The sequence below is a fragment of the Bradyrhizobium sp. Kon69 genome (genome assembly GCF_055807515.1).
The window spans coordinates 1-57,671 of the sequence record NZ_JBVVOS010000030.1 but is presented as its reverse complement, the minus strand read 5'-3'; the positions used below and the strand labels follow the sequence as shown (position 1 = coordinate 57,671).

Sequence of the window (57,671 nt, the reverse complement as noted above, 5' to 3'; positions counted from 1 at the left end):
GGATACGTGATTGAACTGCCGATTTTGGGATCAGCCGGAACAGCGTGCTTGAGTTTTGCCGCCCACGCCTCGAACTGGCGGATGCCGTCCGGCGTGCCGATGACGCCGTAATGGATGCCGTGAAGCTTCTTCGGGGGCCCGAACATCATCAGACCGTCCTTGGGGTCTTCGAGCAACTGTTCGAAGCCGAAGCGGAGCCGCGGCTCCGCGAACGTAAGGAGGCGCCGCACAGGCTGGGACTTATGGGGTTTCGTCATCGTCGTCCTCCGGCGAGGTATCCTCGACCAGTTCGATCTCACGCGTTTCGTCGAGGCCGTCATCGGCATCTTCGAAATACGTCCACGGGCTGGTGAAATTCATCGGCGTCATGGTGATGGTCAATTCCTGGCCGCCGCCGACCGTGCTGGCGAAGCTCTTGCCGCCCTTGGCGAGTTCGGAAGTGAATGCAAAGAGCCGGTCGCGCCATTCCTTGTTCCACCACTGCTTGCAGACGCTGCGGCGGGCCCTGTGCATCCGCTCGGGCTTCGACCACGGCTTGATCCCATCGTCGGTGAAGATGACGTGGTGCCTGAGCACGAGGCGCGGAAACGGCAGGAGCTGTGGTGAAGCCGAGAGCGCGTAGTGCCAAAAGCCGTCGGGAACCTTCTGGCCCTCCCTGGTGCGCTTGCTCTTGTTGCCCACTAACTGCCGGAAGGCGCGACGGCCGCGGAGCGCACGGTAATAGGCGCGGTTCTTTTCAAGTTGGCCGTTCTTGAAGAAACGCGCGGCAAGGCCACTTGCGAGCTCGAACATTCCGAGGCCAAGTGCGGTGAGGGCGCCTTCCCACGCCTGCCGGACGAGGTCGGTGACGATGTTGGTGGCATCGAAAGGGGCAATTTCAAGCGTCTTATCCCCGTCTTCGATGAAGGCTTCAGTCTTGGCCGCCGTGGCCGCCTTGAACGGCGCGTCGGAACCAAAATGCTCCCTGATCTCCCGGTCGGCGGCGAAGGTGATGAGGTGCGTGCCATGAACGCGGTGGGGATATGGGAAACCCGTGGCGCGCTTCTCGAGGGATTCCGCCGATCCCATGAAGGCGTGGAACTTGATCTCCTCGGGCAGATGCAACTTGAACCAGTTAGTGTAGCAGACCTCGTCGCTGATGACGATCCGTCGGCGGCGATCGAGCTGACGGGCATACCATTCCGCTACGCTGACAGGTCCCGCGAGGGGTGATTTCGGGATGTTTTCTCGCTCGAACAGCCTGAGCAGGGTCGCAAGCCCCTTTGACCAGTTCTCGTCGAACCGCACGATGTTCAGATCCGCCAAGGGCTTTTGCATTGCCTCAAACGGGAAGGCGTCGATTTTCAACGGGACGACGAAGTCGCGAAGCCCATATTTCTCCTGTGCCTCGAAGGCGAGACGTAGCTCCCGCAATGTGCCAGCCTTGCGATTGGATTCGAGCTCGGAGACGAAAAGGAAGCGGATCGCGTGCGCGTCGATGGCGTCCTCGATGTCCGACCAGAAGCGCTCACCCCCGAGGAGCTTGGTGGTATCGCACCATACCTCGTAACCCGCGATGGCGAGCTGGGTGGTGAGCCAGGTGGCGAAAGTGTTTTGCTGCGGGCTCGCGTGGCTAAGGAAGATGACGCCGCGCGTGGACGGAGGCGGCGCCGAAACCCCGGCACCGCTTTCAAAGAGCTGATCGTCAACATCACCCCGCATGACTGGCTCCCCTAGTGCTTGCGATCGCGCGGCGGGAACGGATCGTGGCCCGGCGCCACGGTGTCCGAATCCCGCCAGCGGCCGTCGCGGCCCTGAATACGGACCTCGCCGCCGCCCAGGTTGTGGACCGTGCGCTTGGCCGAGCGTTCGGCTTCACTTTGCTTGTGATGAACGCTCTCCGGCGTGGTCACGCCGCCTTTCTTCACGGCCCAATCGGGGCCATGCTTCACGACGAATCGGTCGTTCTTCGACATTGTAGTCTCCTTAAAAGGGTTGAATTCAAACTGCCGATGGGTTAAGAAACTATACGCACCCTCAGCGGGTGTCAATATAGTTTCTATACGCATTTTCGGGAGTGGGGATGAAAGCGGACGACAGCGGAATCAGGTGGGGCGTCGAGCAAAGGCTCGAATTCATCGAGTTCCGGCTTTTCTGGGAAGGGGCCCTAAATCGGTCCGACATCACCCGTTACTTCGGGGTGTCGGTACCGCAGGCTTCGAATGATCTATCGCGCTATCAGGAGCTTGCACCGAACAACATCGAATATGACCGCAGCCACAAGCGCTATTTTGCGAGCAAACGCTTCAAGCCAGTATTCCTGAAGCCCGATGCCGACAGCTACCTCAACCAGCTTCGATCGATCAGCGACGGCGTTCTGCCGGCGCAGCAAACATGGCTGAACAATTCGCCGGAATTTGAGTCGATGCCGCTCCCGCGGCGTCGCGTCGATCCTGCAATCCTTCGGACGCTTTTGGCTACGATACGCGAGAAGCGCTCGATTGAAATCCACTACCAATCCTTGACTCGTGCGGAAGCGATGTGGCGTTGGATTACACCGCACGCGCTGGGGTCCGACGGCCTGCGTTGGCATGTTCGCGCCTTCTGTCACCTCGATCGCATCTTCAAGGACTTTCTCCTGCCGCGTTTCCTGGAGTTGAAGGGCGATGCAGAGCCTGGTGCTCCGGCCGATGCCGATGAGATTTGGAACGACCATGTAGATGTGGTTCTTGTCCCCCACCCTGGTCTCACCAAGAGTCAGCGCCGAGTCGTTGCCCTGGATTTCGGTATGACCGGCGAATCCATCAAGGTGCCTGTGAGGCTCGCGCTTCTTTATTACTTCCTAAAGCGCTTAAATCTCGATGGCGATCCCGAACGGCGCGCGACGAAGGAGCAGCACGTCGTGCTCGGCAATAAGGCGGATGTGCGCGCCGCCATGAAGCGCGCGCAAGAACAAACGCCGCTCGCGGCATAACCAACAAGTACAAGCGGTATCACGATGACAGGTTTCGGTCCCCACAATCCCCACCCGCTCTCGCGTATGAAGACGGAGCTGGTCTGGGAAGGCAAATACGACGAGTTCGGCAACCGGCGCGAAGTGAACGTAAGCAATCTCGCGCTGCCTTTGCAGAAGATCGAAACGATCGACGAGCCGCGCTCGCGCGCGGACGAACAGGGTTCACTTTTCGACGTTTCCAAAGCCCATCGGGACGATTTTCGAAACAGGCTTGTCTGGGGCGACAACAAACTTATCGCGGGCTCCCTACTCGAAGAATTTCGCGGCAAGGTATCGCTTGTTTACATCGATCCTCCGTTCGATATCGGGGCCGATTTTTCGATGCGAATTCCGATCGGAGATGAACGCGAACAAGTCCAAAAGGACCAAAGCATCATCGAAATGATTGCCTACAGGGATATGTGGGGCAAAGGCGCTGCGTCCTATCTCAGTGTCATTTACGAGCGTCTCACGGTCATCAGCCAGCTCTTGTCGGAGCAAGGCAGCATTTACGTTCATATCGGTCCCAACGTAAATCACCTTGTTCGTGCGATGATGGCTGATGTGTTTGGACAAGAACGCGAACAGCGGGAAATTATTTGGAAACGCGTCGCGTCACGGAGCCATGGTCGCCACTACCCCGCGACACATGACTCGATATTGTTCTTCTCAAAAGGCGAATCTCCAATCTGGAACCAGCAGTACGAGCCACTCAATGAGAAGTATGTCGCTGATAAGTACAGATTTCAGGACGCGGACGGACGGCGCTTTCGCAAGGATAATTGCTTAAACCAAAATCCCGATCGTCCAAATTTGACGTACGAGTGGAAGGGTCACCTTCGCACGTGGCGCTGGACCAAGGAAAAGATGCAAGACCTGCATGATGCCGGTCGCTTGATTTACACGAAGAATGGAGTTCCGGAATATAAGCGGTATCTAGATGAGTCAGAAGGAGTTGCGTTGCAGTCGGTGTGGGCGGATATTCCGCCAGTGAATTCGCAGGCTTATGAGGACACCGGTTATGACACGCAGAAGCCAGAGGCGCTCCTAGAACGGATAATAAAGTCCTCCTCAAACGAAGGTGATATCGTTGCCGACTTCTTCTGCGGCTCCGGCACGACAGCGGCCGTCGCAGAGAAGCTGGGGCGGCGTTGGATTGCCTGCGATCTTGGGCGGTTTTCGATCCATACGACAAGGAAACGGCTGATCGGAATTCAGCGTGATCTCCATGAAGCCGGCAAACCCTACCGTTCGTTCGATCTCTACAATCTGGGCCGCTATGAACGCCAGTGGTGGCAGAAGGAGGCGCTAAACGGCGCCGACGACCAGCATCGCGCAATCGTCCTGAAGTTCTTCAAGGCCGAGACACTCGGCTCCGCGCCGTCCCCTCTTCTTCATGGCCGCAAGGGTACGGCGTTCGTGCATGTCGATGGCATCGATAGCATTTTCACGCGCCCCGAAGTCAAGGCGGTTGCTCAGGCGGTCGCGGCTGCCGGTGGTCGCGAGGTCTATGTCCTCGCATGGGACTTCGAAATGGACATCCGGCAGGTGACAGCGGCTGTAGAAGCCGAAACGGGCGTAAAGCTTCGGTTGAGCCGCATTCCTCGCGAGATCATGGAAAAAAACCGCGCTGAGGTGCCGCCCTTCTTCGAAGTTGCGGTGCTGGAGGCCGCGGCTGTTGTCCGCAAGGAAGGCAGGGAGCGCAAGGTCGATATTAAGCTCTTGAACTTCCTTCCGTCGCTTTCCGAGGTGCCGAGCAAGGAGTTGGAGGCCCTACAAGAGCGCGCTCTTGAGAGCGGCTTCGATTTCATCGACTTCTGGGCCATTGATTTCGACTGGAGGCCTAACCGGCCGTTCAATCACCATTGGCAAGAGTTCCGCACGCGCAGGGACCGCGCGCTCAAGACGGTGAGCGACGCGGGGCACGTTTATTCAAAGCCGGGAAAATATGTTGCCTGCGTCAAGGTAGTTGACGTCTTCGGGTGCGACACAAGCATTACGGTCGAGGTGGAGGTATGATTGATCAGAGTACGCCGGTTATCAACGCGGCTGCGCTGCAACCCCTTTTTGCGCCATGGGATGAGCCGAACCGGCACCGCGTGCGCGGGTCCAGCCCAGGCGCGCCGCCCGAGATCAAGACTTATCGGCGGCCTTCGCCCATCCGGCTGGTGAATCCGCTACGCGCGGCTGTCAAGGAGTGGCGTGATCTCCATTACCCAGGCGCGAGCGATACCACGCGGGAGTTGTTGGCGTACTGGTTTGAGCGCCCCCATCGTATTGCGACGGGCGCCGGGGACGATTTCGAGTTCCGGTACTATTTCTGCCAGCGGGAGGCGATCGAAACTTTCATCTATCTCCTCGAGATCAGGCGGCTCCACAATCTCTCTTCGTTGTTATTTGAGTATGGCGGCCCGAGCGGTGAGACGGAAGCCCTAGGCGTCCGGCCGGAGGACGATGAGTGGGCGCGCTACGCCTTCAAGCTTGCTACGGGTGCCGGCAAGACAAAATGCATGAGCCTTGCGATCGTGTGGAGCTACTTCCACGCTTTGCGCGAGACGGATTCCGAGATGGCGCGACACTTCGTGGTGATCGCGCCCAACCTCACAGTATTCGAACGGCTGAAGCAGGATTTCCGTCCCGAAGCGGGCGGTCGCGATATCTTCCTTGCTGATCCGCTCATTCCTTCCGAATGGCGCGGCGACTGGAATTTCTCGGTCGTCTTGCAAGACGAGGCCAGTGGCGCAGCGACTGGCGGCGGTCTTTACCTGACGAACATTCACCGCCTGTTTGATGGCCGCTCTGGCGGCGGCGAAAGCGACGAATACGATTGGGCCGGACCCGCCGTTTTAAAGTCAAAGGCATTGGAGACGGCCGCAGAACTCCGCGACCGCATCGCAGTGCATCGCCGCGTGATGGTGCTAAATGATGAAGCGCATCACGTGTGGGACCCAGGCTCGGCATGGAACCAAGCAATCCGCTCCCTTCACGACGTGATGAAGGAGCTGGGCGGCGATGGCGTGATATCGCAGCTCGATTTTTCCGCGACACCCAAGAACAATAACGGCCAGATTTTCCCGCATGTGGTTTGCGATACGCCATTGGGCGAAGCCGTTGACGCGGGCATCGTCAAGACGCCGGTTCTTGGCCGCACCAAGGAGATGATCGAACAACCACATGATGACGCCGCCTACCGCTTCGAGGCGCATCTACGACTTGGATATGAGCGCTGGCGCAAGAGCCAGGACGAATGGAAGAAGAGCGAGAAGAAGCCGCTTCTGTTCGTTATGTGCGAGAACACCGATGCTGCCGATCAAATCACGGCACGGCTAAACAACGATCCGATATTCGCTGGGCTGAACCAGAAGACAATCAACCTTCATACGAACCTGAAGGGCAAGATCAAGACCATCAAGCAGGAAGGCAAGCGGATCGAGGTCTTTGTCGAGGATGAGAAGGCTATCTCCGATGAGGATTTGAAAGCGATTCGCCGCATTAGCCGCGAGCTGGACAGCAATCAGAGCCCCTACAACTGTATCGTATCGGTGCTGATGTTGCGTGAGGGCTGGGACGTTCGAAACGTCACAACGATTGTTCCGCTTCGCGCATTCAGTTCTTCCGCCAATATCCTGCCCGAGCAGACGCTCGGCCGCGGCCTTCGCCGCATGACACCGCCCGGCCAGGCAAACGAGCTGGTAATCGTTATCGAGCATCCGGCTTTTGCAAGCCTTTACGAGCAGGAGCTCGAACAGGAAGGCTTGCCGATCGAGATTATCGACGCGGAAAAAGTCCCCGCCACGACGGTCACCATCTTTCCGGACGATGCCAAGAATTTCGACAAGCTCGACATCGTCCTACCGGTCCTCTCCGCTGCACACGAGATCCAGCCCAAGCTGGAAGGCCTTACCATTGAAAACGTGCGAGAAAAGTCCCGCGAGTACAAGTCGCTGCCGCTTGGCAGCAAGGGGGCAACCGAAGTCAAATACGAAGGTCGTCACCTCATCACGGATGAGGTGGTCGAGGAGATGCGCGTCAGCCTCCCGCTTCTTCGGAACGGCCTTACGGCGATCTCCTTTTATGTGCGTGAGCTGGAGGCGGCCTGCAAAGTGCAAAGCACCCATTCGATCCTCGCGCCGCTTTTGCAGACGTTCCTCGGCGAGATTTTGTTTGGGGAGAAGGTGTCGCTTGTCGACCCGCGTTTGGTCGCGCGGCTTTCAGATCCCGATGTGCGAGAACACATTCGGGCGGTCTTCGTACCCCTTATCCGTGCACGCACTGTCAAGACCGAGAAGCGCCGACTTGCGAGAGAGGCAGAGACGGTGCGCCACTGGAAACCCTACCAGGCGACCTTCTCGGAGCAGCGTCCGGCAATGAAGGCCGGCCGCACCCTGTTCAATCTTGTTCCCTGCAACCGCTCGCTCGAAGTCGCGCTCGCGAAGTTCGTCGATGTCGCGCGGGACGTCGCAGCTTTTGCAAAGAACGCGGGGCCGCAAGCGGTTCGCATCGACTATCTAACGATCGACCAGCGGCTTGCTTTCTACACGCCGGATTTCTTCGTACGCGGCGATGATGGCACACTTTATCTGGTCGAGACGAAGGGTCGCCAGGATCGCGATGTGCCGAAGAAGGCCATGGCTGCGATCGAGTGGTGCAAGACGGCATCGCGCAGCAAGACCAAATGGGAGTATGTTTTTATCCCACAAAACGTGATGGAGGGGCTTGCTACCGACAAGTTTGCTGATCTTGTTCGTGCGTGCGCGCCCGCGTTGCAGAATCTGCTTAGCGAAACCAGCCGCGAGCCAGAATTGCCGTTGTTTGGGCCTAGGGAAGGTCATGACGCCGAGAACTTCTTTGGTGCGGCGACCTTGGCCAAACTTGGACCCCGGGCCAAAAAGGCCGCGGAAGACGCCCTGGAACTGTATCGGTATTTGGAGAAGAAGACTGATACAACGAGCCTTGCGCCAGTGTTCAACACGCTGCTTGGTTCAGTCGATGAAGCTGCAAAGACCTTCATCATCAAGTTGCTTCAACCCAAGGTGCCGATCAATCGTCTTGACCAGCAGCGCTGGTTTGAGCCGGACCTCTCAGCAGTTCCTCATCGTGAAGTTCGGCATTTCCAGAATATGGCGGCTTCTCTCAAACGCGCGCTGGTCTATGGCTCGGTCCACTCTGCGATCGGCCTGGCACGCTCGTGCCTTGATCACGCGGTTCAGGGTAAGCCCCCTTTGAAAGGCGTCTTTGAGGGCGTGCGAGAAGCCTTTGTTATTTCTAACGCAAAGGGGCATTTGATGAGGATCACAGAGCTGAACGATTTCCGGAATATGTATGTTGCTCATCACGAGAAGCCGCTCACGGATAGACCGCTCGCTGAAAAGAACCTCAAAGCCTGGGTCACGACGCTTTCCCTGCTGCGCGCGTAGGTCGCAAGCGCGACTCTTTGGAGACTACCCCGTGGCACGCAACGCTAAAGTTTCACAAGCGATCTATCGGCATCACCTCAGGCTCAATCGGTTCCTCAACGACGCGTGGATTTTCACGACGTTGACACGCCCAATGCTGAAAGAAAAAGGCGACGCGCTGGTCGCGAGCAAGTCGAAACGGAAACGAGAATATCCTGTTCCGAAGAAGGGGGACACAGTAATCAGCGAGCGCCGGGACGAAGACGTGGGAGCGCTCTTTCTCGCGCAGCATGGCCGAGGCATCTTCGACACCCACCTCATATCCATCATCTCGCGGATCGAAGCTTTCATTCAGGATTGCATGTTTGAGGTCGTAAAGAAGTATCCTGAAAAGCTCTCCATCATCGGCGGAAAGTCTGGTATCCCGCTGGACCTCTATCTCCAGCACGAGGATCGTGACGATTTGCTGGAAGCCTATATCGCCCTGCGGTGCCAGGATTTGATGTTCGGGAAACCATCGGACTATCTGGCGAAAGCGGCGGAGGTGCTTTCGATCCAACTCAAGCCGGATCTTGTCGCAATCTACGTTGAAATGAAGGCTTCTCGCGATTTGTTGATCCACAACGGCGGCCTGATCAATCAGCTCTACCTCGACAAGGCGGGCCGCAAGGCGCGGGGGAAGATCAATGAGGAACTCGATATTGACGAGGACTACTTTGCGGAGGTGATCATGAATGCCAAAATGTTATCAGGCGCCGTCCAAAGAGCGACTGAAGAAAAATATCGATGAAGACCCAAGCCACGGCCTGTGACCTAGCTTACTCGCGAGGATAAGTGTGAGTGTCCAAACCCCTCGGACAATAGGACGTAAGCCGTCCTTCAGTCCCGACCGCTACGGCAACCCCGATAACGATCCGCGCGGAGCTTACTTCGCTGCGCCTCTCACTTACCTTGGTGTGCGGCACAATCGTCAGTACGAGTGGAGAGGACACGCTCCGCCGCCGGGCCGACGCTGGAAGTTCACTCTAGAACAAGCAGAGGCGGCGGATGTGGATGGCCGCATCCATTGGCCAGCCAAGGGCGGCGCCCCTCGGCTCAAAAGATATTTGGCGGATGAGGAGACGCCTCCGGATGAGGAGAGTCTTCCGCGCACATCGGTTGAACGTGCACTGCGTTCCATGTTGCACGCCTTGGCGCAAGAGATCGTCCGAACGCCAGATTACCTAGCGCAGGTCGAGTGGCGTGATCTTGAGCGATTGCTCGGCGAGGTGTTGTCAGGATTGGGGTTTGGCGTATTGGTTACGCGGCCTGGACGTGATGGAGGCTTCGATCTGGAGCTAAGCTGCGACGAAGCCGGTCAGCAAGAAGCTTATCTTGTGGAGATCAAGCATTGGGGTGCCCCTTCAAGACCGGGGCCCGGCGTGCTGGAACGTTTCTTCGAGGTGGTGCTGTCAAGGCGGGCCAACGGTGGTCTAATTCTGTCGAGTTCCGGCTACAGCGCACCTGCGCTCGCAGGGCGCTCTGAAATTGCTCGTGAGTTGGTTCGATTGGGAAGCGCCAACAAAATTGTCGGACTCTGCCAGTCCTATGTCAGTCGCGGACACGGTCTCTGGACCCCAATTAGCAGTCTTTCCACGATTTTATTCGCTGACACGTATTAAAGTTGCCCAGCACCAGGACAACAGATCGGCTCACGCATCGAGAGAGCCACCCATCGTTGCTGATTTCTGCCGGCGCGGCGTGACTTTGTGCGGGGCGACGAACCGTTTCCTTCCGCGCATTCGCAATCCAGGTACGCAGCTTATCGACGTCCTCGCTGCCGGCAATGAGAGCAAGGATCTTTGCGTGATCAGGTATCTGAAATGCCTTGAATCACGAAAACGGGCGCAGCTTAGTAATTCCTTGAGCGTGCCAAGAAACCGTTCGAAGGATATCTCGTTGTGTTTCCGACTGGGCGCATGCGGATTCGCCGCACCGGTGCTCTCGTAAACCGAGCCGCATAGGCGTCTCGGCCATTCGGCTTCGATCACGCTCGCGCGAATAAGGGGAGCGGCCACGCCGCTCATGTCGCTTCTTCCTGTTACTAAGGGGCTGCGCCCTTGGCGCGCGCAAGGCATCCAAACGCTCCGCGCCGCCTCCACACGTCTCCCGCAAGGGCGGGGCCCTCGTGTGGACCCTCGGCGCTCCGCGTTCGGAGCCTCCTTGCACTTGCCTACTGCCTGCTCGCCACGAGGGCAGGGTTGCAGCAGCAGCTGCAACCAGAAAGCAAGGAGGCAAGAATGAAATTGATCACCGACGAAATCCACAACATCCTGCTCACCAACGGCCAGGCCAACGCGAGACGCGAAGAAACCATCGACTTCAACCCCGCTGTCAAGCTGTTCTGCCCATGGGGTGCGGCGACATGGCTCCTCACCGAACTTGACCCCGAAGACCCGGACATCGCTTTCGGCCTCTGCGATCTCGGCATGGAATGTCCCGAACTCGGAAACGTCCGCATCAGCGAGCTTGAAGAATTGCGCGGCCCCGGTGGCTTGACCATCGAGCGCGATCTCTTCTTCACCGCGCATAAAACCCTTTCCGGATACGCCGACGAGGCCCGGCGCCTCGGGCGCATCGACGCGTAAGGGGGCCATCATGACTCCACGGCAAGAGCTGGTTGCCTGTGATCTTGCGTACGCCCGCTAGATCCGCCCAGCTTGAAGCGGAAAAGGAAGTGGTCTGAAACCGGCGCGGCGACGGGCAACGCCACGTCGCTGTTCCTATTGTTGATAGCGAAGGCGCCGCAGAAAGGTGCGACCCGTCACCAGCACCACATGAAGGCGGAAGGTGCTGTGATCCTCGTCTGATAACCCCGGATGCGAGCCATCGGTGTGCAGCATCTTGAATAGGCCGTTGATGTAGTTCTTGCCGTCATCCGTCCACTCGTTGCGATCCTTGGCAAGAAAGCCAATCTTCGCCAGCAGCGCGCGGCGGTTCTCGGAGGTTAATACGTCTGTCTTGTCCGCCCCATCGCAATACCGCGCGATTTCATCGAACAAGCCTTCAAGGAAAGTGCGGAACTGCGCATTGGCCGCCGCCCAATCCCCACGCGCATGCGCCTCAATCCCCTGGTCGAGATGGCCAAGCGGCTCAACGAAACTAAAATGCTTCAAGAGTTGATGCACCTCGTCATCGACTTCCGGAAGCCCAAGCTCTTCCGGCAGCGCCTTGCGCAGATGCGGCACTCTTTGGTCGTCGAACTCCACCACATAACCGTCGCGGGCCAACCCACGCGCGAAGGCGATCTCGTTCGGGTGAAGGGACGCCACGCGCATCGGCTTGACCGCTTCACGAACCACCGCCTCCGCCAAGGACATTCGACCCTCCAGCGTATCGAGGAGATCATCACGCCGCTGCACGAGGATGCGGCCCAGTCTGTCGGCTTTTTTCGACACGCTGATCGACGTGTCAGACGGAATCTCTTCGTCGAGTCCGAGGCGCAGCACCATGTGATTGAATGCAGCTTGCGACAGGCTCGTATCCAAAAACGCGACGGCGGCGATGAGGGTTGGACGCGTAAACGGCACGGAGCCCATCAGATCATGACGCCTTCAGATGCCCGGCAAGTGCGTCAAGAGATGTCATGGCGGTGGCGAAATCCGGTTTGTCGCCATAGACCATGTCGCGCTGGAAGGTGGCGTAACCGTCGATAAACACCTTGTCTTTCGGGATGCCTTCAATGGCGCGGAGTGTCTCGGCGAGAGGGTCCTTCTGATAGGCCGGGAAACTTTTGCCACGCGTCGCGGCATCGTCCTTCATCACCTCGCGCGCGAGCGCGGCGACTTCCTTGCCGTCATACGCCTGGCGCGTCATGTGCAAATCATAGATGTGCCGCACCAAGGTCGGGTCGCGATCCTTGCGCAAACCGGCAAGTTCCGACCCTGCACGCCATGTGAGGCCCGTGAGCTTTTCCGCAGCCGTTTCCAGCACGGATGAGCACGGGATCGAGGCAACCTCAGGGGCAAGCCCGTTAGCCTCGGCGTAGAAAGACGCGATCGGCTTATCGATCGCAGGCTGCCGCAGCGGCCAGAGCGAAAGCTCGATCTGCACGCCGCCGGGGCGGAGCCCGCCGCCTTGCGCGAGCGCTTCATAGGGAAGCATGTATTTCGTGTATTCGCCGCCATACATCACGCGGCGGTGCTCTTCGTTAGCGGGATCGAACACGAAACCCGCGCCGAGCAACGCCTCGGTGACGCTCTTACGGAGCTTGCGAAGCGTGTTCGACGAGGGCTTGCTGTCGCTGACGATCTTGAGGTCAATGTCTTCCGACATCCGCTTTGTCAGCTTGTAGGCCCGGCTCAACGCTGTGCCGCCACCGAACACAAGGCGGAGATTACCCGTGTCGAGCGCAGCAATCGCCGCCAATGCCTGGGCCACGTGCCAGTCTTTCTCGACAAGCCCTGCGCTCGGCAAGCCAAAGTGATCCTGCACATCGACCAGTTCGTCGAGCGTTGGTTTACCGCTCAAGGACCAACTCCGCGTTGCGATAGCGCAAATGCCGGGAGAAACGGCCTTTGACGCGCACGACCGGATTGATAGGGACTTGCGTCGAGCGGCCTTCATTGTAGGCGCGCTGCGCCTCCGTTGGCTCCCATTCGACGCCGAGCTTATCAAGCGCTTGCTGCGCGACACCCAAGAAACCTTCACGGCTGCTCAGGACGGCTTTGCCGCTCAAGCTGGATGGTCGCGCACGGCCATAGATGCCGTAGCCGAGCCGCACCAACTGACCTTCATCGACCAGCGTACGCAGGGTGCGCAGCACCTGATCCTCGCCACCGAGCTTCTTGAACTCGCGCGTGAGAAACACGTCTTCGCCTTCCTTCCGGGCGATTCGATGCTCGATCTTTTGACGTAAGGTCAGCTTGCGCGGCATATCGGGCCTCCTTGCAAAAACCCGACATCAATATAGGCAAAAACCCGACATATAGCAATAAAGACCATAGCAAAATCAATTATATAATAAATATCAACGGGATAGTTCGGGCGCCGACGGAAGTAGAGGAGCCGGGCCCTTGGGTCTCGCCTCCTTCCAACGCCTGTCGCCGCGCGATCCCATCCGCTGGCCAAGCGATCCACGCAATCGTCCCATTCGATCGACTTGCATCGCGCCTCCGCTTTCTTCGCCTCGGTTCATCCTAACGGCTTGTGCGGCGAAAGATGTGGGAATGTCTGGTGCCGGCTGAAAGCCATGCCTGTCGCGCGCCATGGAAAACTGCCCCCTCGGTGCCATGAGGAATTGCCCCCTCCTTGAATAGCCGAGGAGAGAGCGAATGAAGCAGGAACCAATCACTGAAGGCTCGTCGTGGATTGATCCACGGGAGCAGGTACTGAATCCACCGCGTGCCGGACGGCACCGTCTCGATCGAGGTTGCCAAGGCCGGTTCGATGAAGCCGGGCAACGGCGCCTTCACGCCGATTGCCGCGGGTCTTTTACGCTGAAACGCCACTGAAGCACTCCACGCAACAGCTGATTCAAACTGACACAGGTGAATCGTTCCGGAACCCGTGAATCCTCTGCTGCGTTGGTTTGTCATCAAATCCGACAGGAGGAGCCGATGGCGGCAGCGAGTACCACGGCTGGATGCAGGACCGCGCTGATCCGCACGCCCGCGTCTGCATGCATCCGCGCAAGTGGAAAGCCGTCCACCTGTTCGGACGATGCAAATGCCCATCCTTGATGCGATTCCTGCGAGGCACCAGTCCACAACGTGCATTGGCCGATCACCGAACTTGGGCCGGTGGCTCTGGCGCGGTTTGGGCGACTCACGCTACCCATCATTCCCGATCACCTCACTGCACAATGGGAATGAAATGGTTGCTGCCACCCGTGAATTGCTGGCATCTGGTTACGCGCTTGAAGTGGACGGCCGGCTCAAAGCTGAATTTACAACCAAAGACGGCGCCAGGGCAGGTGGCGAAGAGCTAAAGAAGCGTTTTCCCATGCTGCAGATCAGGATCTATGACGCGCAGACCAATGCGCGCGAGGAAATCTAGATCCGCTGATTCAAGTTGTGGCGGAGTTGCTCGGCCGGAGCGCGCGCGGCTGCCGCCGCACCGGGCTCTCGTGGACCGAGCCGCTTTGCGTCTCGGCCGTACGGCGTCGATCCCCCGCGAAGGGATGCGGAGCTCCTCGCCGGGGCACTCGGAAAAGGGGCCACCGTCATGAGTATGCCGGCCGATGCAGCCTGGGCCGAGGAGCGATAAGGCGACATCCGCGACTATGGTCGTCCCGACCACCACTCTGTGCGGTTAAGAGGGTGCCCGGGAACGGGGCAATGAGAGCGACGATGGCGCGGGTTATTTGGCTATTGCCAATCCATCTTCCCAGTGGTCCCAATGACGGCCAACGTCGTCATGAGACGAAGGCCTTGAGCGAAGACATCGGGGTGCGCATCAAACTCCTTTGTATGGACTCCGGCCAGTCCATGTCCGCCCTTGGTGACGCCGATGGAAAAGTACAGCGCGGGCATGACGTCCGTATAATATGAGAAATCCTCCGAGAACATGCCGCGCCCAGGATGGGTCTCCAGCGCCCCGGGCCATGCCCGTGCGAGAGGCGGGATGATCTGCTCGAACAGCGCAGGGTCGTTTCGTGTCGCCGGCGCACCCGCTCGGATCGTCCAGTCGTAATTTACAGTCGCCTCCGCTGCCATTCGCGAGACAAGCTGATCGAGCTTGTCCTTGAGTGAGGACTCGCCGTTCTCGCCCTGTGCGATATTCTCGAAGCTGCGGATGGTGCCGCTGACATCGGCCTCCGCGGGGATAACATTGCCTGCATTGCCATCGGCGAGGAGTCGTGTGACCGAAATGATGACAGGCTTGTTAGCGATATCAAGGTGACGGGCCGGATACTCAGACAGCTCGACCGCCATGCGCGCGGCGACGAGCGGTGTATCGCTGCCTTCATTGGGCGCCGCCGCGTGCGAGCCCGTCCCCTTGATTTTGAGATGAAAGTAGTTGCTTCCGGCCAGGGCAAAACCTGGTGCGATGGCGATGGTCCCTATCGGCATGCCCGGAGCGACATGTTCGGCGAAGATTGCCTTGACCCCGAGGCGTTCGAGAATCTTCTCGTGGACAATGTCATCGGCGCCGCCCGGGGTTTCCTCGGCCGGTTGAAACAAGAAGACGATCTTTCCTGAAATACGGTTCTTGTTGGCGATCAGAATGGCAGCGGTGCCGAGCAAGATCGATGCGTGGATGTCGTGACCACAATTATGCATCAAGCCGTCGATCCGTGAGCGCGGGGTGTGAGACATTGGCTCGACCGCGTTGAGCTCGAGGGGGCGGGCATCCATCTCAGCTCGCAGTGCAATAACTGGTCCCGGCCTGCCGCTATCAAGAATTGCGATCACGGCCGTCGGCGCTTCGGTCGAGACGATAAACTCCGTGAAGCCAAATCCCTTCAGCGCATCCAGAAGATACACCTGGGCCTTGAACTCCTTCTTCCCCAGCTCGGGATTCTCATGCAGGAACGTGTAGGCGCTTCGTACAGGCTCTGTCATCGACGCAATTGCGGTCGACAAATCTGCGGCGACCGCCGGTGCGCGGCCAAAGAGCGCCAGCAGGCTGAGACCAATGACGGCCATTTTTTGCATCGATGCCTCAACCCTCGTAAGAGGACGAAATTACAGGCCTTGTCGAGCCTTGTTCCAATCGAGAGGCGCGATCAATCGAGCTAACGTCGATCACAGACCACGGTCCCCAGATAGGTTACGTTTGGCGCGGCCAGCTTGGTAAAATCAATGTCCATTGATCCGCCACCGAGTGTCGCAATCGTCCCGGAGGCGTTGAAATTCACGCCCGAAATCGCAAGCGCGGCCGCATTGATCTGGTCGATGGTAGCGAGGATGCCTTTGACTGCATTGCACATTCTGGGGAATTGATCGCCGGGCCTGCATTCCGCTGCTCGGAAGCAATTGGCGAGCTTCTCATAGATCGCCTCTATCCTGCCTGTGACCTCGCCCAGCTTCTGATTGGCCCGTTTCAGCCGCGCCGTTCCCGCCACTTCTGCGAACCGGTCGTTGATTTGATCCGGCGACAGATGCTGGAGCTGCCACTCGGCAACAATTCGATCGAGATCTGCCTTCGAGAGCGGGGGTCTTATCTCGGCCTGCCCCTCCACTATCATGCTTCGGCCATTGCCAAGTGTGTTGATCGCACTCTTGTAAGGTGAGGGGGCCTCGAGTGTGGACGAGGACGGCTGACCGAGTATTTCGTTGATGTACCCGTCCGCACGAGCCTTCTGCTCGTACACACGAATGAGAGCCATGGAGGCAACGAAAACCGCTGTGGCGCAGAGGGCAAGGAAGCCCGCGAATATGAAGAAATGAATACGCGAGCGGAGATACTGCTCCGCGGTCATTCCCTTCGGCACGACGCGGCCAGTTTCGATACGTATCGCCTCCAGGCGATCTCCTTCTTTCAGCTTCTCGATCTTGTCCATCAGGATCTGGAAGCGTTTCACCCGCCACGCAATCAGCGTCCAGGCGAGGACCGTTGCCAGGTACGCGATAAGGGCGAGAGGGCTCGCCGCCGCCGCGGGTATGGCATTTAGAAAGGCGCCAATTTCTTCGATCATAGAGTTTGCAAGTAATGGTTGCGGTATGCTTTTGCAAAGTGCAAATTGGATGCGATTTCCATATATCAAATCATAGGTTGTGGTCCGAGTTAAGATGTTTAGGAGGCTTGCTTGAAAATTCTTTGCGTCTCTCTGCTAAAGAGCGCTCTCTGCTGTCTAGGCTTGGCAGGCGCGATCTTCCTTTCGATTGAGCTCCCCGTCTTTGCACAGTCAGCTGATCCTGCGGTCCGGTCCCAACCGTCCAAGGTCGAGCTTGCGCAGCGGCTATCAGCGGCGATGTCCGCGGCCCGAGAAAAATTTATCTCGGATTTCGGGCCAAACGCATTTGACCGCGCGGACTATCCCGGTGGCAAGACTCTCGGAGACGTCTGGACGGATTATCTGGGACGTGCCGGATATCCGAGCTCCCTTGCGGAGCGGCAAAGATTCGCCGGGATCCTGCGGGCTGAGCTCGACCAGCAGGCCGCGCTTGTACTTGTGATGGCGCCTGCCCGCGACGAGGCTATCGAGCATCTGGTCGTCTCGCTGAGGCGGATCGTCTCGGGGGGATCGGCAAGACTGGCCGTGCGTCAAGACCCCAACGGGGGGCGCTTCTCGGTCATGTTCGGAGAGGACACGTCCATCCAAACCACGCTACAGGCGGACGACGGCTCGAGCTATCAGCCGCGGTCTGGCGATGAGATCGCCTGGCAATTCACCTGTGCTGGAAAATTGCCTGACCTGAATGCCAGCGTCCGCGGTTGCTACGACAAGAATTACGGGTACTTGATGGCGAATTCAGCAAAGCGCCCCCTGGAATCGGCACAGGGACGATATGTTTTCCAGGGGACCAGATCCACCGGCGAACAGATGATGCTCGAAGCGCCGAGTGGATTCTGCAGGCCTATCTTCCTGGAGCTCAAGTCCGGCGCGCGCAAGCTCGAAGTCGAGATTGTCAGGGCTGGAAAGTAACTCGGCTCTCCCGGAGAGGTGCTTGCTATCCGGTCTTGCGGGCTCGGCGCAGGAAGCGGCGGGCCATTAGCCCGACGAGCATGACGTCATCGGCCCGCGGGCTCATCGGCCGGAAGGGAGAACACAATGGGGCGTCGTCCCGTGAGCAAGGGCTCGCCGCTTCCGGTTCAAAGGTTGCAGCGCCGTGCTCTCGGCCGACTGTCGCATTTGACAGAATTGCGACGCGGCGGCGCTAAGAAACCTACTCGCACGGCGGAGGAGGTCGCTCAGAATCAGTTCTGTACGGAACGTACCAAGGGCGCGCTGTCTGCGAGGTGGATAACGCGTTAGCCGTGTTGAATGTGAGGCCGAATCCGTACCACGTGCGTGCACGAAAGCAGTAGCAAGACGATCATTTGCGTTGCCGCATTGAGTGACGACGACGGACGATTATGTGTTTGGGGGAGCATAGTGACGAATACTGAAATTCCGTTCGAAATCGATGACAGCAGAACCGTTGATGAAAACATCTCGGCGCTCTCGACCGCGCTCAAGCGGATCGACGATCCCATGGCAGACGTCCTGTCGGGGGCACTGTCAAGCCTCAGCCTGGACATCGCGCTCGATCACGATGCACTCCTGGACGCGTTGTATGCAGCGACGATGCCTGTCGAATCCCAGCAGACCGCCTCCGAGCAAGGCCCTGCACAATGAGCGGCTGGTATCTCCAGAAGGTCTCTATCGAAGGCTTTCGCGGCATCAACAACGAGGGTGCCCCTCTCGTCCTCAAACTCAAGACGGATTGCGTCAACTCCATCTCCGCGCCCAACGGGGTAGGAAAGACATCGATCTTTGATGCGGTGGTCTACGCGATCACCGGCCGAATTCCCAAGCTCGATGATCTGCCCGCGGCCGAAAAGGGCTCGTCTTACTATCTGAACCGCTTCCATGCGGGTGGTGTGGGAACGATCACCCTGACCCTTATGCCTGCCGGCGGCGGCGCCGAGGTCGATGTGACCGTCCGGCGCGATGCCGCCGGCGGGCGAACCGTTGCGGCTAGTGCAGGAGCAGACGGAAATGCGATCCTGGCCGACCTCAATCGCGAGTTCGTCCTTCTCGATGGAAAGACATTTCAGGACTTTATCGATCTTGCGCCGCAGAAGCGCGGGCGGTCGTTCGCGGGGCTGCTGGGCCTGAAGCGTTACTCGTCGCTGCGGCAAGGGTTGGCCTCGCTGACAAACACGAGGGCATTCAACAATCACTTCGGTGTCGCCGGCAAGGAAGCCAAGCAAAATAGTGCGGCCGTATCCGTCCAGCGGGCCCGAGGCAATATCAAGGAGGCCTTCACGGCGCTCGTCGGCGACGAATACGATCCGGCCGAAGCCGAGGCGACGATGCTCGCGAAGGCGCATTCCGCCCTCAGTGGCATCGAACTGCTCAAACCCCTCTGCGAGGGGCGGAGGTTCGAGGAGATCGATCCTTCAAGTTGCGTCGATGCAGCGAAAGCTGCCGAGGGAGGTGAGGCAAGGACAGAACTCGCGAAAATCCTGCGCGACGAGGCGAGGTGGTCAGAGGCCGTGAAAGCCGCGCCAAGCGAACAGCATGCCAAGCGCCTCGTGGACCTGGCCGATGCTCGCGACGCCGCCTTAAGACTTACGCAAGGAGATCTGTTTCGTCAGCTCTACGGTCTCAGCGAAACCATCCTTGAGGATGACAGTTGGGCTGACAAGTGTCTCTGCCCGACATGTGATCAATCCGCTCCCGGTTCGATTCTCGATCACGTTCGCGACAAAATCGCGGCGTTTGAGGCCGTGGAGACTGCTTCTGCCAATCTGGCTCGAGAGTGGACCGAACAAGGCTGGAATCAGCTTGACGAGCTGGAACGGTTGGGCCGCCAGGAAGATGAGCCGGCCCAGCTCTCCGATGCAAAGGACGTCGGACTGAAGGGGACGCTGGACGGGGCGCGCGCACGCGCGCTCGCCGAATGGCTGAAGATGCTCACGAAGCGCGCGCTCGCCAATGTCAAAGAGTTGTCCGACAGGAAACTTACCCTGGAGAAGGGCCTTCCCGACAAGCTCACGGCTGTGGTGGAAAAGGCTGAAGCCGCACGCCGTCTTCAGAGCAATTTGTCGGACCTGCGCGCCGCGCGGAGAGAGCAGTCCGCCATCACTGCAGACCTTGCGCGAATTGCCCGGGTCAAGAGCTTCCTTGACACAGCCAGCTCCTGCTTCGCAAGCGCCGAATCCGCGGCAAGTGCGCGTCGGCTCGCTGCGATCGAACCCGTCAGCCGAAATATCTTCGCAGCGATCATGTACACCGATGTCGTGCCGGCCCTGAGGAAGCGCGCCGGCAGCGAGGATCTTTCCATCTCGCTTGCTCAGTTCTGGACGCTGCCGGACGTCTCAGCCCAAGCCGTTCTCTCCGAAAGCTATCGCAACGCCTTCGCGATCAGCGTCTATTTGGCGGCCGCTTCGCTCTATGGTGGGGGCGCCAAGTTTCTGATTCTCGATGACGTCACATCGAGCTTTGATTCCGGACACCAGTTCCACCTGATGAACGTGTTCAAGGAACAATTCGCCCGGCCCGGCGTCCCCGATGGCCCACAGGTCATCCTTCTCAGCCACGACACTGTCCTCGAGAAGCTGTTCAACACAAATGCCAACGAGGGCGGCTGGTGGCATCAGTGCATTCAGGGCACGGCACGAACATCGGTGCTGCCACAGTCGGGCGCAATCCATAAGATCCGCGATGCGACTCACGCCTTTCTGGATACCGGCAACACCGATGATGCCGCTCCCCGTATCAGGCAGTACCTCGAGTTCAAGCTCGAGGAGATCATCTCCAAAGTCGGCATTCCGGTGCCTATCGGCATTGCCTTCAACGACGACAAGCACATGGCGAAAAACCTGATAGACGCCATCAGGGCAGCCGTCGATCTCCACGAAGCGGCTGGCCGCCTGGTCCTGGAGCCTGCCCAACTCGCCGGCCTCGGAACCTCGGTGGCAACCATCGTGAGCAATTACCTCTCGCATTGGGCGACGGGGCAGACCCATGCGTTCACGGCCCCGGCCCTGAAAGGGGTCATGCAAGCGATCGAGAATTTCGCGGGTTGCTTTCACTTCGAGCATCCGGCAGGCTCGAGCCAATACCGTTACTACCGGTCTCTTGGTCAAAGGATGTGAGGCTGGGCAGGGCGGCTTGAGCCGGCCGTAAAATCATCATGGCGCGACTTCTCATGGCATCGGCCGTCGAGGAGAGTTAGAGATAGCGTATCCTCGAAGCCAACACAAACTGCCTTCGACGGGGCTTAGGCTCTGCCCAGGCGCTAAGAATTTAATCGCGCCCTGGGCAGGATTCCAACTACCCGTCTCGCAAGTCCCATTCGTTGCAACCGATCACTCATGCCGCTTACCCCCGAAGAGCTTTCCCGTCAGAGCCAATTGAAATCTGCGCTTCAGGCCGAGAGGAACGCCCACAAGCTGGAAAATCTCGCGGCCGGACTTGTGGGCCGGTTGCTCGGCGTTTCGATTGCGGTGGCCAAGTCAGGTTTTCAACACGGTGGCGATGCGGGTGCGGTCGGCCAGCAGGATCGCCGGTTCCGCCTGGAGTGCAAGAAATATGGCGACGACACCAGCCTGAGCGATCGCGAACTCCTCGGCGAAATCGACCATGCGCTGGCACGCGACGAGGCGCTGGAAGCATGGGTCCTGATTGCCACGCGCAGCGTTCCCGAGCAGCTCGCCCAGGACCTGGTGCAAAAGGGCGAACGGCTCGGCATTCCCGTTGTCGTCATCGGCTGGAAGGAACATGAGCCCGCGCCGCTCGCTGCCTTGTGCGCATTTGGCCCCGATCTCGTGCAAGCCGAGTTCTCGCAAGACGCTGGCAATCATGCACGCAGCTTACAACCTGCCATGGGCGAGGCAATCGCCAACCTGCGGCGCAATCTGCAGGTTTGGTGCCTTGGCTTCGAAAGCCTGCGATCCGAATCGCACCGCAAACTGCAGGGCATCTGGACCTCGCATCGCCTTTCGAATGCCGAACTAGGGCAGGATGCGGCGGGAGGTGCTCAGTCCAAGAGGGTACGGCGCCAACGGGTTCATGCTGCGCTGGATGCCTGGTGGAGGGGTGCTGCCGTTAACGACGCGCCGGCGGCGATCGTCGGGTGGGACGGTGTCGGGAAGACCTGGGCCGCGCTCGACTGGCTGACTGACCGGATGCGCGAACAGCCGATTATCCTCACCGTTCCCTCTTCCGCGCTCGCCGGTCTGACCGGGATCTCGGAATCGACCATCAGGCGTTTTTTGGCCGAGCGGCTCTGTGAGCTTACCGGGACACGCGATCCCGAGCATTGGTTGCGTCGGCTTGCCTACCTGCTCAAGCGGCCGAGGGAGGAGGGGCCCCTTCTCACCGTGCTGTTCGATGGCCTTAATCAGGAGCCCTCGGTTCCTTGGCTAACGCTCCTCAAGGCCATCCAGGGCGTGGCCTTCGAGGGGCGGGTGCGTGTGATCATCAGCACGCGCCGATATCATTTTGACGACAAGCTCTCGGGACTTCGCGGGCTTGTTGTCGCGGCAGTCCCCGTCGCCGTCGACGTCTATGATGCCACTTCAGGCGGCGAGCTCGACCAGATGCTCGCTTTCGAGAACCTCACTCGGGCAGATTTGCATCCCGAACTCATCGAACTTGCGTGCACGCCGCGCTTGTTCAGGCTTGTCATCCGCTTTCGCGATCGGCTCGTGGAGGCGGGTCAGGTCACGGTCCATCGGCTGTTGTGGGAATATGGGCGGGACACCTTCGGTGATCGGGCCGGCAAATCCTTCAGCGAAAATGAGTGGCGTGCATGGCTTGCTGAAGTCGCGGGACGCTACCGCGGCGGTATCCAGGAATTCTCGCTCAAGAGCCTTGGCGAAACGGCAAGCCGGCCCGATCTCTCCGAGCGAGAGGTGTATGCCCGGCTGAGCGACATCATTGACGGACGCTTTGCACGGCCCGGACCCTCGGGCGCAATGCAGCTCAGTCCGACGGTCGTAGCTCACGCGCTCGGGGCCGCGCTGCTTGCACAACTCGATGCGATGGATGGTGCGACCTTTGCGGCGGCCGAAGCCGAGGTCACGCAATGGCTCGACCCGATTGCCGGCCTTGATCAGCGCGCGGAAATTCTGCGGGCGGCCGTATCTATCCTTGTCGAACGGGGAGGCCCGTTCACAACGCCTATCGGAGGTGTTCTTGTTACGGCGTGGCTGCAAACCCAGAACGTGACCGATAGCCACCGCCGAGAGCTTGCGAGCCTGGCACCGAGCATTCCAGACGCCCTTCTCGACGCCGTGGAACAGTCGGGCGCGCACGCGCACGCATCCGCTCGGATGTGGGCGGTCAATGCGCTTCGCGCCATCCCGCGGATTGAAGGCGCGCAATTGACCGCGATCGTTGCGCGGGTCCGTGCCTGGTTTTCGATCGTGTCCCGCGAAGTCGACAACAGGCCGGACGCGAACGCCGACTTCGAGCGGCGTCGTGCGGAGCGTTACCGCGGCCGTGTCGGGATCGATACGTCCGGACCATTAACGGTGCTGGGCGTTACGCTTCGTCTAGTCGGCCGCGACGATGGCAGGCTGCCGGCCGCGGCGCCTTCGATTCTCGAAGGCTTCCCTCTATCGAAGATCATGCCGTGTTTCGAAGCCATCGCGGTTGCTTCGGCCGTCCGCGGACACGCAGATGGCTGGCAGGGCCTGAAATGGCTTTGCTACTTGAATGAGCTCGATCCCGAACCCACAGCTGTTGCCCTGCGCGGTCTGTCCGGGGATATCCGCTCGCGCACGCCCGAATCCGGCATTCACCCGCAGCTTCCTGCACGGGCCGCGGCGCTCGTGCTCTGGCTCAGCGGACAGGAAGCCGACGAGGAATGCGCCGCTGGCCTCGACCCGGGCATCGACCGGCACTACACCTATGAGAATGACTACTTGCCAAACCCGAGCCGGAGTTTCTTTGCCCTTGAACGCCGGCACGCGCACGTTGCGCTTGAGGACAAGGGGCGGCCTCTCCATACCCGTTTGCAGCGCACCGGCGAGCTGTGGCTTGATCCAACCTTTCAGCCGCCACCCGGCTTCGTCGAGGAGTTGCGTTCCGCCGCGGCCGGCTTCGATGTGGCGAAGCTCCACCGGCAGATGGGACACATTCCGGAAGAATTGTTCTTCGAACAACTCCAACCGGCACTCGCACGATGCGCTCCGGACGCTCTCGCCGCCTTGCTACGGCGCAAAATGGACAGCTTCGCGTCCTGTCCGCCCGAGTCACGCTATTGGAGCGCCATTCACGCCACCGAGGCTTTCATCCTGGCAGGAACGGCGGAGGCGCAGGCAGCACAGGTTTTGCGCCTGAGCGCGCACGAAGCGGACGAGAATAATGATGCGATCTCGGCAAGCGAGCTGCTCAAGATCGAACTGCAGTCCCTTGGTGATGCACAAACTCAGTTCGATAGGCTTATTGCGGCCGATCTCAAATTCATTCCCGCCGATTTTGCCGAGGTCATGCGAAATGCGTCCTCTGCGGACATTGACGCCCTGATTGCGCGGTACGGCGCGGCGCCTGCCAAGCAGCGGCGTGATCTCGTCGTGCTCTTGTCGGTTCACCCGGGGGGCTTTAGCGACAGAGCCTGGTCGTGGCTGATAAGTTTGATCGACCAGCCCGATCATGAGCTGGACGGTGTGCTGTTTCGCATGCTGACACTGGCCGATGCCGCTCGGTTTGGGCACTATCTTGCCGCAAAGGCCTGGGGCTGGAGCCCGTCGGCCGATGTCTGGGTCAACCACTATGGCACCGGCGCACTTATCAGAGCCGAATCGGCTCTGCCCTTTGACCAGTTGGGGCCCCGGCTTGCGCCGTGGCGCCTGCTGGAAGCGGCGCGTGTGCGTGGCGCCGATCCCACTGAGGTGCGGCTTGCCGCCGAGATCTTCGGTCACGTGCTTGCTGCCAACAAAATCGCGGAACCGGACCCGGGCTCGACACTCACGGTCGACCGGACGGAGAAGAGATTCACACCGTTCTTCGTTTCCGTGCAGCTGAGACCAGATCCCCAAGACCGAAATAGCCCTGCAGCGATCCGCGCTGCGCTCGATGCCGATGCGCGCATCAAGGCTCACCAACGTGCGGTAGAGACCGCAACAGCCCGCATCGAGGAAGCAAGGCAATCAGGAGCGAGCCTCTATCTCACCAATGTTGATGCCGTCGATCTGGTTCCTGTGATCCTGCATGCAGTCAACATGATCGATCGCTGGCTGGAAGGCTCGCACGACATCAGTACGGATTTCCGCAGACGCGTGCGCCTTGCGGAGACTGCGTTCCTTGCGCTGTGCGAGGCGCTTCTCATTCAAGAGCCCACGCGCGGTGCCGCGCTGTGGCGCGCACTGCACAGGACCGTGACAACACGCTACATTGGTCCGGCCGGTTTAGACGAGTTGCTGCATATCGTGTTTCGCGTTCCCGATTCGGCGCCCGTCGCCGCGCTTCGGGATGAACTTGTTAGCCTACCATTCTGCCACTCGGATCAAGATCTCTTCGATGTCGCCTTGGCGGCGGCGTACAATGGCAAGGCTGCCTGGATCGCCGATCTTGCGGCTGCGGATCGTGCCTCGTCGCTGACTTGGCGGCAGCGACGTGGTACCCTCCTGGACGGGCTAGGCACCGGTTATGCGCTACCTGTCCCGGACGCCTGGCCCGAAGGCGAGATGCGCACGGATAGTGCCGGTCTGCGCGCTAAGGCCGCGCGGCTGCGCTGGCGTGAAGCCTGCGCCCATCATTGGTGGCAGACCTATATCGCAGCTCAGGATGCGGTGGAGGCTTATGCCTCTTGGGTCCTGTTTCTGCGCTCGGCGGACGCGCGCGCCTGGACCTGGATGCGCGATGATGTGCAAGAACAAGCCAACAGTGACGGCTTCTTTGCTCTTAAATCCGCACATGTGCAGCTCAACCGAGCGGAACTAAAGCGAGCGATGGACAAGACCCTGGAGAGACGTGACAAGACGTTTCTCGATCACGACATCGTGGAAGGCATCGGGCCTTGGGCGAAAGCGGCCAGCCCCATCTAATCAATCCACAAGTGTGATAGCCAATCACCGCTTTTGGCGATCGAGTCTCGCGCGGTTTGGGCGCCTCAGGCTGCCCATCATTCCCAATCACACACTGCACAACGGGAATGAAATGATTGCAGCCACCCGCGAATTGCCGGCCTCTGGTTACGCGCTTGAAGTGGACGGCCGGCTCAAAGCCGAATTTACAACGAGACTGCGCCAGGCAGGTGGCGAAGAACTGAAGAGGCGTTTTCCCATGCTTCGGATCAGGATCTATGACGCGCAGACGCATGCGCGCGAGGAAATCTAGATCCTCTGACTCAGGTCTCGGTGGCGTTCTTACGCTCGTGCGCGTGCGGCTTTCGCCGCACCTGGCTCTCGTTGAACCGAGCCGCTTTGCGTCGCGGCCGTGCGGCGTCGATCCCTCGCGCAAAGCGATGCGGAGCTCCTCGCCGGGGGCACTCGGAAAAGGGGCTCGCCTGCGGCGATCGCTATCACTGCCCCGTTCCCGGGTGCCGCTATTGAACCGGTCTCGTCGCTGCACTCGGACCCGCGTGCCCCTTCGGGTCGCTATGCTCACGCTCTCCGGGTGCGTTTTCCCTTGAGGCGATGCGCCCTGGCGCACGCCTGGTCGGGCCTTGCGGCCCTAGGTAGCTCAACGCAATTCCCATGAACACCCGATGGAAGGCGGGGCTGCGTCGCAGATTTCGCATTCGCTCAGGTAGATGCGAGAGGCAGAGTGTCGCGCGGGTTTGCCGTGACGGGTTACAGGCTGCGAGAGAGGCTCGCGGCGCCCGTCGCGGAGATCCGCGATGTCCAGACATCATCCTCGGGCGCGCATCGGTGAGGACCGGGCAAGCCTTTATGACGACATCACCAACAAAATTATCGGCGAACTTGAGGCCGGCCGAGTGCCGTGGGTGCAGCCTTGGGGCACCGCGGCGGCGAAGGCGCCTTTGGCCATGCCGAAGAGCGCAGCGACCGGCCGTCAATATAGCGGCATAAACATTTTAATTCTCTGGGGTGCGGCGACTGAACACGGATTTGCAGGCCAGAGCTGGCTTACCTTCCGCCAAGCGCTGTCGCTCGGTGGTCACGTCCGCAAGGGCGAGCGCGGCACGACCGTCGTCTATGCAGACCGCTTTGTGCCGGTCGACGAAAAGCGCCGCGCACATGAGACCGGCGAAGCGGCACAAGCTGTTCCATTTTTGAAGCGCTTCACCGTTTTCAATCTCGATCAATGCGACGGGCTGGCTTTGGACATCGTAACCGCTGCGCCACCACCGCCACCCGGCATGATCGAGCCGACGGTCGATGCTCTGATCAAGGCGACCGGCATCGACTTCCGCATCGGCGGCAACCGCGCCTTCTATGCGCCGACGGAAGACTATGTACAGGTGCCGCCGCCGCAAGCCTATTTCGAACCGATCAATTGGCATCGAACGGCCCTGCACGAGCTGGCGCATGCCAGCGGCCATCCGTCACGTCTCAACCGCGACTTGTCGGGCAGCTTTGGTACCAGGAAGTACGCCTTCGAGGAGTTGGTTGCGGAAATCTCGTCTGCGTTCGGTTGCGCCTCGCTTGGTATCGTGCCCACGGTGCGGCACGCCGACTATATCGGCTCGTGGCTTGAAGTCTTGCGCGAGGACAATCGTGCAATTGTCCGGGCCGCTTCCCAGGCCAGCAAGGTCGCGGACTATCTCCTTGGATTCTTGCCGGAAGTCACTGTCGACATGACGACCGAGAGAGCGGAGCAGGAGGTGGCGTGAGTTTCTCCACTGCTGCCTCGAACAAGAGAGTGAGAGGGGAGCGGCGGTTACGCGACGGGTTGGAGGCCGAGAGAGAGGCTCTCGGCTGCCCGTCGTGGAGAATCGATATGACGAACGCTGTCCAAAAGATCACCTTGTCGCCCTCACGCGATATTCCTTTCAACAAGCTGTTGCTGAGCCAGTCCAACGTCCGGCATGTGAAGGCCGGCATTTCCATCGAGCAGCTCGCCGAGAGTATTGCGCAGCGTACTTTGTTGCAGAGCCTCAATGCGCGGGCCGTTGTCGATGCAGAGGGCAATGAAACCGGCATGTTCGAGGTGCCGGCGGGCGGCCGGCGTTATCGGGCGCTGGAGCTTCTCGTCAAGCAGAAGCGGATGGCAAAGACCCAGCCGGTTCCTTGTGTCGTGCGAGAGGGGGGCATCGCTGAAGACGACTCGCTTGCAGAGAATGACGAGCGGGTAGGGCTGCACCCGCTCGATCAGTTCCGAGCCTTCCAGACCTTGAGTGGCGCCGGTCTGTCCGACGAGGATATCGCTGCCCGGCACTTCGTCTCCCCGGCGGTCGTGAAGCAACGCCTCCGGCTGGCGTCCGTGTCGCCAAAGCTCCACGACGTCTATGCCGAAGACGGCATGACACTCGAGCAGCTCATGGCTTTCTCTGTGACAGCCGACCACGCCAGGCAGGAGCAGGTCTGGGAGAACGTCAGCCGATCCGGCTATGATGAACCGTATCAGATCCGGCGAATGCTGACGGAGAATACCGTGCGCGCGTCCGATCGCCGCGTTCAATTCATTGGGCTGGACGCTTACGAGCAGGCTGGCGGCGGCGTTTTGCGGGATCTGTTCGAGCACGATGATGGCGGCTGGCTCCAGGACGTTGCTTTGCTCGACCGTCTCGTGACAGAAAAACTCAAAGCCGAAGCCGAGACGATTGCAGCCGAGGGCTGGAAGTGGATTTCGGTCGCCATTGAGTTCCCCTACGGCCACACCGGGGGACTGCGCGAAATCGAGAGCAAACCTGTCGATCTCTCCCCGGAGGAGCAGACCACCATCGACGCACTCAACGCGGAGCAAGCCGGGCTTGAATCCGATTATCAGGATGCCGACGAGTTGCCCGAGGAGGTCGATCAGCGTCTCGGCGAAATCGAGGCGGCTCTGATGGCGTTCGAAGAGCGACCGATGATTTACGATTCGGCCGAGATTGCCCGCGCTGGCGCCTTCGTCAGCATCGATTCCGAAGGCCGCCTCTCGGTGGACCGGGGTTACGTCCGGCCGGAGGACGATTTGTCGGCAGCCGATCCTGATGTCGGGCAGGGCGCGGACACACAGTCGATTGAGGGGAAAGCGGCTGGTACTTCCACCCAGCGCACGGTCATTGCGGTGGGCGGCGCTGCTGACACGGAAGAAGATGATGAGGACGCGACCAAACCTCTGCCGGATCGGCTGATCACCGAGTTGACAGCGCATCGCACGCTGGCATTGCGGGATGCGCTGGCGGAAAATCCTGCGATTGCGTTCCAGGCGGTGCTGCACAACTTCGTGCTGACGGCCTTTTACAGGTTCGCATCGTCCGGAAGCTGCCTTGAGATCGGCCTTCGCACGCCGACTTTTCCGGCTCAAGCGCCTGGCTTGAGGGAAAGCGCGTCCGCGAAGGCCGTTGAGGCGCGGCATGAATGCTGGAAAGCACGACTGCCGAAGGGCGAGAACGATCTCTGGGATGCGCTCACAGCCCTCGATGGCGCCGCACAGGCATCCCTGTTCGCCCACTGTGCGTCATTTGCGGTCAACGCCGTCTATGAGCCGGCCAACCGCGACAATCAGGGCCGCGTCTCCGCCCACGGCGTCCGCACCCGGCTCGACCAGGCAGATGTGCTGGCACGCGCTGTCGACCTCGACATGGTTCGAGCGGGCTGGAGACCGACCGTCGACAACTACCTCGGCCGGGTCACCAAGCCTCGCATTCTGGAGGCGGTGCGGGAAGCCAAGGGTGAATCCTCCGCGCAATTGATCGACCACCTGAAGAAGGCCGACATGGCCAGGGAGGCCGAGCGTCTTCTCGATGGTTCGGGCTGGTTGCCGGAGCCGCTGCGTCTGGTCGATCCCAATGCGGCGTCAGGGGAGCAGGAGAGTGAAGCGAGCCCGTTGCCCGAATTCCTCGCCGATGACGAGGATCGGGACAACGCGGGCGACGATGATCCGCAACAGCTCGACGCGGCTGAGTGACATCGTAGAAAGGGACGGCTCCGGCCGTCCGGCAATTGCTTGGGGACCGGTGTGTCGCGCCGGTCCCCATTCTTATGGGCGAGGGCTGAGAGGGAGAGCCGGGCCGGGAAGGGTTTGAGCCGTCGGGTCTTAAGGAGAGCGCCTGATGGTTCGACCCATTCCTGCTCTCCGAAAGAACCCTGTCATGACCGAATCTCTCGCTGGCGGCGCTGCCGCCGCGCCGCTCTCGATGCGTGCCGCTGCAAGTCTCACCTCCGCCGCCGTTAGGGCCGCGCGACAGCTCGTGATTGATCTCGAGCGCGGCCGTCGCATCGATGCCGCTGTCCTGCGCGGCGCCATGGAAGCTGCCTTCGGCGCTTCCGACGCCACTGGCGCCTGGAACTGGAAGACCGCCTATGATGTCTGCGAGGCGGCAACCGTTCTGTTCCTTCGCAAGTTTGGCCCGGCTCTCCGGACCAAAGCTGGGTCAACGGCCGCGATGCTGCCGATGCTCGCGAAAATCGCGCGCTGTCTGCCGACCCATACGCGGCGCTCCGAGGATAGCCAGGCCCTTCAACAATTCTCCACACCGATCCCGCTTGGGCTTGCTGCATGCACCGCGGCCGGTATCACGCCGTCCGACAGGATTCTGGAGCCGTCCGCGGGGACCGGCTTGCTCGCCATCTTTGCCGAGCTCGCCGGCGGCGCCTTGGTACTGAACGAGCTGGCCGAGACCCGCGCGGCCTTGCTCGACCAACTGTTCGCCAACGTTAAGGTCACGCGGTTCGACGCTGCCCAGATCGATGATCACCTCGATGCGGGTGTCGAACCGAGCGTTGTCCTGATGAACCCTCCGTTCTCGGCGTTGGCGAACGTCGATCGGCGGATGGCGGACGCGGCTCTCCGGCATATCGCATCAGCCTTGGCGCGGCTTTGCGACGGCGGGCGTCTCGTCGCCATTACCGGCGCCAGCCTTGCGCCGGACAATCCGGCATGGCGAGATGCCTTCGTTCGCCTCCAGCAATGCGGGCGGGTGGTGTTTTCTGCCGCCATCGACGGCGTGGTCTACGCGAAACACGGAACGCAGACCGACACAAGGCTGCTCGTGATCGACAAGCAGCCCGCCGCAGACCCGAAAGTCTTTCCCGGTTCACCGGGCATAGCGAGCGATGTCGCCACTTTGCTTGACTGGGTGACCCAGCATGTGCCTCCGAGGCTGCCCGTTGTCGCGCCGGGCGTGGTCGACGTCATCAGGCGCCCTGCGAATTCTCGATCCCTCGGCTCTTCTGCGCCATGCCCATCGTCTACTTCGAGCGGTGCAGCGCCAGAAGGCGCCGAACTTACGTATGAGACGGTCGAATGGTCGCCGCCGGAAGGTGCCCGGCTCACCGATGCGCTTTATGAGGAATACGCACTGCAGGCGATCCGTATTCCGGACGCGCATGCGCATCCGACCACACTCGTGCAGTCCGCGGCGATGGCCTCGGTCGCGCCGCCGAAGCCGTCTTACCGGCCCCATCTGCCGGCTAATGTCGTGGTGGATGGCATCCTGTCCGACGCCCAGCTCGAGAGCGTCATCTATGCCGGCGAGGCGCATTCCGAGTTTCTTGCGGGCTCCTGGACGGTGGATGCGACTTTTGATGCTGTGGCGGCCGCACGCGACGATGCAGAAAATGCCGTCCGCTTTCGCCGCGGCTGGTTCTTGGGCGATGGCACCGGCGCGGGCAAGGGTCGGCAGGTCGCCGGAATCCTTGTCGACAATTGGCTTAAGGGCCGCCGCCGCGCGGTCTGGATCAGCAAGTCCGACAAGCTGATCGAAGACGCGCAGCGCGACTGGTCGGCGCTCGGCATGGAGCGGCTGCTGGTTACACCACTGTCCCGGTTTCGCCAGGGCACCCCGATCAGGCTTTCGGAAGGTGTCCTATTCACCACCTACGCCACGCTGCGCACCGATGAGCGTGGCGAGAAGCTTTCGCGCGTGCGGCAGATCGTCGAATGGTTGGGCTCCAACTTCGACGGAGTGATCGTCTTCGACGAGAGCCACGCGATGCAGAACGCGGCAGGCCAGAAGGGCGAGCGTGGCGAGCAGGCGGCCTCCCAGCAGGGGCGTGCGGGGCTCAGGCTCCAGCACGCGTTGGCGCATGCCCGCGTCGTCTATGTCTCGGCGACCGGCGCCACGACAGTCCACAATCTCGCCTACGCCCAGCGATTGGGATTGTGGGGCGGCGCCGATTTCCCGTTCGCCACCCGCGCCGAGTTCGTCGAGGCGATCGAGGAGGGCGGCGTCGCGGCCATGGAGGTGCTGGCTCGTGACCTCAAGGCGCTCGGTCTCTACGCGGCGAGGTCGCTATCTTACGAGGGCGTCGCGTACGAGCTCATCGAGCACCAGCTCACCCCCGAACAGGTTCGCATCTATGACGCCTACGCCGGCGCGTTCAGCGTTATCCATAACAATCTCGATGCCGCGATGCGGGCCGCGAATATCACGGGCGAGACCGGTACGCTGAACGGCCAGGCCAAATCGGCCGCGCGATCTGCCTTCGAGAGTGCCAAGCAGCGCTTTTTTGGCCACCTCCTGACCTCAATGAAGACGCCGTCGTTGATCCGCTCGATCGAGCGTGATCTCGACGCCGGCCATGCCGCCGTCATCCAGATTGTCTCGACGGGCGAAGCGCTGATGGAGCGCCGGCTCGCCGAGATCCCGACCGAGGAGTTGGGCGACGTCCGGGTCGACATCACTCCACGCGAGTATGTCCTCGATTACCTCGCCCATTCCTTTCCGGTCCAGCTCTACGAGCCCTTCTCGGACTCGGAGGGCAACCTCTGCTCCCGGCCCGTCTATCGCGACGGCCAACCGGTCGAGAGCCGGGAGGCCGTCGCCCGCCGGGACCGCCTCATCGAGAAGCTCGCCTCGCTGCCGCCGGTGCCTGGGGCGCTGGACCAGGTCGTCCAGCGCTTCGGCACCGACATGGTCGCCGAGGTGACCGGCCGCTCGCGCCGCATCGTTCGCAAAGGAGACCGGCTGGTGGTTGAAAACCGGGCCGGTTTGGCCAACCTCGCCGAGACCTCGGCCTTCATGGATGACGTCAAGCGGATCCTCGTGTTCTCCGACGCGGGCGGCACGGGGAGGAGCTACCATGCCGAGCTGTCGGCGCGGAATCGCCGCCTGCGGGTCCACTATTTGCTCGAGCCCGGCTGGAAAGCGGACGCCGCGATCCAGGGGCTCGGCCGCACCAAGCGGACCAACCAGGCGCAGCCGCCGCTGTTTCGCCCTATCGCTACCGACGTGAAGGCCGAAAAGCGATTTCTGAGCACCATTGCCCGCCGGCTCGACACGTTGGGAGCGATCACGCGCGGCCAGCGCCAGACCGGAGGGCAGGGCCTGTTCCGGCCCGAGGACAATCTCGAAAGTCAGTACGGGCGTGATGCGTTGCGCCAACTCTACACGCTGCTCGCGCGCGGCAAGGTCGAGGGCTGCTCGCTCGAGAGGTTCGAGGATGCGACCGGCCTGAAGCTCACGGATCCCAATGGGCTCAGGGATGACCTGCCGCCGATCACGACTTTCCTGAATAGGTTGCTGGCGCTCACGATCGATCTTCAGAATATGCTGTTCACCGTCTTCGAGCAGCTGTTGACCGCTCGGATCGACGGCGCGGTCGCGTCGGGCACCTATGACGTCGGGCTGGAAACGCTCCGCGCCGAGAGCTTTGTCGTCACTGACCGGCGCACGATTTACGTCCATCCGAGCACAAGCGCCGAGACCCGGCTGCTCACGATCACCCAGCGCCAGCGCAATCATCCTGTGAGCCTGGATGAAGCTCTCGGTCGTCTTTCGGATCGCCGCGCCGCTCTACTGATCAATGAGCGCTCGGGACGAGCCGCTGTGCAAGTCCCAGCCCCGAGCTTCATGCTTGACGACGGCGAGATCGAACGGCGCGTCCGCTTGATCCGTCCGATGGAGCAGCACAGCGTTTCCCTAGAGACGATGACGGAAAGCCATTGGCGCGACGCCGACCGCGACCGCTTCGCCGCGGCCTGGCTGGCGGAGCTTGCCGAGATCCTAGAGTTCACGGAAGGCACGATCCACGTCGTGGCGGGCTTGCTGCTGCCGATTTGGAAGCGACTACCGAACGAATCGACCCGCGTCTATCGGCTCCAGACCGATGCGGGCGAACGCATCATCGGCCGCAAGGTGTCTGCCGCCTGGGTCGCAAACGTCCTTGTAGCGGAAGCGCCTTCGTTGACGCCGGATGCTGCCTTTGCCGCGCTCGTGGAGGGACGGACCGTCCTCGAGCTTGCGGAGGGGCTCCAGCTTCGCCGTGCCCGGGTGATGGGTGCGCACCGTATCGAACTGTCGGGCTTCAACGACACCATGCGCGATCGCTTGCGGGCTTACGGCCTCTTTGGAGAGATTATCTCCTGGAAGCTGCGCATGTTCGTGCCGACGGACGCAAGCGGCGTCGAGATCCTGTCGAAGGTGCTCGATAGCTATCCGGTTGCGCGCATCGGTGAGCGGGAGGCCGCCTGATGCCCCGCGATGCTTCCGAACTGGCAGGCCGCCTCGCGCGCGAGGCGGAGGCGGTGTGCCGACACTATCTCTCCAATGGCAAGCGGGCGGGCCGGTACTGGCTGGTCGGCGACGTCCACAACACCCCGGGCCGCTCGCTATTCGTGCGGCTCCAGGAATCGCCGAAGGGGCCGGCGGGCAAGTGGACCGATGCGGCAACGGGGGAACATGGCGACCTCCTCGACATCATCCGCGAAAGCCTGGCTTTGCGAGACTTCCACGAGGTCGCCGAGGAGGCGAGGCGATTTCTGAGGCTGCCTCGTACTGAACCGGAACTCCTGCCGAAACCCGTTCGTACGTTAGCACCGGCTGGATCGCAAGGGGCGGCGAGACGGCTCTTTGTTACATCGCAACCGATCGAGCGGACCGTGGTCGAGGCATATTTGCAGCGTCGCGGAATAGCCCGCGTGCACCATGGTGGCAGTCTGCGTTTCCATCCGCGCTGCTATTATCGGCCCGATGAACACCTGCCGACCGAGACTTGGCCGGCGATGATCGCCTGCGTCACGGACCTCGAAGGCAGGATCACCGGCGTGCACCGCACCTGGCTCGATCCGGACAGCTTCGATCGTGTTCGGCTCGGCAAGGCTCCGATCGATACGCCACGACGCGCGATGGGTGATCTCCTTGGGAACGCGGTTCGCTTCGGCGTAGTGGACGACGTGGTCGCTGCTGGCGAGGGCATTGAGACCATGCTGTCGCTGCGCTACGTGCTGCCGACTATGCCAATGGCGGCCGCGCTTTCAGCCAATCACCTCTCGGCCATGTTGCTGCCCTCGAGCCTGCGCCGGCTCTATATCGCCCGCGACTCCGATGCCGCCGGCGATGCGGTGCATGCTATTCTCAGCCAGCGCGCAGCAGACGCGGGCATTGAAGCGGTCGCGCTGTCGCCGCGGTTGGGGGACTTCAACGAAGATCTGCACGTTTTCGGCCTCGATTCCATACGGGCAGCATTGCGGCTTCAGCTCGTGCCAGAGGACGTCGTTCGCTTCCTGCATTCGTCGGGGGCCGTCGCAGAATAGCTTCCGGTGTTCGATCGATGCTGCCACGTCGGTCATAGGCGAGGCCAATACCGGAAGAGGACGCGACCTCGGCCTTCTAGAGGGCGATCGGACGGCAAGCGGCCCGGGCCGGCAATGGCTGCGTCCGGCTATTTTCCGCCGCGCGCAGCGATGTGAGGACACATCATACGTTGGGCCAGCGCGCTTTGCATCGCGAAGCAAAATAGCCGGCCTCCGCCATCCTCCGCTGCCGCTTCGGCCCTTTCGGGTTCTGGCCGTTCCGCCTGCCGTTAGAGGATCGCCACGAAGGCCGCGATGGTCGCGGCCGATCCGGCAAAGGACCTATTCCCATGACCGACCATGACGACATCGAACCGCCGCACGCCTCTTCTCCAACCGACCACGTCCTCACCGAATTACAGCTCTTCGGCTATCGTCCCTTCGACGACCAGCCCGATCCAAGACCGCTTCCCGACGGCAAGATGATCGTCGGCGCCGTAGTGGATATCTTTGACGCCTTTGTTGCGACCCTGAACGACACGCGGCTTGAGCCAGACCTTGACGATCTGCTCTGGTCGACCGTGAACCTGTTCCACCGTGCCGTCGATCGCATCGAACGCCAGCTCGACGACAACGAACAGGCGCAGCACAAGAGTCAACGCGAGCAGAACGGCTCCGAAGTACGATCGGTCGAACTCGAGCGCCTGACGGCCGAAGGCATCACGCTGATCGAGCGCCGCAATTGCCTGGAACTGTTCCGCGATCACGCCATCGAGCGATTTGAGGTCCACACCGGTTCAGCTTGGCGTCCTCGGTCGGGATCATTGGTCAATCACCGCACGCTCACCGCGGCAATGATCGACTCCCGCGACTTCATCGCCGCCAAGCGCCGCGCCGAGACTGAGGTCATGTTGCCACCAGGACCGAAAATCGCACTCACCGGTGGGCTCGACTTCAACGACCACCACCTCATCTGGGATCGCCTCGACAAGGTTCATGCCAAGCACCCCAGCATGGTCCTCCTCCATGGCGGCTCCCCAAAAGGCGCTGAACTCATCGCCTCCAAATGGGCGACCAATCGCAAGGTGCCTCAGATCGCCTTCAAGCCCGACTGGACGAAGCATGTCAAGGCAGCGCCGTTCAAGCGCAACGACACGATGCTCGAGCTTCTGCCGATCGGCGTCATGCATTTCCCGGGCACGGGAATCCAGGACAACCTCGCCGACAAGGCGAAGCGGCTCGGCATCCCCGTCTGGAGGTTCGGCGGCGCGTGAGCGCCGTCGGACTTGACATCGAGACAACCAAGCCGGAGTTGCATGCCGCAACTCCGCCTCGTTTCGATTTTACCTCCGAAACTGCGCCGTGGTGGTGGTGGAAGGCGCGACCGGTACATCTATGCACATGGAGCCACCACCATGCTCGCGCTTGGGCTTGTTCTCAACACACTCGGCATTGGCTTATTCTGCTGGGCGATCTTTGCGCTCGCGGTGTACGCTTTGCCGTTTTTCGTCGCACTCAGCGTCGGAATGCTGGCATTTGATGGCGCAGGCGTCGTCGGCGCGCTGCTTATCGGATTGGCCTCCGGCGCACTGACGCTTGCTGTCGGTCAGGTCGCCGTCACGGTTAGTCGGGTCCGGACCTTGCGCGTCGCGATCGCAACCGCATTCGCGGTCCCTGCAGCAATCGCTGGCTATCATGTGGTGTTTGCCCTCTCGCAGATCGGGGTGCCTTCGCTGGCTTGGCGCGAGGCCTTCGCTTGCGGAGGTGCGGTTTGCATCGGCGGCACGGCGTGGACGCTTGACCGTTTTCGCGGAGACGCGCCCGTCGGAGTCGGCCGGGGTGGTGGAGCATGCGCCTCAACCAGTTCTCACAGCCGCCACGCAAGAGTGATGAGGCATCGTCGCCATCATCGGTCGAAGGTCGCACAGGGCGCCACGTTGAACGAAGGGGTCGTCGAGCTTGAGTGAGAAGTAACAGGGCTTCTCCTCGGAGCGCTTTAAGCAAGCCTACCAATCTATGTCTGGCCCACATGGCTGCGGTGGAGCGGCACGCCGCGCTCGATCATTCCTTCCGGGACCGATACCGCCCTTTGCAGCAGATTGTTTCTCTTTCTGCGCCGAACCGTACCAACCCCTTGTTCAGCAGAACCGAGATTCGCCAAATCTTCTCCGAAGATTGCGGTTCAGCACGCGGACGCACGTGGCCTCTTTGATGGCTTGATCTGGCCGAAGACCGGCTGCGCCTCGATCGTTTGAGCCGCAACGCCGTTGACGCGACTTTCTTCCCCTGGGCTTCGCCCATTCCTCGCGAGACAAGAAAGTCGCCACAACGACGTCCTCCGCTGCGCTCCGGCCCGCGAGCGGGTGCGTCGCCGATCGTCTTCGGCCTCTAGATCGCCATCGAGGCCGCGGTGGTCGCGGGCTCGAAACACAACAGGAGAAGTGACATGGCTAACATCGGTTCTTTCAAGAAAGTCGGCAACGATTTCCAGGGCGAGATCATCACCCTGAGCTTGCAGGCCAAGGGCGTCCGCATCGTCGCTGAGGCCAATCGCTCCAACGAGAACGCGCCCAGCCACCGCATCTACGTGGGTAGGGCGGAGATCGGGGCGGCCTGGTCGAAGCGCTCCGACGAGGGCCGTGATTACCTCTCGCTCAAGCTCGACGATCCGTCCTTCAACGCTCCGATCTACGCGAACCTGTTCGATGACGAAGGCGGCGAGGGCTACACCCTGCTCTGGTCGCGGCCGCGCAAGAACGGGGAGTGAGGCTCGCTCTAACCCCCGCCCGAGTTGATCGGGCGGGGTCCCTTTGGAACCTAAAGCCGCAATCATCAATGGCGCGGTCGATTTTTTATGATTTTCGCATTTTAGAGCGCGCGGTGCCGCTACCGATCTGCGTGGCCATAAAGTCGCTCTTGCAGCAGTGCTATTTCTTCTTGGAACGTGGGCTTCGCTGGCTTGCGGCCGTTAGGCAAAGTCTTGGATGTCGTCGCTCCTCTGGATGGCTGAACATAGACTTCAGATAAAAGAACACCAGCGTCTCGGCCAGCCGGTCGAGAAGATCAATGTCGGCTTCCCAGATTGCCTCTCAAGACCACCCATATATGAGCGGTCAAGCCGGCGTCGTACGCAAGTTGCTCTTGCTGCATCGGACGCCTTGCCGAGCCGGGTGCGGAGCGCGTCTGCCTCACATGTCGACTTCTGTTCCGTGGAACTGGCGCTCGATGCAGACTTTGAACTCCGTGCCAATACCTCTCTTGTTTCCGCTTCGCCTGTTTGGCTTAAGTGGAGGCTGAGGCAGCACGTTCTGTATCGGACCGAACACGTGGCGCGCTAGCGGGACCCTTCGGGAGCAGGCGGATCGCTATCGCGTGAAACCCATCGAAGAAGGCACCCGGATGCAGGATTTGAGCGTGAACACGCGCTCATTGCATTAATCAACACTAGAATATTGTTACGGTCAGCCCAGAGCAATCACATGCAATCGGAGAGAGCATGTTCGGCGACCGTTACCTCGGCGAAGCTCGCAGCGTCGATCCTCTTTGGGAGCTCTTTCCAGTAGTGCAACAGCGCGCAGGTTCTAAGCGAGATGGCAGGGCTTTGTACAAAACTTTCCCATCTGAAGCCCAGACGACGCACTCACGTGCGAAACAAGATTGTTCGTTCGCTACGTACCGTGTTTGTCGAAGCAAAGGCCCCCAAATTTGCCATGCCTCTGCGCGACATGGGCACGAAACTCGGCGGGGAGTGAGCTGGCCAAGTCAGCCCGCCGGCGCGGCGTGAACTGCGAGAGAAGTTCATCTGAGCAGCGATGCCGGCGGGCTGAACGAGTAGAGGATTGGAGATCTTTGTGAATTGGCAGCGGCCGGGTTGATCGCTACAGGCGGGGCACAGGCCAATCTTCCAAAGCGAAAGCAGTTGAGTGCGTGAAGCTATCGGTCCGACAGTACTTGATCGAGAGCCTCGTCTGGTGCTTGTAGCATGATCCTTCGGAAAATCGGTGAAAACTTTGCGCTAACGCGGTCCTGCGGGTCCGGATCATGGTCTACTTTCGCGGCAGCGGTGGGATGAGTATTTTCGACCAGGAAAGCGTACTGAGCGTCCATCACTGGACCGACAATCTCTTCAGCTTCACCACGACGCGGAATCCGTCGTTCCGCTTCCGCAGCGGCGAATTCACCAGGATTGGCTTCAAGATCGACGAGAAGCCGCTGCTGCGTGCCCGCAGCCTCGCCAGCGCCCATTACGAGGACCGGCTGGAATTTTTCTCGATCAAAGTGCCGGATGCTCCCTTAACTTCGCGTCTGCAGCATCTGAAGGAGGGTGACGAGATCATCGTCAGCCGCGAGGCGACGGGGACGCTGGTCATCGATAACCTGGAGGACGGGCGTAATCTCTATCTGATCGGCACCGGCACCGGGCTTGCGCCGTTCCTGAGCGTGATCAAGGATCCCGAAACCTATCTACGATTCGAGAATGTCGTGCTGCTGCATGGCTGCCGCCGCGTCGCCGAGCTCGCCTATGGCGAGATGATCACGGAAAAACTGCCGAGCGACGAGCTGGTCGGCGACTTCGTGCGCTACCAGCTGATCTATTATCCGACCGTGACGCGCGATAGATTTTGTAACCGCGGCCGGATCACCGACCTGATCGAGTCAGGCAAGCTGTTTACCGAAATCGAGCTGCCGGAACTGGAGCCGCAGCATGACCGCGTCATGATCTGTGGCAGCCCCGCCCTGGTGCGCGATGCCCGCGAGCTATTGGCATCGAAGGGCTTTGTCGAAGGCGATCACGGCGCGCCGGCGCAATTCGTGTTTGAAAAGGAGTTCGCTGAACGCAATACTTTGAGCTCTTCTCGGAAAAGGGGTCTACATGAACCATGACGGCAAGTAAGAATCGCCATGAAGCCTCTGCAATAACAGACGAACGGCGCGAGCTGGAGCGCTGCAAGCAAGAGATCCTCCGTCTCTCACAACTGGTTATATTTCTCAAACGGCGGCTTGTGCAGCTTTCTGAAATCGTCTTACGCAACGTCGTAAAGAGTGCCGGGGGCGGAGAAGCGGAACGTTCGTGACACTCTGAGCGACGCCGAAGTAACGCGGTGTTTCCCAGCAGCGTGGCTGCCTGGCTTTGGGCGGCGGGAGCAGCTCGGCCCTTGTGCTCCATGGGGGGCTCTCAAATTTTCAGTCGGAAGCGCGGTTATGGCGCGACAATCAGGATGAGAGCGCGTCTCACCTTGAACGCCGCCGCCACGCGGTGCCATATGAGGGCTAATGTTCAACCGTGACGGTGAAATCTGGCCTCAACTTGCGGCCTATCTCTGCGCTGTGATTGTTGCGGTGTCTGTGTTGTACGGCATTGGGCGACTTCTAACAGGGGACAATCTTGAACTGTTCCCAACCTCGGATGCGCGAGGGGGTACCTTTTATTGGATGAATCGCACGCGTCGTAAGCGAATGAGTTGCGGGAGCGGTCAAACGGAATCCGCTACCGGTCCAGCCGTGAAAATGGCATTGCAATGAAGTCATTTTGTCTTATGCGTTTTTGGCGGGACAAGGCTGGGGCGACCTCAGCTGAGTACGCCTGATCGTGGCCGGGATTTCTGCTACTCTTGTCCTTGGGCTGACTGTTCTTGGCACCAACCGCAATGTTGCTTCCAGTTCCTCACCTTCACCAAACGTTTCGGCGCGCCAGCTCGACAAGTTGGATCTCGTACGTGAACTCAGCAATGATAGGCAAGGCGAATGACCGTCAGCAAATATCAGTTCAGGCACGAGCTGCGGCAGCTGATCGAGAAGCACATGAGCTCCTCAAGCACATTCGAAGACTACGTGCTGATCACAGGGGAGCTGGAAGAGGCGAAGAACAGGCTGGAGCTGGACGCCGAGAAATTCCCGGACGAGGAGGTCGACGCCTGTGAATTATAGCGCCGGCCCGAGCGCTCAATCCTCGGGCGGAGGCTCAATTGGAATGGCAAAGCCCGCCCATAACGGGGCCGACTATGACCATCGTCTTTAAGCCCCTAGTGTCCGGGTCCTCATAGGAGAATTGCCGGGTGAACTGCTCATAGTTTTCCTTGTGGTGCACAATAAGGCTGAGATAGGCGCAGCGTGGTCGAAGCGCTCCGGGAAGGGGCGCGACTAGCTCGCTCAAGCTCGACGCCCTTCGTTCAACGCGCCGATCTACGCGAACTTCGACGGCAAAGGCGGCGAATGTTACACCCTGCTCTGGTCGCGTCCGCGCAAGAACGGAGAGTGAGGCTTATTATCGCCCCGCCCGAACTGCTCGGGCGGGGCTCGCTCTTGGAGAAAAGCCGATTGAGCAAAGCTGCAGCTGGATCGGCTTGGTCGAGTTGATTTTCGCTCGTTTAAGACGCGCACTTACGCGGCGCTTGTCCGCGCGGCTTGACCTCGCCCAATGCTATTGCTTCTTGGAACGTAGACGCGCTGACTTGCGACCTTTAGGCAACGTCTCGGGTGTCGCCGCTCCCTTGGGTGGCTGAACAAAGAATTCAGATAAATGAACACCCAGCGTCTCGGCGAGCCGGTCGAGAAGATCAATTGTCGGATTCTCAGATTGCCGCTCAAGGCCGCTCATATATGAGCGGTCAATCCCGGCATCGTAGGCCAGTTGCTCTTGCGGAATACCGCGATCCACGCGGATCCGGCGCACATTCCAGGCCACGAGCGCACGAGCTTTCATGCGCTCAAACAGCCATTAGGCAGACCATCAAACCACTGGCTATAACCGAACTATTTTGGTAAGTTTCGCTTACGATGCAGATTAGCGAAGTGCGCATAAGCCTACATGACGAAGCCACCGTTAGATCCCGACGTCGCGGATGTCGCGCCGCATGCGCCGGTGCTGACGACCTATGACGAGCAGCATCTGGTAACGTATTGGCGACTTCTTGATGCCGAGACTGACGGCGCCGATTGGAAAGAAGTGGCTCGGATTGTGTTGCACATCGATCCGGATCGCGAACCGGCTCGCGCCCGCAATGCGTTTGATAGTCATCTGGCGCGAGCAAAATGGATGGCAGACCACGGCTACCGCGACTTGCTTCGCGGCGGCGCGCCTAAGTAGCAAAATCTGTCATGAAGAATTCGCGCTCGAGAACAGATTTCCCCGCTGACGTGTGATCGCCTGCAGGCATCACGCAATGCATAATTGGTGACTTCCCCAACAATCCCAAGCTTCATAGACATTGCGCCGCAATCGACTTGCGGCAGGAGATCACAGCAATGTCCGAGTTCGACTGGCGCTCACCGGAGGCGTATCAGCACGCTATCAAGTCGGGCGAGATGGCGGATTTCGCCTGGGAGTCACTGCGGCGCAGCCCTAACTATCGAGCTTCCTATCGTCAAAATCGATCGCAGATGACTTCCGAATTCCGAAGGAGATGGGGCGTCTGCTTTCGCCCATGACCCGCAGGGGTCCTTTTACCAACAGACAATCTTCTGGGCACCTGAGGCGTTGCCGACGGTGGTGCCGGTCGTTCAGCGCACGTCCGGCTCAAAAGCGCTCGGCGCGAGGCTACCGCTTCCCGACCTTTCATCGGGCACCATCAGACAGGCATCTGACGGCTGGCATGCCGTATTGCGCATTCAAGGGGCACAACATCATCTCTGGCTGAAAGAGGCGCCGCAGTTTGGTGCCTCTTATGCGGCCGAACTGCCGCTCGATGCGGACTTTGAGATCCGCGCCCATGCCTCACATCGGCTGTGGCGCGCAATCAACGGCCGCCGGCCGGGACCTCCCCTTCATCAGCTTTCGGCGCAGCGGCGCGAACGACTCGTCTTGGTGCTGCGAGCGCTCGATGGACACATGGATGGCGCTTCCTATCGCGTCATCGCCGAGGTGCTGTTCGGCCGAAAACGCATCCCTGAGCGCGCCTGGAAAACCCACGAATTGCGCAGCCGGACCATCCGCCTGGTGCAGGCTGGCTTGGCTCTGATGCGCGGCGGCTATCGCGCATTGCTACGTCCCTCATCTCGCAAGGAGTAGAGCAGGGGTGCCGAAAATCATCGCTCGATCTTCGGCATCCCCCTAAGCACTCTTACTGCGCCATCGTGACCGTCGATGCGCGGCCCGAGCCGGCCGCGCTCCAGACGACCACGGAGCCTCGCAAATGCCCGATCCGAACGCCGGCCTGCCGCCGCGATACCTGCGCACGCCCGAAGCGGCGCGCTTTCTCGGACTCTCCGGCCGAACCCTGGAAAAGCACCGCACCTATGGGACAGGTCCGACCTACCGCAAGCTCGGCGGTCGCGTTGTGTATGCGCTCGAGGACCTGAAGGCGTGGGTTGACCGCGGCGCCAAAACGTCCACTCGCGATCCCGGCACAGGCACGGTCCTGCCCGCGAAACGGCACACACCCGTTCCGTATGCCGGCAAGGAGCGGCGCTGACCCATGCCGGACAGCAACTCCACTGCAAGCAGGAGGCGGCGATCAGAGCGCGACCAACTCGATCTGTTTCGCGCCCTCCCGGGCGATCTGGCGCCACGCGACGCGCAAGACCTGATGGCGTATCCGTTCTTTTCGCTGGCAAAGTCGAGGCGCATTGTGCCCATCGATTTCCGCGCAGGCACCACCACCATTCGTGTCGAAGCCGTGCCGGAACATGGCATGGCGACGATTTGGGACGCGGACGTTCTGATCTGGGCTGCCTCGCAGATTGTCGAAGCCCGTGATGCCGGCCTGAAAACGTCCCGGCTGATGGCAGCGACGCCTTATGAGATCCTGACCTTCGTCGGCCGCGGCACCAGCGTGCGCGACTACGACCGCCTGAAGGCTGCGCTCGACCGGTTGCAATCGACCACTGTGGTGACATCGATCCGGCAGCCGAGCGAGCGGCGGCGGTATCGGTTCTCCTGGATCAACGAATGGAAAGAGACAGCCGATCCGCACGGACATGCCCGTGGAATCGAGCTGATCCTGCCCGATTGGTTCTACACGGGCGTTCTCGATGAAGCGCTCGTGCTGACGATTGACCGCGCGTATTTCGATCTAACCGGCGGGCTGGAGCGTTGGCTCTATCGGCTGGTGCGCAAGCATGGCGGTCGTCAGGGCGGTGGCTGGAGCTTCGACGTCGTACATCTCCACGCCAAATCCGGCAGCTTATCGCCAATCAAGCACTTTGCTTACGACCTGCGCCAGATCGTCCGTCGGCAGACGCTGCCGGGTTACAAACTTATCATCACGCAGGACCCAAACGGTGCCGAGCGACTGAATTTCGCACCAGTCCCCATCGGTCCGTTGAGCAAGCGACTGCTCAAGCGTGGCCTCGTCCTTCCTGCTGGGGATAAGCTGTGAATTCGCTCGTGCTATCAGGGACCAGAACCCTCGTGCCATCGGGGACCCGATGCTCGTGCTATCGGGGACCGGAATCAGAGCTAAGGTTCTGCGGCGTCAAGACTTCCTGCTCCCGTAACTTTGCTAACATACTGACACTAACTTCTTGTTGTGAATCAGTGCGCTGTGAACAAGTCGATCGTGCGTGCAACGAGAATGCCACATGCGCTTACTCTGTCGCGCGCAAAACCTTCCTGCAATGCGAATCTGTTCTCCAATCTGCGCGTGCAAGCACGATCGCGCGCAAAATCACGCGATCACCAGCATCGGCATCACCGCATCACGCTCATCGCTTTCCTTTGCGGCAGCTCGCTCGTCGAGGAGAACTCGCTAACGTCCCTGGTTGGCCCGACGGCCACCACATGCCGGAATCTGGAGAATGGGCGGTCAGGCTAACCAGCGTCGTGCATGATAACCTCACAGCTCTGCATGAAGCCGCCGGCAAGAATAGCTGCGATCTCACCCACATCCCCGTCCCCTCGGGAGACGCCGCTCCGCCGTGGCGGAAGAAGAAGACGCGCGTGGAAGCGGCCGGGTCGCGGAGGCCCTTAAGCCGTCGCAGCGACCCGGCCGAGCTTGCCGCCGGCGCCGAACCGGAAGGTGGTGCCACTGGTCCAGATCTTGTGCAGCAACACGGCGAGCGCGCGCGCCACTGCGGTCGCAGCGCGCTTCAGACCCTTCTTCCTGGCCAGCCGCAGGCCCCACAGCCGCAGCTTAAAGTTCTTCGGAATGCGCGGGAGGATCGCGATCGCCGCCTCGTACGGCATTGCCCGCGTCAGCTCGTCGCCGCATTTGGAGATGCTGCCGATCCGGTCGGTCTGGCCGGATTGATAGCGCCGCGGCGTCAGCCCGCAATGGGCGCCGACATTGGTCGACTTCTTAAATCGCGCCGGATCATCGACCGTGGCGCGGAACGTCAGCGCCACGCGGTGCAGTTTTGCCAACTGCTGCCGCATGGCGCTGCGGGCGTCCAACAGCGGCGCGACGATCGCTTCCAATTCCTTCTTCCCGGCCAAGAGATCGCGCACCCGCGCATCAAAACGGCCGACCGAGATCTCGCCGACTTTGAAGCCGAACGGGCGCAACAGGCCGCGGATCATGTTCTCCGTGTCCAGCACTTTGCCGAGCATCGCCTTGCGGGCGACCAGCAGCGCCCGCGACGTCTGTGCGCTCTCCGACCTGACATGAACCGCGCGGAACCAGCCAGTGCGCATCATCTGCGCAGTGTCTTTTGCGTCGTTGCGGTCCGTCTTGTTCAGCATCGCGTTCGGCGCCGCCTTGGCGTGCCGGTTCTCGATGCGGATCATCGGGAGGCCCTTTTCGGCAAGCGCCGTGAACAGCCAGGTCCTGAACGAGAACGCTTCCGACAGTTCGATCGTGTCTGGATCGGCGTCCAGGTTCGCCTCTCAGACGACCTTGCCGTCGCCGTCGACCACACAAATGTTCGTCGCCTCCCGCGACACCCCGAACCCTACATAGAAGTTGCGCCCCCGTTGCCGACTGCCGGAACGCACCGCGCGTTCCATTCGCGAATCGTCGCGAGGCATCATCGTCGCAATGCGACCGGCGATGGGGCACCGGTCAGTACCCCGGCTAACCTCGAGTCCTTCGGACTCCTTCTAACGAATTGGAGCACTCGGCTGCGATCCTTGACAGCAGCAGGAGCGCTGCAACGCTTGGACAAGCCGATCATCGATCCTTCATCACAACCGTTCTGCCGAAACCAAGGCTCTGACGTCGATGCGCTGGCGACAGCGCACCCGTTGGCATGTCCAAATTCCTCTCAAAACTATGGAGTGGCCAGGTGAGCGACCTCACAACTGTTGAACTCTTGTGGCTCGAGAAGCGGATCGAGAACCGAATCCGGTTCGGCAAGCCTGTATCGGAGAAGATCATTGACCAGCACCGCCGCATTCTCTCGTTTATGCCCGGCAGCATCTTCGCGTTCGTGCGCTGGACATCCAATGACTTCGGAACCATCCTGTCTCGTATCGACATTCTGCGCGCGATCGCGCCGGGGCAGCGGTATTCGACCGTGCCTTGGGTCAGCCCTGGCGGCGAAAGCCTGCTGCGACTGGCTGGCTGGCCAAAGGTCGAGCGCGTTCTCCAGCTGATCGACGCCGTGGAGTCATTCGGCATCGATCCAGCCGATGCAGCCCCCGAGTATTGGCATCACGTCCACAACCGTCTTTCCGTCAACGAAACGCCACGAGCTTATACGCGTGCGCGCCACCAGGGGTGGCTCCACCGGCGCAGGATGGTGTTCTGATGGGACGGCCAAGGATCATCCTTGCGATATGTGGGGCCACAATGCTCGCGCTTTGGCCGGTCACCGACACCTCACTATCGTACATCTGGAACGCTTCCGAAAGTGTGCCGATCGGCCTCTACCGTTTGCAAGGGACCGCACGATTGCACATCACTGAGCTCGTGGCCGTTCGGGCACCAGAGCCGCTTGCGAGCTTCCTCGACTTCAACGGCTATTTGCCGAGCGGTCTTCCGATGCTCAAGCGTGTGCTGGCGTTGCCCGGGCAAACCGTCTGCAGAACGGGTCTCACAATCGTCGTCGACGGCATCGAAATGGGCCAGGCACGCGAGCGCGACCGCCGTGGCAGTCCGTTGCCGGCGTGGCGGGGCTGCCGGGTCGTCGCTGAGGACCAAGTGTTTCTCATGAACTGGCAATCGGACGAGTCCTTGGACGGCAGATATTTCGGACCGCTCCCGATATCGGCCGTCATCGGGCAAGCGGTACCGGTGTGGACCAGGGAGGACTGACAAATGCCGGCATTGCTCCACTGGGTTGCGGTTTCTCTAGTCGGCCGATCGCGCCGTCATTCCTCCATCCCGGCCGAATTGTCGGCAATCGGCGCGCGTCGCGGCCGTCTCGCGCCGTCTCAGTGCCGGCCGGGAAGAGCTCTGTCCTCGGCGGCTGTCCGCACATTGCTATCTCGAGCCGCTGCTTGCTTTTTTGGAATTCTGCTGACGTTCGGAGCGCCATCGGCCGGCAGAGCGGAGGTTGGATCGCGCGCACAAGCTGCGCGCTCCTCAAACCTGCTTCCAGGCCGTGCATACGCCGCGTTCGTGACCGAAGCCTCGCATCGGTTCGCGGTCCCGGAGCATTGGATCCGTGCTGTCATGCAGGCCGAAAGCGGTGGTAATGCGCATGCCATATCACCTCGCGGAGCGCTCGGGTTGATGCAAATCATGCCCGCGACCTGGGTCGAGCTTAGCGTTCGTTACGATCTCGGTATCGATCCGTTTGATCCTCACGACAACATTATGGCTGCGGCAGCATACCTTCGCGAGATGCTCGATCGTTTCGGATCGGAAGGGTTTCTCGCAGCCTATAATGCTGGACCCAGACGGTACGAGGAGCACCTGGTCACCGGTCGAGCGCTTCCGGATGAAACACAGATCTACATCGCTACACTCGCACCATTGATCGGTATTGAGCAGCGCAACCGCGGTGGTTCGGCTGCCAGACGCTTCGCCGCGTGGCAGCAAGCGCCACTCCGTGTTGAGCGGTCCAAGAGCTTATCGGCTGACAACACCGACTCGGCATCCGGCGTCCGCACAATGAATTCGTCGAAAGCAGCGCCTAGGGCGGGTGCAACTGCACTCGTCCCTTTCGCGACGGGCCCGTTTGTGCGGCGATCAGACGAGGTGAAGTCCCGATGATCGCAATCGCATTTCGTCGCATGATGTCGAAGCTAGTCGCAACGTTGAGAGTGGTTGGCAGAGAGCCGAGAGTGGGCGACCGGGGAGGGCAGGATAAAAGCCGCAAGGTGCGGCCGGTCGGTTGTGGGCGAAACTGCATCGATTTCAATGATCCGGAAAACATTGAGAATGGCCGACACAACTTGCGATTTGCGGCAACTCCCCGTTGTCGCTCGGTTTTCGACACGTTCCGGCGGGCAAGATGACCGGTCACGACGATTTCCGCATCCGCCCAGGCCGCATCCGTTCGACGCGCGCGCCCCGGACGAAGCCGTTCTTGGCGCAGACGCTAAGAGCTGCTCAGAGGGCCGGCGGTCTCTCGCGGGGTAGCCGCAGCCGTGGCAGCAAGTTTGGGCGCGGTCGCGCGGCGAGCCTTGCCGCGACGCGGCTCCTCAACAACCGCGCGCGATCCGCCATGGTCAAGGCGCGGGTCGTGCGCCGGATGCGTTCGCCGGGCGCGATGCGCGCGCATATCGGTTATCTCCAGCGCGACGGCGTCACCCGCGATGGGACCCCGGGCAAGCTCTTTGACGCGGCGGGCGATGACGCCGACGGCCGCGCGTTCGCCGAGCGCTGCGAGGGCGACCGGCATCACTTCCGGTTCATCGTCTCGCCGGACGATGCTGGCGAACTCGCGAACTTGCGGATCTTTACCCGGGAGCTGATGGATCAGGCCTCGCGCGACCTCGGCACCCGCCTCGATTGGGTTGCGGTCGATCATTGGAACACCGAGCACCCGCATGTCCACATCCTGGTGCGCGGCCGCGCGGATGACGGAAATGACCTTGTCATCAGCCGTGACTACATCTCGACAGGCTTGCGCGCCCGGGCCGGCGATCTCGTCACGCGCGAGCTTGGCCCTCGATCGGAGCTCGAGATCCGCCAAGTCCTTGAAGCGGAGGTGACGGCCGAACGCTGGACCAGGCTCGACCGGGCGCTTGCCCGCGAAGCGGGTGCGGCGGACGGGGTGATCGATCTGAGGCCGGACGGGATTGCCGGGGGCGACCCCTTACGGGAGATTCGCATCGGGCGGATGCGGACACTCGAGCGGCTTGGCGTGGCCGCGCCCGCCGGTCCTGCGCAGTGGGTACTGGCCGCAGATGCCCAGCCGCGGCTGCGTGCGCTCGGTGAGCGCGGCGACATCATCAAGCGGCTGCACAATACAATCGCGAAGGATGGCCCGGCGCGCGCGCCCTCGTCCTGGGCACTCGAGGGCGAACGCCATGGCGAACCGGTCATCGGCCGTCTTATGGCGCGCGGGCTCGACGACGAGCTCAGGGGCACGGCCTTTGCCATTGTCGACGGGATCGACGGGCGCGTGCATCACCTGAAACTCCCCGATATCGAGTCGGCTGGCAACGGGCCGATCGGCGCCATTGTGGAGTTCCGGCGCTTTGACGATGCGCGCGGTCGAGCACGGATCGCGCTCGTTGTGCGCTCGGACGTGGCGCTCGAGCAGCAGGTCTCGGCGGAGGGAGCGACCTGGCTCGACCGACAGCTTGTGGCACGCGAGCCTACCGATCTCTCACGCGCTGGCTTTGGCGCCGAGGTGCGGACCGCGCTCGAGCGGCGGATCGACGTCCTGGCAGAGCAGGGACTTGCTCGCCGTAACGGCGAAAAGGTCACACTCGGTCGCAACCTGGTCGAGACCCTTCGCCGCCGTGAGTTGGAAGCCGTCGGACGACGTCTGGCCGAGGAATCAGGGCTTGCGCATTTGGCCGCCGATGCAGGTGAGCAGATTTCGGGGGTCTATCGCCGGCGCCTATCGTTGGCCTCTGGACGTTTCGCCATGATCGACAATGGGCTTGGTTTCCAGCTCGTGCCGTGGACGCCTTCACTTGAGCACCAACTGGGAAAACAAGTAAGCGGCATCGCGGGACCGGCCAATGTCGAGTGGAGCTTTGGACGCAAACGGGGGCTCGCGCTCTGACCCGTCGATTTCTGCTTTGGGGCGCCGGCAGTTGCTGGGCACGACGGGCTATCATTGAGCCGCACATCGTTCCTATTCAAGCCGAACCCTGTTCGCGTCAAGGGAGCAATCTTGAGGGTCCGGCATGACGACCGGATCTCCATTTCTCAACGAGAGCTGGCAGAGTTCATGAGGTTTTGAGACGATCCTACCCGCTCAATGTTGAGGCGGTTGGCTTCATCAAGTCGTAACAGTGGAATGTAGGCCGACTACCTTAGGCCATCCCTTGTACACGCCGACGTCAGCCCACCAGTTAGAATGATCGGATATTGCCATTCGGACCGCAGGATTTAGCCGTCAACTTAGCATGCATTGCACCAATCGAGATTTGAATCCCCCTTAGGATTGGATATCGAGCAGCTGCCACTCTCGGCCATCACCAGCCTGCAGCAAACTCAAAAGGGACATCATCAGGGAGCTGCCACACGTGATGTCGAAAGGCGCATGCTAGTGGCGCGTCTCAGCCTTCCTCTCGGCCTGGACAGCCGGTACCAAATGCACGACTCGATAGCCGTTCTTGTGCAGATATCGCAGCAACGCAGGTATCATTGCAGCAGTGCGGGCTTGGGCATCGTGCAGGAGGATGATGCCCTTTCTCGCGCTCTCTAGCTGCACAATCACATTCATGAGCTCTTGGTCTGGGCTAATGTCTTCCCAATCGCTCGCCCAAAGGTCGGTTCCGAACACGACGATCCCGCGCGACTGCAACGCGTCCAGCATTGCAGGCGATGAGTCGAAATGGGGAAAGCGGAAGAATGGCGTCGAAGGGACGTTGGTCGACAAGCCCTCGAGTGCGAGCTCATCAGCCGCAATGCCGCGATCGATATCGTCCATTGCCTGCTCGAACGGCATCTTGGACATCATCTGGTGCGACCAGCTATGGTGCGCAATGCTGTGGCCCTGTGAGGCGATGCGGCGGACGAGCTCGGGAAATTCTGCCGAGGATCTGCCGACAAGGAAGAAGGTGGCCCGCACGCATTCCTGCCCGAGCGCTTCCAGCACCTTTTGTGTGTTCGGCGGCCTCGGACCGTCATCGAAGGTGAGGACGACCTCGTGATCTGCCAGAGGAAGGGTCTTCGGAAACTCATTCGATCCCACGCGCGGATAGGCCTTCGGATCGACAGCGAGTACGCGCGACGTTCCCAATGCGTCCTGCCGCGGGCAGTCGGTCGCGCTAGCGATGCCATTGCAGGCGAACGCCACGGCCGCAGCGCCGGCAAGCCATGATGCCAATCTGTTCAAACGCCTGTTTGCCATCGCCCCCGGCGCGACTTTGCTTGCTGCGCAAACCCGTGCGCGCCGTACGATATTCGATGTCGCTAGCGGGATTTCTGCGCATCAATGGCATATCGGGCCAAAAAGCGTCGTTAGGCCCCGGCTGATGCGATGAACGCGGCGTTCTTAATGATTGAACTTATTTCTGTGCCCTCTCTCCTGGGAAGCATCCTGGCCCGACCTTGGGCATAGTCGAGGGGTCGCCAAGTCGCTCGTGTCAAGCACAACAACTTCCGAAAGAGAACGCCACCAACGCCGGTTGATCAGATCAAGGACGAATCCGCCATATCGAGCAAACGTTGGGTAACGTCTGACGCCGTAGCCGCGACGGTCACGCAACGATAGGATAATCGCCGGCTCTTCCCAGTCGTTTCGGAGCGCGACATGGATCATAGCATGTTGTGGCTAGTATCACCGGTACGTACCGGACCGTTGGGGATCTTCATTCACGAATGCGACTGTTCGCCTGACCGGCTGATTTCTGCGCCCTGACGCGCGCGAGTACGATGCACGGGCGGCACCGCTTGTGCGCCCCCCATGAATGCCTCCACATCTCCAATCCATGTCGGCAACAAAGATCATATGGCATCAGGTCATCCTGGTTTGTCTCGTCGTACTCGCCTTTCTTTGGGCGGCTACTGAATGGACGGCATGGCGGCTCGCCTTCCAACCGCAGCTTGGACCAGCCTGGTTCAGGATTGGGCATTGGCCGATTTACCAGCCGGCAGCCTTCTTCGCTTGGTGGTTCAAATTCGACGCTTACGCACCGTTGATCTTCCTGGAGGGCGGCGCCATTGCCGCGAGCGGTGGCATCGCAGCAATTGCGCTAGCGATGATGCTCTCCGTCTTGCGGGCGCAAGAGGCGAGGGACGTCACCACCTATGGCTCGGCACGCTGGGCGGATGCGCGCGAGGTCAGGCGGGCGGGTCTCTTGGGATCTGACGGCATCGTGCTCGGCCGGCTTGAGGGCCATTATCTGCGGCATGACGGGCCTGAGCACGTGCTCTGCTTTGCTCCCACGCGCTCTGGCAAGGGCGTTGGCCTCGTCATCCCGACTCTTTTGACCTGGCCGGCTTCGACGATTGTTCATGACATCAAGGGCGAGAACTTCCAGTTGACTTCCGGCTGGCGCGCGCGATTTGGGCCAGTGCTCCTATTCGATCCGACCAATCCGGCCAGCGCCGCCTACAACCCGCTTCTCGAGATCCGCCGTGGTGATTGCGAGGTGCGAGATGCGCAAAATATCGCCGATATCCTTGTCGACCCAGAAGGGGCACTCGAGCGCCGCAACCACTGGGAAAAGACCAGCCACTCTCTCCTTGTCGGCGCAATCCTGCATGTCCTGTACGCCGAAGCTGACAAGACCCTCGCAGGCGTCGCCAATTTCCTGTCCGATCCCTCCCGCCCGATCGACGCTACACTCACAGCAATGCTTGCAACCCCGCATCTTGGAGGTAGCGTTCATCCCGTTGTCGCTTCGGCCGCGCGCGAGCTTCTCAACAAGAGCGAGAACGAGCGCTCCGGTGTGCTCTCAACCGCGATGAGCTTCTTGGGGCTGTATCGCGATCCGGTGGTTGCCAAGATCACCGCGCGAAGCAATTGGCGCATCTGCGACCTTGTCGACGGCGCCGAGCCCGTCTCACTCTATCTCGTGGTGCCTCCATCCGACATCGTCCGCACCAAACCCTTGATGCGGCTCATCCTCAACCAGATCGGGCGGCGGTTGACCGAAAGCCTGGATCCAGACCGGCGCCGGCAAAAACTCCTTCTGATGCTCGATGAGTTTGCAGCGCTCGGCCGGCTCGACTTTTTCGAGAGTCAGCTCGCCTTCATGGCAGGCTACGGCATCCGCAGCTTTCTGATCACCCAGAGCCTCAATCAGCTCGAACGCGCCTATGGGCCGAACCATGCTATCCTCGACAATTGCCACGTCCGGATCGCCTTCTCGACCAATGATGAGCGTACCGCCAAGCGCGTATCCGACGCACTCGGAACTGCGACCGAGTTGCGCGCCATGAAGAACTATGCGGGGCACCGTTTGAGCCCCTGGCTTGGACACCTGATGGTGAGCCGTCAGGAGACCTCGCGGCCGCTGCTGACGCCAGGCGAGGTCATGCAACTCTCGCCTAAAGAGGCAATCGTGATGATTTCCGGGGTGCACCCGGTGCGCGCTACGAAAGCCCGCTACTATGAGGATCCGCAGTTCCAGCGACGTGTGCTGAAGCCAGCCCGCTTCGATCCGCGTACCTTGTCCGCAGGACCGGATGACTGGTCGGCCGGCGCCCCAATTCCGCCATCAGTCGAGCTACTGACCAGACGCAAGCGCAGGAGTGATGAGGCGAACGGTGGTTTGCGTCGCGAGCCGGAATTGCCGGAACATGAGGAGATCGAGGTCAAGGCGCCGCTCGGCGAACACGAGTTCGACACCGACCTCGATGAGGGTGATGCCGATGCCGTCCAGGCACAAGCTCTGAGCCGCTCGATGCAGGGTGTTGCGCGGACCGTCAGCCTCGACGCGGACGATGGGATGGATCTGTGAGCGGGCAGCGTGAAAAAGATCCAGCTCAGCATCTATCTCGATCCGGAAACCTTCAAAACCCTCGAGGCCTTCGCACAACGCCGGGGTCAGCCTAAGTCCCTGGTCGCCGAGGCCGCGATCGGCTCCTTCCTTTGCCCTGATGATTCCGATCGGCGCGAGGCGGCGATCGCCAAGCGTCTGGACCGGATCGCGCGCGTGCTCGAACGCCTGGAGCGCAATGATGGCATCACGCTTGAGACCATCGCGCTCTTCATCCGTTTCTGGCTGACCTCAACGCCGGCGCTCCCCGAACATTCGACTCCCGCCGCACGCGCCAAGGGCGCGGAACGTTACGATCGGTTTGTTGAGGCGCTGGGACGGCGGCTTGCAAGCGGATCCACCGTCCTGAAAGAGGTAAGCATCGACATGCACGCCTCTGAGAAGCACGAGTAATCAGTACGCACCCCCAATGCTCTGGCAGCTTCTGAAAATGGGGGCGCCGCTGAGTCAGACAAGCCGACTGCAGGTCGGCAGCATGCCACGAAGCACGTAAGGGATCGGCGCGTCACTCAAGGTGCCCGGGGCCGCTGCAACAGGCGGTTAGCTGCCCGCGAATGACATAGGCTTACAAATCCAGCTCTTTTTGAGACCGCCTTGTCTTTCTTTGGCTACGCCAGACTACGACGCAGATGTTGGTGCGGTTGAAGTGACGTTCGGATTGGCCCTTGTGTCAAGTCCATCATCGCTGGGGGCGATTCAGCCGTTTCGATTCCGAAATCGACGCCGCGCGTGCCGCCGTGCGCGGGCAGGTCGCGGCCGCAAGTTGGGAGTGAACAAGCAATGCAAGTCGATGGAGAGCTTGGAGGCCAGCCCAGCTCGATTGTGAATCAAGCCGACAGCGATGCGCAGCCGAGCTCGAGCGAAGGAGCGCGAACCAAGAAGGTCACCGTTCAGCTCTCCGAGAGCATGTTTCAGCGGCTTGAAGTTGCGACCGAACGCCCGGGGCTTGGCAAGAGCATGGTCGTCGAGACGGCGCTTGAACGATTCCTGAATCCTGCACCGCCCATTGACGGGCTTTTTCATGAGGCACTGGACCGGATCAGTGGCCAGATGGCCAGGCTCGAGCGCGAGATCGCGATCATCGCCGAGACGGTAGCCCTGCATGCGCGCTATCACCTCACCGTGACGCCGCCCATGCTGCCATCCGGGCAGCGGGAGGCGTGCCTGCTCGGACAGCAGCGTTTCAAGGTATTGGCGGAGCAGGTCGAACGGCGGGTACGGCTCGGTCAGCCATTGATCCAGGAGACGATCGATCGGCTGGGCAGGCGCAGTCGACCTGCCAGTGAAGCTCATGCCGGCGCGTCACAGCGCGCGGCAGAAGAACAGCCGAGTCAGGAAGGTCTGTCCGCGGTCGCGGCGGATGGAAACTCCGAGCCGAGCGCTGCCGCCGAGGAGGGCGGCAGCAATTCGAACTTTCGAAACCTGCCGAACTCCTTTTGTTGAGGCGACCAAGTGGGCCGGAAGAAACGCGCCGAAGCAAATGAGGGCGCAAACATCGCCCGCAAAACGCGTTGAGCCTTGTCCCTTGTGGCGGCTCATCGCCTGCGTGTTTCTTCCCTTCGCGGCCGGGTACTACCTTTCGTACCTGTTCCGGACCATCAATACGCTCATTGCTGGGCGCCTCGCCTCTGATCTCGGGCTTGGCGCTGCGGATGTCGGGCTGCTCACGTCAATCTATTTCCTGGTCGTTATGGCGGCCCAGATTCCGATCGGCATGTTACTTGATCGCTTCGGGCCGCGCCGGGTCCAGAGCGTGCTCTTGGCTGTTGCTGCAGGGGGGGCCGCGCTCTTTGGACTATCGACGGGATTCCTGTCGCTTCTTTTTGCTCGCGCGATGGTCGGACTTGGGAGTGCAGCAGCCCTGATGTCCGGGCTGAAAATCATCGTCCTCTGGTTTCCAAGAGAACGAATGGCCCTCATCAATGGCTATATGATCATGCTGGGCTCATTGGGGGCCGTTACCGCAACGGCTCCTGCCGAGGTGCTGCTGGACTGGATCGGATGGCGGGGTCTATTCGGCGTGCTGGCCGCCTCAAGCGCGCTTGCTGCCATTTTGATCTATCTCGTGGTTCCCGAACGAACCACTGGGCCACAGGCTAGCAGGACGCCCGCCACTCTGAAAACCGTCTACTCGGATGGGCGGTTCTGGAGAATGGCGCCCTTATCGGCGACCTGCATCGGGTCCGCTTGGGCACTGCAATCCTTATGGGCGGCGCCCTGGCTTTCCGATGTGGAGCGGCTGGATCGGACGAGACTGGTCAACGAATTGTTCGTGATGGCGGTCGCTCTGAGTCTCGGCGCTCTGGTCTTGGGCGTCCTTGCCAACTGGGTGCGCCGCCGGGCTAAGAAGAGCGAGACACTGTTTGGCTTGATCGCGGCGATGTTGATTGTGGCGGAGCTTGTGCTGATCCTGCATCCGCCCTGGCCATCACTCCTGCCGTGGTGCGTGCTGTCGATGGCCGGATCAGCCACTGCTCTGACCTACGCCATCATAGCGGATTATTTCCCGGCCGAACTGGTTGCGCGCGCCAATGGCGGTCTGAATGTCCTGCAGTTTGGCTGGGCTTTCGTGGTGCAGTACGGGACGGGATTAATTCTGGCGCAATGGCCTCTTGAGGCGGGGCATTATCCTTCAACGGCCTATCAGACCGCGTTCGGTGTGAACGTTTTGCTGCAGCTGGCAGCGCTGGTCTGGTTCGCCGCCGTCCCGTGGCTCGAGCGCCGTGAACGGAGTGCTGGTGCTTCGGTCACACGTCAACCGGCGGGAGGCTGGAACTCGGTTGATGTCGTTATTCCACCGGCCGAGCTCGCGATCCTGGAGGCGGACGACCATGCGGAGTGGTGAAGCCAAGCTGTCGCCGGGCTGATGTCCCGGGTCATGATTTTCGGCGCGTCAAGAGCGATCGTCCCGAATCTTTCTTCTTCTACGCCAGACTACGATCCGCTTGGTCCCATTTTGCCGAGCGCAGCTTCTGCTTCCTCCTTGTCCCGTGTGAAGCCGCTGATTGCTATCGGCCGCAGCAAGAAGTCGAGTTGCGCGCGCATCTCCGCACACCCTCGATGGAGTGTTTATATGGGTGCAGGCGCTTTGCTGCGTCCGAATGAACTCTCGTGCACAAATCCTGCACGTTGGTCGCGATCCATACGAATTAGCGCAATCCTTTCGTGATAACCCCTCCCCAGATTGAGTGAAAGAGGATCGATGAAGGTCTTGGTGCCGGTAAAGCGGGTGGTCGATTACAACGTCAAGGTCCG

At 60.8% G+C, this 57,671-nt stretch carries 45 protein-coding genes and 2 pseudogenes (1 of these 47 running past the window's edge); 35 read left to right on the top strand and 12 right to left on the bottom strand.

Translation table 11 applies throughout. The annotated features are described in order from the left end of the window. The 3 genes in view from AC0L3U_RS31610 to AC0L3U_RS31600 are tightly spaced (at most 11 nt apart) and all read right to left on the bottom strand, a layout consistent with a single transcriptional unit that may run on beyond the window. On the bottom strand, positions 1 to 257 hold the 5' end (the start) of the coding sequence (locus AC0L3U_RS31610; protein WP_259219267.1) for an argonaute/piwi family protein. The gene continues 1,276 nt to the left of window position 1, outside the view; 257 of the gene's 1,533 nt are visible here — the first part of the coding sequence; the start codon lies at positions 255 to 257; its stop codon lies beyond the left edge, outside the window. After that, complete coding sequence (locus AC0L3U_RS31605; RefSeq protein WP_259219268.1) at positions 241 to 1,701, bottom strand: toll/interleukin-1 receptor domain-containing protein; 1,461 nt, start codon at positions 1,699 to 1,701, stop codon at positions 241 to 243. The genes AC0L3U_RS31610 and AC0L3U_RS31605 overlap by 17 nt, the downstream gene beginning before the upstream one ends. Positions 1,702 to 1,712: 11 nt before the next feature. Beyond that, positions 1,713 to 1,955 (bottom strand): DUF2188 domain-containing protein, encoded by a 243-nt coding sequence (locus AC0L3U_RS31600; protein ID WP_259219270.1) that lies wholly within the window; start codon positions 1,953 to 1,955, stop codon positions 1,713 to 1,715. Between the two features lie 107 nt (positions 1,956 to 2,062). On the opposite strand from AC0L3U_RS31600, the gene AC0L3U_RS31595 reads away from it, so the two are divergent. From AC0L3U_RS31595 to AC0L3U_RS31575, 5 genes are all read left to right on the top strand, one after another. Continuing rightward, positions 2,063 to 2,953, top strand: coding sequence for a BrxR family helix-turn-helix transcriptional regulator (locus AC0L3U_RS31595; protein ID WP_259219271.1), 891 nt, complete (start codon positions 2,063 to 2,065; stop codon positions 2,951 to 2,953). A gap of 66 nt (positions 2,954 to 3,019) precedes the next feature. Continuing rightward, the gene (locus tag AC0L3U_RS31590) at positions 3,020 to 4,993 is read left to right on the top strand and encodes a DNA methyltransferase (protein ID WP_473280335.1); all 1,974 of its coding nucleotides are present in this window, start codon (positions 3,020 to 3,022) and stop codon (positions 4,991 to 4,993) included. Continuing rightward, positions 4,990 to 8,391, top strand: a complete 3,402-nt coding sequence (locus tag AC0L3U_RS31585) for a DEAD/DEAH box helicase family protein (RefSeq protein WP_259219273.1) — start codon at positions 4,990 to 4,992, stop codon at positions 8,389 to 8,391. Before AC0L3U_RS31590 ends, AC0L3U_RS31585 begins: the two co-directional genes overlap by 4 nt. A gap of 31 nt (positions 8,392 to 8,422) precedes the next feature. Beyond that, positions 8,423 to 9,160 (top strand): hypothetical protein, encoded by a 738-nt coding sequence (locus AC0L3U_RS31580; protein ID WP_259219274.1) that lies wholly within the window; start codon positions 8,423 to 8,425, stop codon positions 9,158 to 9,160. A gap of 259 nt (positions 9,161 to 9,419) precedes the next feature. Further along, a complete protein-coding gene (locus AC0L3U_RS31575; RefSeq protein ID WP_259219275.1) occupies positions 9,420 to 10,031 on the top strand; it encodes a restriction endonuclease in 612 nt (203 codons plus the stop codon). 30 nt (positions 10,032 to 10,061) lie between these two features. Here the strand turns inward: AC0L3U_RS31575 and AC0L3U_RS31570 are convergent, their stop codons facing one another. After that, positions 10,062 to 10,436: a hypothetical protein gene (locus AC0L3U_RS31570; protein WP_259219276.1), complete on the bottom strand. Its 375-nt coding sequence runs from the start codon at positions 10,434 to 10,436 to the stop codon at positions 10,062 to 10,064. A gap of 213 nt (positions 10,437 to 10,649) precedes the next feature. Between AC0L3U_RS31570 and AC0L3U_RS31565 the strand changes: the two genes are divergently transcribed. Beyond that, a complete protein-coding gene (locus AC0L3U_RS31565; RefSeq protein ID WP_259219277.1) occupies positions 10,650 to 10,997 on the top strand; it encodes a DUF2958 domain-containing protein in 348 nt (115 codons plus the stop codon). Between the two features lie 135 nt (positions 10,998 to 11,132). Here the strand turns inward: AC0L3U_RS31565 and AC0L3U_RS31560 are convergent, their stop codons facing one another. Genes AC0L3U_RS31560 through AC0L3U_RS31550 form a run of 3 tightly spaced genes read right to left on the bottom strand, consistent with a single transcriptional unit; the run spans position 11,133 to position 13,285 of the window. Then, entirely contained in the window at positions 11,133 to 11,948 is an 816-nt protein-coding gene (locus tag AC0L3U_RS31560) for a hypothetical protein (RefSeq protein ID WP_259219278.1), read from the bottom strand. A gap of 4 nt (positions 11,949 to 11,952) precedes the next feature. Then, positions 11,953 to 12,879, bottom strand: coding sequence for a nucleotidyl transferase AbiEii/AbiGii toxin family protein (locus tag AC0L3U_RS31555; RefSeq protein WP_456652743.1), 927 nt, complete (start codon positions 12,877 to 12,879; stop codon positions 11,953 to 11,955). Then, entirely contained in the window at positions 12,869 to 13,285 is a 417-nt protein-coding gene (locus AC0L3U_RS31550; protein ID WP_259219281.1) for a DUF6088 family protein, read from the bottom strand. The genes AC0L3U_RS31555 and AC0L3U_RS31550 overlap by 11 nt, the downstream gene beginning before the upstream one ends. 938 nt (positions 13,286 to 14,223) lie before the next feature. Here AC0L3U_RS31550 and AC0L3U_RS31545 point away from each other — a divergent pair. Continuing rightward, positions 14,224 to 14,406 carry a hypothetical protein gene (locus AC0L3U_RS31545; RefSeq protein WP_259219282.1) on the top strand — a complete coding sequence of 61 codons (183 nt, stop codon included), beginning with the start codon at positions 14,224 to 14,226 and terminating at the stop codon, positions 14,404 to 14,406. A gap of 311 nt (positions 14,407 to 14,717) precedes the next feature. Here the strand turns inward: AC0L3U_RS31545 and AC0L3U_RS31540 are convergent, their stop codons facing one another. Both AC0L3U_RS31540 and AC0L3U_RS31535 read right to left on the bottom strand, forming a co-directional pair. Beyond that, positions 14,718 to 16,007: a M20 metallopeptidase family protein gene (locus tag AC0L3U_RS31540; protein ID WP_259219283.1), complete on the bottom strand. Its 1,290-nt coding sequence runs from the start codon at positions 16,005 to 16,007 to the stop codon at positions 14,718 to 14,720. An 80-nt stretch (positions 16,008 to 16,087) separates the two neighbouring features. Continuing rightward, entirely contained in the window at positions 16,088 to 16,990 is a 903-nt protein-coding gene (locus tag AC0L3U_RS31535; protein ID WP_259219284.1) for a hypothetical protein, read from the bottom strand. A 111-nt stretch (positions 16,991 to 17,101) separates the two neighbouring features. On the opposite strand from AC0L3U_RS31535, the gene AC0L3U_RS31530 reads away from it, so the two are divergent. The 15 genes and pseudogenes from AC0L3U_RS31530 to AC0L3U_RS31460 form a co-directional block, all read left to right on the top strand. Next, a complete protein-coding gene (locus AC0L3U_RS31530; RefSeq protein ID WP_259219285.1) occupies positions 17,102 to 17,941 on the top strand; it encodes a hypothetical protein in 840 nt (279 codons plus the stop codon). Between the two features lie 450 nt (positions 17,942 to 18,391). Further along, positions 18,392 to 18,634 carry a hypothetical protein gene (locus tag AC0L3U_RS31525; RefSeq protein ID WP_259219286.1) on the top strand — a complete coding sequence of 81 codons (243 nt, stop codon included), beginning with the start codon at positions 18,392 to 18,394 and terminating at the stop codon, positions 18,632 to 18,634. Beyond that, positions 18,631 to 21,102 carry an AAA family ATPase gene (locus AC0L3U_RS31520; protein ID WP_259219287.1) on the top strand — a complete coding sequence of 824 codons (2,472 nt, stop codon included), beginning with the start codon at positions 18,631 to 18,633 and terminating at the stop codon, positions 21,100 to 21,102. Before AC0L3U_RS31525 ends, AC0L3U_RS31520 begins: the two co-directional genes overlap by 4 nt. Before the next feature lie 219 nt (positions 21,103 to 21,321). Beyond that, on the top strand, positions 21,322 to 26,001 hold the full coding sequence (locus tag AC0L3U_RS31515; protein WP_473280329.1) for a hypothetical protein: 4,680 nt from the start codon (positions 21,322 to 21,324) through the stop codon (positions 25,999 to 26,001). Between the two features lie 112 nt (positions 26,002 to 26,113). Then, complete coding sequence (locus AC0L3U_RS31510) at positions 26,114 to 26,293, top strand: hypothetical protein (protein ID WP_259219289.1); 180 nt, start codon at positions 26,114 to 26,116, stop codon at positions 26,291 to 26,293. 502 nt (positions 26,294 to 26,795) lie between these two features. Then, a complete protein-coding gene (locus tag AC0L3U_RS31505) occupies positions 26,796 to 27,752 on the top strand; it encodes an ArdC family protein (RefSeq protein WP_259219290.1) in 957 nt (318 codons plus the stop codon). Between the two features lie 107 nt (positions 27,753 to 27,859). Continuing rightward, positions 27,860 to 29,974 (top strand): ParB/RepB/Spo0J family partition protein, encoded by a 2,115-nt coding sequence (locus AC0L3U_RS31500; RefSeq protein WP_259219291.1) that lies wholly within the window; start codon positions 27,860 to 27,862, stop codon positions 29,972 to 29,974. A gap of 184 nt (positions 29,975 to 30,158) precedes the next feature. Continuing rightward, positions 30,159 to 34,481 (top strand): strawberry notch family protein, encoded by a 4,323-nt coding sequence (locus AC0L3U_RS31495; protein ID WP_259219292.1) that lies wholly within the window; start codon positions 30,159 to 30,161, stop codon positions 34,479 to 34,481. Continuing rightward, a complete protein-coding gene (locus tag AC0L3U_RS31490; protein ID WP_259219293.1) occupies positions 34,481 to 35,542 on the top strand; it encodes a DUF7146 domain-containing protein in 1,062 nt (353 codons plus the stop codon). Before AC0L3U_RS31495 ends, AC0L3U_RS31490 begins: the two co-directional genes overlap by 1 nt. 329 nt (positions 35,543 to 35,871) lie before the next feature. Continuing rightward, positions 35,872 to 36,795: a DUF2493 domain-containing protein gene (locus tag AC0L3U_RS31485; protein ID WP_259219294.1), complete on the top strand. Its 924-nt coding sequence runs from the start codon at positions 35,872 to 35,874 to the stop codon at positions 36,793 to 36,795. A 141-nt stretch (positions 36,796 to 36,936) separates the two neighbouring features. Beyond that, a complete protein-coding gene (locus AC0L3U_RS31480; RefSeq protein WP_259219295.1) occupies positions 36,937 to 37,488 on the top strand; it encodes a hypothetical protein in 552 nt (183 codons plus the stop codon). A gap of 479 nt (positions 37,489 to 37,967) precedes the next feature. Next, a complete protein-coding gene (locus AC0L3U_RS31475; RefSeq protein WP_259219296.1) occupies positions 37,968 to 38,288 on the top strand; it encodes a DUF736 domain-containing protein in 321 nt (106 codons plus the stop codon). A 1,301-nt stretch (positions 38,289 to 39,589) separates the two neighbouring features. Continuing rightward, positions 39,590 to 40,405, top strand: coding sequence for a ferredoxin--NADP reductase (locus AC0L3U_RS31470; RefSeq protein WP_259219297.1), 816 nt, complete (start codon positions 39,590 to 39,592; stop codon positions 40,403 to 40,405). A gap of 861 nt (positions 40,406 to 41,266) precedes the next feature. Beyond that, entirely contained in the window at positions 41,267 to 41,449 is a 183-nt protein-coding gene (locus tag AC0L3U_RS31465) for a hypothetical protein (RefSeq protein ID WP_259219298.1), read from the top strand. Between the two features lie 91 nt (positions 41,450 to 41,540). Continuing rightward, a pseudogene (locus AC0L3U_RS31460) lies at positions 41,541 to 41,780 on the top strand (DUF736 domain-containing protein); the annotation flags it as partial. Positions 41,781 to 41,942: 162 nt separating this feature from the next. Here the strand turns inward: AC0L3U_RS31460 and AC0L3U_RS31455 are convergent. Then, the gene (locus AC0L3U_RS31455) at positions 41,943 to 42,224 is read right to left on the bottom strand and encodes a helix-turn-helix domain-containing protein (protein ID WP_259219299.1); all 282 of its coding nucleotides are present in this window, start codon (positions 42,222 to 42,224) and stop codon (positions 41,943 to 41,945) included. Positions 42,225 to 42,329: 105 nt separating this feature from the next. Here AC0L3U_RS31455 and AC0L3U_RS31450 point away from each other — a divergent pair, with 105 nt between their 5' ends. The 5 genes from AC0L3U_RS31450 (at position 42,330) to AC0L3U_RS31430 (ending at position 44,838) form a co-directional block, all read left to right on the top strand. Then, a complete protein-coding gene (locus AC0L3U_RS31450; protein ID WP_259219300.1) occupies positions 42,330 to 42,608 on the top strand; it encodes a DUF2285 domain-containing protein in 279 nt (92 codons plus the stop codon). Between the two features lie 158 nt (positions 42,609 to 42,766). Beyond that, on the top strand, positions 42,767 to 42,949 hold the full coding sequence (locus tag AC0L3U_RS31445; protein ID WP_456652740.1) for a transcriptional regulator domain-containing protein: 183 nt from the start codon (positions 42,767 to 42,769) through the stop codon (positions 42,947 to 42,949). Positions 42,950 to 43,007: 58 nt separating this feature from the next. Then, positions 43,008 to 43,529: a DUF2285 domain-containing protein gene (locus AC0L3U_RS31440; RefSeq protein WP_259219301.1), complete on the top strand. Its 522-nt coding sequence runs from the start codon at positions 43,008 to 43,010 to the stop codon at positions 43,527 to 43,529. 124 nt (positions 43,530 to 43,653) lie between these two features. Further along, a complete protein-coding gene (locus tag AC0L3U_RS31435) occupies positions 43,654 to 43,932 on the top strand; it encodes a helix-turn-helix transcriptional regulator (RefSeq protein ID WP_259219302.1) in 279 nt (92 codons plus the stop codon). Positions 43,933 to 43,935: 3 nt separating this feature from the next. Further along, entirely contained in the window at positions 43,936 to 44,838 is a 903-nt protein-coding gene (locus AC0L3U_RS31430) for a replication initiator protein A (RefSeq protein ID WP_259219303.1), read from the top strand. 587 nt (positions 44,839 to 45,425) lie between these two features. Here the strand turns inward: AC0L3U_RS31430 and AC0L3U_RS31425 are convergent. Beyond that, positions 45,426 to 46,403: pseudogene (locus AC0L3U_RS31425) on the bottom strand (transposase). Positions 46,404 to 46,681: 278 nt separating this feature from the next. Between AC0L3U_RS31425 and AC0L3U_RS31420 the strand changes: the two are divergent. The 4 genes from AC0L3U_RS31420 (at position 46,682) to AC0L3U_RS31405 (ending at position 50,524) form a co-directional block, all read left to right on the top strand. Continuing rightward, a complete protein-coding gene (locus AC0L3U_RS31420; protein ID WP_259219304.1) occupies positions 46,682 to 47,146 on the top strand; it encodes a DUF2840 domain-containing protein in 465 nt (154 codons plus the stop codon). Continuing rightward, on the top strand, positions 47,146 to 47,652 hold the full coding sequence (locus AC0L3U_RS31415; RefSeq protein WP_259219305.1) for a S26 family signal peptidase: 507 nt from the start codon (positions 47,146 to 47,148) through the stop codon (positions 47,650 to 47,652). The genes AC0L3U_RS31420 and AC0L3U_RS31415 overlap by 1 nt, the downstream gene beginning before the upstream one ends. Before the next feature lie 360 nt (positions 47,653 to 48,012). Further along, a complete protein-coding gene (locus AC0L3U_RS31410; RefSeq protein ID WP_445432987.1) occupies positions 48,013 to 48,555 on the top strand; it encodes a lytic transglycosylase domain-containing protein in 543 nt (180 codons plus the stop codon). A gap of 241 nt (positions 48,556 to 48,796) precedes the next feature. Beyond that, positions 48,797 to 50,524, top strand: coding sequence for a relaxase/mobilization nuclease domain-containing protein (locus AC0L3U_RS31405; RefSeq protein WP_456652739.1), 1,728 nt, complete (start codon positions 48,797 to 48,799; stop codon positions 50,522 to 50,524). Between the two features lie 486 nt (positions 50,525 to 51,010). Here AC0L3U_RS31405 and AC0L3U_RS31400 read toward each other — a convergent pair whose 3' ends face one another. Further along, a complete protein-coding gene (locus AC0L3U_RS31400; protein ID WP_374762386.1) occupies positions 51,011 to 51,820 on the bottom strand; it encodes a polysaccharide deacetylase family protein in 810 nt (269 codons plus the stop codon). A 580-nt stretch (positions 51,821 to 52,400) separates the two neighbouring features. Between AC0L3U_RS31400 and AC0L3U_RS31395 the strand changes: the two genes are divergently transcribed. The 4 genes from AC0L3U_RS31395 (at position 52,401) to AC0L3U_RS31380 (ending at position 57,261) form a co-directional block, all read left to right on the top strand. Next, a complete protein-coding gene (locus tag AC0L3U_RS31395) occupies positions 52,401 to 54,377 on the top strand; it encodes a conjugal transfer protein TraG (protein WP_259219309.1) in 1,977 nt (658 codons plus the stop codon). Positions 54,378 to 54,386: 9 nt separating this feature from the next. Then, on the top strand, positions 54,387 to 54,809 hold the full coding sequence (locus tag AC0L3U_RS31390) for a CopG family transcriptional regulator (RefSeq protein WP_259219310.1): 423 nt from the start codon (positions 54,387 to 54,389) through the stop codon (positions 54,807 to 54,809). A gap of 387 nt (positions 54,810 to 55,196) precedes the next feature. Next, complete coding sequence (locus AC0L3U_RS31385; protein ID WP_259219311.1) at positions 55,197 to 55,859, top strand: ribbon-helix-helix domain-containing protein; 663 nt, start codon at positions 55,197 to 55,199, stop codon at positions 55,857 to 55,859. Between the two features lie 82 nt (positions 55,860 to 55,941). Further along, entirely contained in the window at positions 55,942 to 57,261 is a 1,320-nt protein-coding gene (locus AC0L3U_RS31380) for an MFS transporter (protein WP_259219312.1), read from the top strand. The last annotated feature ends 410 nt before the right edge of the window (positions 57,262 to 57,671 follow it).

Coding starts and splice junctions, on each gene's coding strand:
- AC0L3U_RS31450 (WP_259219300.1), top strand. CDS start 42,330: ATGACGAAGCCACCGTTAGATCCCGACGTCGCGGATGTCGCGCCGCAT.
- AC0L3U_RS31485 (WP_259219294.1), top strand. CDS start 35,872: ATGACCGACCATGACGACATCGAACCGCCGCACGCCTCTTCTCCAACC.
- AC0L3U_RS31505 (WP_259219290.1), top strand. CDS start 26,796: ATGTCCAGACATCATCCTCGGGCGCGCATCGGTGAGGACCGGGCAAGC.
- AC0L3U_RS31540 (WP_259219283.1), bottom strand. CDS start 16,007: ATGCAAAAAATGGCCGTCATTGGTCTCAGCCTGCTGGCGCTCTTTGGC.
- AC0L3U_RS31405 (WP_456652739.1), top strand. CDS start 48,797: ATGACCGGTCACGACGATTTCCGCATCCGCCCAGGCCGCATCCGTTCG.
- AC0L3U_RS31550 (WP_259219281.1), bottom strand. CDS start 13,285: ATGCCGCGCAAGCTGACCTTACGTCAAAAGATCGAGCATCGAATCGCC.
- AC0L3U_RS31415 (WP_259219305.1), top strand. CDS start 47,146: ATGGGACGGCCAAGGATCATCCTTGCGATATGTGGGGCCACAATGCTC.
- AC0L3U_RS31400 (WP_374762386.1), bottom strand. CDS start 51,820: ATGGCAAACAGGCGTTTGAACAGATTGGCATCATGGCTTGCCGGCGCT.
- AC0L3U_RS31455 (WP_259219299.1), bottom strand. CDS start 42,224: ATGAAAGCTCGTGCGCTCGTGGCCTGGAATGTGCGCCGGATCCGCGTG.
- AC0L3U_RS31475 (WP_259219296.1), top strand. CDS start 37,968: ATGGCTAACATCGGTTCTTTCAAGAAAGTCGGCAACGATTTCCAGGGC.
- AC0L3U_RS31565 (WP_259219277.1), top strand. CDS start 10,650: ATGAAATTGATCACCGACGAAATCCACAACATCCTGCTCACCAACGGC.
- AC0L3U_RS31560 (WP_259219278.1), bottom strand. CDS start 11,948: ATGGGCTCCGTGCCGTTTACGCGTCCAACCCTCATCGCCGCCGTCGCG.
- AC0L3U_RS31510 (WP_259219289.1), top strand. CDS start 26,114: ATGATTGCAGCCACCCGCGAATTGCCGGCCTCTGGTTACGCGCTTGAA.
- AC0L3U_RS31545 (WP_259219282.1), top strand. CDS start 14,224: ATGGTTGCTGCCACCCGTGAATTGCTGGCATCTGGTTACGCGCTTGAA.
- AC0L3U_RS31435 (WP_259219302.1), top strand. CDS start 43,654: ATGCCCGATCCGAACGCCGGCCTGCCGCCGCGATACCTGCGCACGCCC.
- AC0L3U_RS31410 (WP_445432987.1), top strand. CDS start 48,013: ATGCAGGCCGAAAGCGGTGGTAATGCGCATGCCATATCACCTCGCGGA.
- AC0L3U_RS31395 (WP_259219309.1), top strand. CDS start 52,401: ATGTCGGCAACAAAGATCATATGGCATCAGGTCATCCTGGTTTGTCTC.
- AC0L3U_RS31605 (WP_259219268.1), bottom strand. CDS start 1,701: ATGCGGGGTGATGTTGACGATCAGCTCTTTGAAAGCGGTGCCGGGGTT.
- AC0L3U_RS31385 (WP_259219311.1), top strand. CDS start 55,197: ATGCAAGTCGATGGAGAGCTTGGAGGCCAGCCCAGCTCGATTGTGAAT.
- AC0L3U_RS31430 (WP_259219303.1), top strand. CDS start 43,936: ATGCCGGACAGCAACTCCACTGCAAGCAGGAGGCGGCGATCAGAGCGC.
- AC0L3U_RS31585 (WP_259219273.1), top strand. CDS start 4,990: ATGATTGATCAGAGTACGCCGGTTATCAACGCGGCTGCGCTGCAACCC.
- AC0L3U_RS31470 (WP_259219297.1), top strand. CDS start 39,590: ATGAGTATTTTCGACCAGGAAAGCGTACTGAGCGTCCATCACTGGACC.
- AC0L3U_RS31590 (WP_473280335.1), top strand. CDS start 3,020: ATGAAGACGGAGCTGGTCTGGGAAGGCAAATACGACGAGTTCGGCAAC.
- AC0L3U_RS31515 (WP_473280329.1), top strand. CDS start 21,322: ATGCCGCTTACCCCCGAAGAGCTTTCCCGTCAGAGCCAATTGAAATCT.
- AC0L3U_RS31520 (WP_259219287.1), top strand. CDS start 18,631: ATGAGCGGCTGGTATCTCCAGAAGGTCTCTATCGAAGGCTTTCGCGGC.
- AC0L3U_RS31445 (WP_456652740.1), top strand. CDS start 42,767: ATGTCCGAGTTCGACTGGCGCTCACCGGAGGCGTATCAGCACGCTATC.
- AC0L3U_RS31480 (WP_259219295.1), top strand. CDS start 36,937: ATGCTCGCGCTTGGGCTTGTTCTCAACACACTCGGCATTGGCTTATTC.
- AC0L3U_RS31535 (WP_259219284.1), bottom strand. CDS start 16,990: ATGATCGAAGAAATTGGCGCCTTTCTAAATGCCATACCCGCGGCGGCG.
- AC0L3U_RS31465 (WP_259219298.1), top strand. CDS start 41,267: ATGACCGTCAGCAAATATCAGTTCAGGCACGAGCTGCGGCAGCTGATC.
- AC0L3U_RS31495 (WP_259219292.1), top strand. CDS start 30,159: ATGACCGAATCTCTCGCTGGCGGCGCTGCCGCCGCGCCGCTCTCGATG.
- AC0L3U_RS31490 (WP_259219293.1), top strand. CDS start 34,481: ATGCCCCGCGATGCTTCCGAACTGGCAGGCCGCCTCGCGCGCGAGGCG.
- AC0L3U_RS31500 (WP_259219291.1), top strand. CDS start 27,860: ATGACGAACGCTGTCCAAAAGATCACCTTGTCGCCCTCACGCGATATT.
- AC0L3U_RS31595 (WP_259219271.1), top strand. CDS start 2,063: ATGAAAGCGGACGACAGCGGAATCAGGTGGGGCGTCGAGCAAAGGCTC.
- AC0L3U_RS31600 (WP_259219270.1), bottom strand. CDS start 1,955: ATGTCGAAGAACGACCGATTCGTCGTGAAGCATGGCCCCGATTGGGCC.
- AC0L3U_RS31570 (WP_259219276.1), bottom strand. CDS start 10,436: ATGAGCGGCGTGGCCGCTCCCCTTATTCGCGCGAGCGTGATCGAAGCC.